This is a genomic window from Streptomyces sp. NPDC059668, assembly GCF_042734135.1.
Lineage (GTDB): Bacteria > Actinomycetota > Actinomycetes > Streptomycetales > Streptomycetaceae > Streptomyces.
This window is the reverse complement of record NZ_JBHWEL010000027.1, coordinates 1-50,185: the sequence shown is the minus strand read 5'-3', so window position 1 is coordinate 50,185 and position 50,185 is coordinate 1. Positions and strand designations below refer to the sequence as shown.

Here is a 50,185-nt window from a genome sequence, read left to right as displayed (position 1 = left end):
ACACACACACGCTCACCAGCCCACCCACACACACGACCAGCCGCCCCCCCCCCCCCTCCCCCGCCCCCCCCCCGCTCCCCGCGCCGCCCCCCCCCCCCCCGGCGCTCTGGCTACCTGCTGATGGGCCACTCGCTTGCCACGGAGCCGGCCCCTGCCTCTCCCGCCGAACGGTGGCCTGCGTGCTCAGCGGCCGAGGGCCCGGGCCAGTTCCTGCTTGTTCATCGAGGACCGGCCGTCGATGCCGCGCTTCTTCGCCTCCGCGTACAGCTGGTCCCTCGTGGGCCCCTGCGCGCCCTGGTGGGAGCGCTCGCCGCCGCGCTGCGAGGCGGACTTCTTGTCCCGCAGGGACGTCCTGCTGGCCGTGGCGGACTCACCGGCGCGGGCGCGTTCCTTGTTCACGGTGCGCGCGGCGATCTCCTTCGCCCGGCCCTCGGAGGTTCCGCGCTTCTCGGCGCTCTCCTTGATGTGCTCGTACTGGCGCTCACGCTTCGGACTCGAACCTCGCGGCATGCTGCTCTCCTTTCCCACGCGCGTGGCCGGCTCGCTCGGCCACCCGACATCCAGGGGATCCTCGGGTACCCGCCGTCCCGTGCTCCTCACGGTGACAGGGCGACTCGATCTCATCTCACGGGTGCCGGCCGGGCGGTGCGAGCAGACGGCGACCGAACGGATGAGCACCTCGGCAGACCGAGCCCCCGCCCGCAGTCCGTCGAAGCCTGGCTTTCACGGCAGGCGCCAGGGGGAGTCGGAGCGAGGCCGCGCGGCGCGCTTCGGTGGGTGCATCCTGCGTGTCAGCATCCTGTCGGGTGCTCTGTGCACGGGGTGCTCAGCCGTGCGCGGTCGCTCAATCGCCACCGCGGGCCGCGCACGGCGCCCCTGCTGCGAGAGCGGCTACTCGCCGGCGGGTGCGGGCGGTGCGTGCTGGGTGAGCTGGTGGTCGAGGGCGGTGCGGATGTCGGAGCAGAGCTGTCCCGTGCGGGCCCAGTCGACGATCAGTTCCGACACATGCCGCAGCTTGATGCCAGTCGCCTCCGAGACGTCCTGGAGCACCACCCGCCCCTGCTCCGGGGTGAGATGTCCCATGGCGAGGATGATGCCGATGGCCTGGTCGACCACGGCATGGGAGCGCAGGTCTCCTTCGAGCTGCGCGTTTTCGTTCTGTAGTTCTTCGGCGTGGCGTCTCGCGTGTGACGCCGACGCGTCGCGTGCTGCGGGTTTCGCATCGTTGGCTTGGACCCTCACCGTGCCTCCACATCTGGTCCCTGAACGGTCACCTGTTCCGTTATTTCCGCTGCCCTGAAGGGGCGGGTAACACCCCTGGTGGGAGGTGTTCAGAGACCTAGATCACCACGTCAGCGCAGAGGTGTCGACCCGGAGGCAGGGCAGCCTGAACAGCGGGATGCGGCAAGCCGCGAAGTGAAGAGGAAGGGAAGGCGAACCGGTTCGGCTACACGGTGGCGGGGTGGAGGACGACATCCGCGGTGATGCGTTTGCCGGCGGAGGTCTGCTCCACGGTGAGGGTGCGGGCGAAGGCCGCGACGATCTCCAGGCCGTGCTGGCCGACGCGGGTGGGATCCGGGGCCTTGGCAGTCGGCGCCGCGGGGTTGCTGTCCTGGAGTTCGACCTGCAGCACAGGGCCGGTGACGCGCAGATGGAGAAGTGCCGGTCCGGGCGCGTACTTGCGGGCGTTGGTGACGAGTTCGCTGACGATCAGCTGGACGATCTGGACCGTGTCCGCGGCTACCGCGATACCGCCGTCCGCCACCGTGGCGAGGAAGGCGGCCGCGAGGTGGCGGGCCTGGGCGATACGCGAGCCGCCGGCCTCCAGCGCAAGGGAGACCTCCAGCGCCAGATCGGTGCCACCGCCGGACTCCACGGATGATTCGTCCATATACGACTGCTTTCGTCTCTCACCGGGGTCCCCCTCCGGTACCGCGTACCCCAGCCGCGCAGGTTACCCGTGGCGCCGCCACGCACAGGCGGCGCCCATAAGATGGATCTCTTCAGGCTCTCCCCCCTGCAGGGGAGTTGGTCTGTATGCAGAGGAGTGTTGAAGGGCACGTGGCAGACATGCAGGACACCACCGAACAGCCCACCCCGCTGTCCATCACCCAGACCACCACCGCCGCGGGCATCCGCGTCCTGGTCCTGAACGGCGAGATCGACAGCGACAACGTCGACCTGCTCCGCGGGGCGCTCCAGGCCGACGTCGGCGGTGCGCCGCGGTTCGTGCTCGAACTCAGCGCGGTCACCTTCGTGGACTCCAGCACGATAAGCGTCCTGGCCTCTGCTCACGGCACCGCGGTCTCGGCCGGCGGCTGGGTACGGCTGGCGGCCATGTCGCACCCCGTGCAGCGGGTCGTCGAACTCGTCGGCCTGAACACGGTCCTTGCCTGCTACCCCACCCTCGGCCAGGCTCTCGCCGACTGAGCGCGGCTGAGGGCCCGGAGTCAGGGGGGAGCCCGGGCCCTCATCTCCGCACAGCGGCAGTGGTGGGTACCTGCGTGCGTTATCCGATCAACGACCACCGTAGGCGCCAGACACGCCGCGGCCCCTCCTTCCCCGGGCGGCAGGCGGGGCGGAGTATTCCTGCTCCGGACGGGGCCAACAACCGCGCCGACAACCCCGCCCGTAACCGCCCGGGACCTCCAACACCTTGCGCCGCGTCGCTGCAGGGCACTGCCATGGTCGGGCTGGCCTGGCGAGCCCGACATCGGTTCGTCGCTTCGAATGCCACGGTGGGCGGCGCGCTGGGATCAGGCTTGGAGAGCGACGGAGCGATCTGGGCCGCGGCCTACTCCAAGCGCGAACAGGAACGCCGCCGCATGCTGCAGGACGACCAGGGCGACTAGCTGGTGACCTGAGCCGGAGATACTGCGCTGGCCAGTGGTCGCCCGGACCCGAGGAATGCGCTGATCGATCGGCGCACGTTTGATGCGGGGCCGGGGCCGACGGAGACTTGAACAGTAGGCCGCCGAGCGCCGGAGTGGCGTGCGCGGGGGAGCTCCCATCCTGTCTGCCATCGACCCAGGCTGAGCCGAGCCGTCGTGGCCCAGGGCGTCAAGGTCGTTCGTACAATGGCGCGACCTCGAGGCCCTTGGCCACGACCGCTCCATGGTGTGGGTCGATGACAGACGGGATGGGAGCTGGCGAAAGTGGTGGGTTGAGCAACACGAGAACCGTTCCGCCCCGCTTGGCAACTTGCCACCTCTCTCCATAAGGCAAATTGCCCAAACCCATTAGAGGTCAACTTTGCCGGGCCGTGGGCACCGGCTGGGGTGCTTCCGATAGCGCGGAATGCTCATATCTGGTCAGCGGTTTCGTGGACGCTGTCCGCAACACGCTGCGCGGGCGGGACTGAACGGGCCGCGACGCCGTCAGCCGTGTGGAGTTCGGGCTGCCGCCTGCGCGGCAGCCTGGCCAGACCCGTGAAGAGCGCCGCGGCGAAGAAGACGCTGAAGGCCACGGCGCCGGTGAGCAGGGCCGCCGGCAGTCCGTGGGCGGTGACGACCCAGCCGAGCACGGGTGCCCCTACACCTTGGGCGAGGTAGCCGGCGAGGTAGCCGCCGGACACCATGCTCGCGCGGTGGTGCGGCGCGGCGTAGGTGTTGAGAACGGTCAGCCCGCCGGCGAAGTCGAAGGCGTAGGCCGCGCCAGCGCACGCCGACGCGAGGAAGAAGACCGCCATCGAGTGGGTGGCGCTGGTGAGGACGAGGAGCCACACCGCGGCGATCGACCCGGCTGCGCCGGCCGTCACCAGGGCCCACGGCCCTTGGCGCCGGGCCAGTAGAGCGCTGATCGCGATGAATGCCGCGAACACCGACAGCAGCGCGCCGGTGACCAGGGCGTTGGTCGAACCCGCCAGCTGGTGGGCAATCTTCGCGCCGAGCGGTAGCACGATGGCGCCGAGGAGGAAGGACGACGCGAACGCGACCGCGCCGGCGGCGAAGACCCCGCGGTTACCGCGGGGGATGACGATCGCGCGCACGCGCCACCGGGTGCTTGTCTCGTTCGCGGTGTGGTGAGGCATACCGGCGACGAAGCAGACGACGACCGCGATCACGGCGGCGAGGACGAAGAAGTTCAGGTGCAGCGGGAAGGGGGCGTACTGGGTCAGGGCGCCGCCGACCAGCATCGCCAGGGCGATACCGGACGAGGAGATGGCCGTGCCGATCGATCCGGCGCGCCCTTCCTTGCCCGGGGCGCTGAACTCTGCCATGGCCACACTCGCCGGGCTCAGGGACAGGCCGACTCCGAGGCCCATGAACGCCCGCCCGGCCATGAGCCAGGGGACGCCGTCGGCGAATGCGAAGAGGAGCACCCCGACGAGCTCGGCCAGCAGGCCGAGCAGCATGGCGGACCGCCGCCCGATGTGGTCGGACAGGTCGCTGAAGATGATCAGGACGGGGATCAGCGCGATCGGGTACGCGGCGAAGATCCAGGTCACCGTGGTCGTCGAGACGTGCCAGTCGGCCTGGTAGAGCGGATAGGTCATGGTGGGGCACGCGCTGGTCCAGAGTGCGAGGGCGACGACGGCGCCCGCGGTCCAGAAGGCGGCACGGGCGTTGAGGAAGGGTTGCACGGAATCACCGTTCTTGAACTCGAGGTACAAAATCAGGGCAGGCGGGACCCCGGGCGCGGGCATGTAAGGGGACCGCTAGGGGGCAGCGTGCCGACGCCAAGGGTCAGAGGCCGAAAGTGGGGGCCGACGGTCAGAGGGAGTCGATCACCGCGTCGATGATGCGGGCCGGCCGATCCGCATCATCGGCGACGCGCACCGCGCGCCGCAGCCCCATTACCGTGTTCTGCAGCATGGCGGCCAGAGTGGTGGAGTCGCGTCCGGGCGAGATCTCTCCCGAGCGCTGCCCCTCCTCGATCACGGCACGGAAGGCGCTCTCGTTGCGCTCGAAGGCGCAGCGGACGAGATCGGTCGCCACCTCGTCGGTCCGCGCCACCACTGTCGCCGTGTGCACCGCCATGCAGCCGCGGCGGTCAGGGCAGCCAGATCCGTCCGCACGAGGGTCTCAAGAGCCCTGCGCAGGCGCGCCTTCGCCGGTCCGGGTTCCTCGAGCGGCGCCGATCCACCCTCTCGTGTCCGCCGTTCTCAGGCGGTGTTGCGGCCGATGCTCGCACCGCCGTCGACTCGCAGGGTCTGGCCTGTGATGAAACCCGCCTTCTCGGAGAGCAGGAAGGCGATGGCGGCGGCGAGCTCGTCAGGGCGCCCGAACCTTCCCATCGGAACAGTCGCCAGGTAGCGGGCGGCTCCGGCCGACCCCGGCGGGTTGGTCTCCCGGAACAACTCGGTTTCGGTGGGGCCCGGGGCGACGGCGTTGACGGTGATCCCGCGTGCAGCAAGCTCTCCGGCCCAGCCTCGCGTCAAGAACTCCATGGCGGCCTTGGCCGCACCATAGGACGTTCGCTCGGGCCACCCCAGGGTGACCAGGCTGGCGAGGTTCACCACGCGGCCCCAGGACCGTTCGAGCATGCCGGGCAACACGGCCTGGACGATCTGGACCGCGGTGCGCACGTTCATGTCGAGAACCGCGTCGAGGTCGGACAGAGCGACCTCCCCGATGGGCGCGGCTCGCACAATGCCCACATTGTTGACCACGGCGTCGACCGGTCCCGCGCTCATCACGTCGCCCAGGATCTGATCGGTGGCCGCACGGTCGGCAAGGTCGGCTTCGTAGAACTCGCCGGGAAAGGACTGCGGTGCGCTGCGGGCGATGCCCACGGGGGTATGGCCTTCTTCTGCCAACTGCTCGGCGAGGGCGCGGCCGATGCCTTTGGACGCGCCCGTGATGAGTACTCGCCTGCGGGTCATGGGTTGACTCCTTTGCTGCGCTGATCCGCGCATCGATTGGGTGTGGGGGCGGGGGGGCCTTGCCCTCGAAGAGTGGCTGCCATCTTTGACAGCCTCGTCATGTTTGACAGTGTTGCAAACTTTGACGGGTGCGTCAAAAATGGCTAGCATGAGGGCATGGCAGGGAGACGTCAGTTCGACGAAAAGCAGGCGCTGAAGCAGGTCCTGGACGTTTTCTGGCGCCAGGGCTACGGCGCGACCTCGATGGCGGACCTGGCGATCGCGACCGGCGTTCAGCGCGGTTCGCTCTACAACGCGTATCACGACAAGGAGGCGCTGTTCCTGCGCGTCTTCAAGGATTACAAAGACGCCTTCCTCGCCGACGCCGCAGCGCGGCTCGCGCACCCTGACCTGCGGAAGGCGCTGCTGGACTTCTTCGACTTCACCATCGAGTCCCTCACTGCGGGCACCCCCGCCCGCGGCTGTCTATCGACCAAGACGGCCACCGACACCCGGGCCGGGACGGAACCCATCCGGGCCGCGCTGCGCGACCTGCTGGACGGTCTGGAATGCGTCCTCGCCGAGCGGCTCTCCCAGGACGACGCCGCCGGTCTGCTGGCAGTCCCGCCGGTCGAGGCAGCGCGGGTCCTGGTCACCATGACGCGCGGCAACGTCGTCATCGAAAGCGTGTACCGGGATCCGTCCCGGCTGCGGGCCGCGGCCAAGACCCTGGTCGACATGATCATCCGCGCTGACTGACGACCCTCGCCGGCGCCCGGCCATCCGATGCCTCAGCACCCGAAGTGACGCCACTGCTGCGCGGCCACTTCAGCGAGCACGTGAGGCAGGCCGTGTTCTCCGCTGCGGCAGAGGCAACTCTCCTGGCCGGTTGGATGCCCCATGAACAACTTCAAGCACGTGTTCGATTTTCTCCGCCATCACGCTCGCGGCCCAGTAACGGGTCGACAAGCGAGCCTGGCCAGCTCTGCCGCAGCGTGTGGACGGGACGTGGTCTCAGTTTTGGTCTCATTCGTCGGCGGCCATCAGCCGTTCACGGGCGTCCGGGCCTACCGACTGGCACGCGATGGTGAACGACCGTGGACAAGGCCGAACGCTGTCCTGACGAGCAGGAACAGACCTCGAAAGCGAGTGCGTCACCCCATCCAGCCGAGAGTTCGCATCGAAGGGCGCAGTCGTGCCACATCCTGCGGTCAACCACGGTCAACGACGGTCCGCCGCAGTCGAGATGCACCGTAGACCTGGGCTGCCGCCAGAGTCCGTGTGATCTGGGCGCCAGGGCCACCCCATACCCCCGCCCTTGACTCTCACGTGGCGTCAGGCTGCATAGTCGCTGCCGTGGAGGATCACTGGACCGTGGGACGCGTGGCCGGGCTGGCCGGCGTGAGCGTTCGCACGCTGCATCACTATGACGAGATCGGACTCGTGCGTCCGTCCGCGCGGACCGTGGCCGGGTACCGGGCCTACTCAGCGGGCGACGTGGAGCGATTGCGGGAGGTGCTGGCCTATCGGCGGCTGGGCTTCGGCCTGCGGGAGGTTGCGGAACTGGTCGGCGACCCGTCCGCCGACGCGGACGCGCACCTGCGCCGACTGCGCGGCCTGCTGCTGGAGCGGCGTGATCGCGCTGAGGCCATGGTGGGGGCCATCGACAGGGAACTTGAGGCACGGGCGAAGGGACTGATGGTGACGCCGGAGGAGCAGCTGGAGATGCTCGGTGCACGGTTGTACGACGCGATCGGCGGCGCTTACACGGCGACCCGGCGTACCGAGCCGCGGATCGCCGCGCGGATCTGGGACGCGCTCGGGGACGCGCAGACGGTGCTGAACGTCGGGGCCGGCACCGGCTCCTACGAGCCGGCTGATCGCGACGTGACCGCGGTGGAGCCATCGGCGGTCATGCGGGGGCAGCGGCCTGCCGGCTCAGCGCCGTGTGTGGTCGCTGCCGCGGAGAGCCTGCCGTTCGAGGACCAGTCCTTCGACGCTGCGATGGCCGTCTCCACCGTTCACCACTGGGCGGACCCGATAGCGGGGCTGCTCGAGATGCGCCGTGTGGCCCGCCGCGTGGTGGTGCTCACGTTCGACACCGACGAGCCCGGATGGCAGGACCGGTTCTGGCTTACTCGCGACTACCTGCCCGAGTTCGCCGCCGTTCTCGCGGAATTTCCCTCACTTGCCGGGATGGCCGACGCGATCTGCGCCCGCGCTGAGCCGGTGCCCATCCCGTGGGACTGCACTGACGGCCTGTTCGAGGCGTACTGGCGCCGACCGGGGGCGTACCTGGAAGATCACGTCCGCCGTGCGATGTCAGTGTGGACGAGGGTCGGGCCGCAGGCCGAGCAGCGGGCGGTGCGAAGCCTCAGCGACGACCTCGACTCCGGCCGGTGGGCCGAACGCAACAGCGACCTCGCCGACCTCGACGCGGCAGATCTCGGCCTCCGCCTGCTCATAGCCTGAACCGCGTCGCAGCGTCAGTGTTATGGCGGCTCCTGGGCGACTGACGTCAGCGGTTGAGCCGGGCCATCAGCTCACGGTTAGCCGCGCGGGCGGCTTGGAGGTCTTCGTCTCGTTCGGCGAGTTCGCCGCGCAGGTCGAGGAGCTGCTGTTCCAGCTCGGTGGTGCGGCGCGTGAGTGTCTCGATGTCGGCCGGGCGCCGAGGCCGGAGGCTTCCCAAGCTGTCTGACCGAGGGCCTCGGACAGGTGCCGTTCGAGCCGGGCAACGTGCGCGGACAGTCGCCTGTTGCGGGCCGTGAGGTTCGCGACGTCGGCCAGCAGCGACTTGCGGCTGACCTGCGTCCCGGTCGCTGTGCCGGGCGGCGGCCCGGAAGCGCGGCCGAGGACGGCCGCGTGCAGGTCACCGTGCCGGTGGATCAGACTGCGGTGGACGCCGGCGGCGCGGGCAACGGAGGAAACGGTGATCTCCTGGCCCTCTGCGGCCAGCTCGTCGAGGACCTTGAGGACATGGGTCCGTCGCCGGTCGGAGTCCGCTGCCCGCGCTCGGGCCAGGTGCTCCGGTGATGAACTCACTCGTCACGCTCCAGCCGCAGGTTAGGCTCCGGCGGGCGGACACCGGGCATGCCCAGGGAGACAGCGCGGGTCGGGCGGCGCTGCCCGCACTGCGTCAATCCCCACCTGCTCGTCAGCGCGCATACCGCCCTCGACCCGGCCCACCCCCTGTTCACTTCACCACGCTGAAGCCGACGTTCCCCTCACTGGACCTGCGGATGTCCCAACCACGGGAGGAACGGATCCTTGACGAGGCCGTCGCATCCGCGGATCCTCTGCGGCTGACCAGCATCTTCTGCATCGACGTCTCAACCGCCTGGCGCTACCTCGCGGCCGCCCGCCCCGACCCGCCACCGCCCTAGGCAGCCGTACTCGGTCTGACGAGCTAGCCCCCGCCGGGGCCGGGCTGCCGGCGAGCGGCGGCGGCACGCCAGCGTCCCGTACGGACTTCGGACGTGCCCCGCAGCGCGGCCATCTCGCGTGACCCCCGCACGATCCGGCACGCCCCCGTGTCCTGGTCGACGAGGATGGGCCAGTTCCCCCTGATCCGGATCCGGCGTCCCTGCTCGTCGCTGGCCGTGGGATACCAGGTGAAAAACCGTAGATGTGGCTGCGTAGGTCTGAACCGAGACCGCTTGTCGATGGGTTCCGGCATCACTCTTCGTCCGGAGAGCGAAGGAAAGTCGGTGAGAAGTAAGAGCACCTGCCATGGCGCGGGCTCTCTGTGACCACGTGCGGAGGCAGTCCGGTCCGTGACAGGATGACGGCATGTTGATCCGAAAGGCCGATGCCACGTAGGCGTCCGAAGGGGTTGCGCGCGAAGCGTTGGCGGCCCAGAAGAGGGATTCCGGTCCGCCGGGTCCGCGGTGTGTCTGCGGCAACTCGCGTAGCGATCCGGAAATTGGAAGAGGACCGACTATGGCCAGGAGCGGTGGCTGCTGCCCTGGCCGAGTGCCAGTGGTATCTGAGACAGCCAGGGCGCGTGCTGCCGGATCCTGTGATGGCCTGCGAGTGCTGTGATCCTCTCGTGGCGCGAGACCGCCTGGCGGACGTGCTGCTGTGGCTTCCTCGTGGTGCTCGGGAAGACCTTGGCAGGCTCGTCTCCAGGCTCGATTCCGAATTCGACCGTCGAGCTGTTCCCCTCAGTTCTCACCTCATGCTGACAGGTTCGTGGGGTGCGTGCGGATGGTGGCGTCGGCGCCTTCTGGAGAACTGAGAGGCCGGGTGGTTCCTCGCCACTCAGCCGACCGCTTGCTGCTGCTCGGCACGGGCGTGGGTGGTGGCGAGGCGGTAGGAGTCAGTGCCGGTCTCGATGATGTTGCCGCCGAAGGTGAGGCGGTCGACGATGGGTGTAGCTCTCCTCCGGGGAAGCCCTTGAGCTGGGAGAACGCTGGTTGACGGTGTGGGCGGGGTAGGCATCCATCTGCTGTGGCGGGTGAAGTAGGGGGCATCGATGGTGTCGTTGATCGAGGAGTTGGAGACGCGGGAGGTGGCTACCCGTGTCCGGGTGAAGGAACTCGAGTCGGAGATAGCCGAGTTAACCTCACGGCTGGCGGGTGAGCGTGAGGTGTGGTCGCGGCTGCGGGTGACGAGAGAGACGATGGCCCAGGTGCTCACCGAGCCGTCCGGGCAGGACGTGGCCGAGACTGCGCCGTTGCGGGAGCCGGTGGCGGCGCAGGCGCCGGTGGAGCCCGAAGTGCGGGTGGTTGACTCGGGCATCAGTCACTTTGTGGTCAGCGGAGTTGACCTTCATGACGCGGACTACCTCATGCAGGATGAAGTGGTACTGAAAGCAGACTTCGCTTCGGAGTGGTACGTCCGTCCTGTCGGCCCGGGCTCCGCAGGGTGATCCGGCGAAGCACGCAGTCGCAGCTCAGGCGACGTTTGCCCGGGATATCACCTCGCGCAGGCGCTCGTCCTGGGCGTGCTTGTTCCGCCAGATGATGTAGCGGCGGATCATGCTGCCCTACTCTCTGAACCGCCCCGGGTTCGATGGAGAGATCGTCGGTCGGGTGCGGGGCCACACGCGTCGCCGTCAGCCTTTGCCTTTGTCCTCGCACGACGGGTAGAACGTCCGCAGGCTGGGGGCCGGCATGGAGTCCGGAGTGGGCGCATCGCCTTGCTGGGCCCCGCTCGTGTACGGCAGGTCGGAGGCGGTCTGCTTGCCTTCGAGGCCCTTCGGACCGCCGAGGCGGGCCCTCACGGAATGCTGCCCGTCCCCGTCGTACACGTAGGCGGCGAGATCCGGGTACCGGTCGTGGTTGTAGTCGGCGACGCCTGCGGCGCGCGGTTCGCTCAGGTCGACGTGATGGTCACTCTGTCCACGTCCGCGGGCCGAGAACGGGCCGAGGCGCAGTTCGGATACGGCTGGATCTATCGGGTCGTCGCCCCATGTCTTCCCGGTGGCGGCGATGAACAGGTCCAGCCAGCCGTCCCGGTCGAAGTCCGCCACCGCCGCCGACACGGTCACCGGGTGGTCACCCCGGTCGCCGACCAGTTGCTCGGGAGTCACCGAGGTGTCGGGTCCGTGAGTCGCGCCGAAGGTGATGCGGAGCCCGGAGTCGGAGTCGGTACCGGCGCGGGGGGCGGAGGCGGGCGAGACCTCGTCGGCCGTACCGTCACCGTTCAAGTCGGCCCGCAGACCGCCCGACGAGGTCACACAGGTGCGGATCACGGGCCCCGCCTTCGGCCTCGGGGGCGGATCGCCGCGGCCGTCGCCGCAACCTGTCAGGAGGACGGCCGCAGACACCAGCATCAGTGCGCCACCGGCTCGGCCAGTCCTCTGTATCCCCGTCGCTGCCACGTAGACCCCCTCAGGATGGTGATCAAGAGTACGCCCGCGCCAACCCAGCGCCGCATCAGGCAACGTTCGCCCTGTCGACGACGGCGCGTAGGCGTCGGTCGTCGGCGTGGCGGTTTCGCCAGATGATGTAGCGCCGGATCATGCTGCCCTGTTCCTTGTGGTCGGCATGGTCCGTGCCGTCGAGAGTGAAGTAACGCAGGGCCGTGAACTGGGCCTCGATGCGGTTGAGCCACGATGAGTTCGTCCTTGGCCAGGTCGAGTGCGGCGAACAGGTGCCGCACCCCGTCGTAGCGGTTGTAGGCCGCCCGCCGCCGTCGGCGTGGCTCACGGTCGGGGTTCTTATGCTCGCCGCCGTGTTCGGCCCATTGCCGGCCTGGTTGGGGCATCAGGTTGAGCGGCTCGAACTCATCCATGCAGAAGATGACTTCGGGTCCGTCGTCCTCGGGTAGGACTTCGCCGTCGGCGATCGCGTGAGGTGTTCGACACGGGCCTTCTTGGTCGCGTAGTCGGGGTCGCGGGAGGTCTTCCAGGTCTTCAGGCGTTGAAACCTCCCTCGCGGAGCAGAATGCGCAGGCCCTCGTGGCTGATGTCGTCGACCACCCCCTCGGCGACCAGGAAATCCGCCAGCTGGGTTAGGCCCGGACCAGGACAGCGGCGCCGCCGAGAAGCTCCAACTGCGGACCTCCCTCGCCCCTGCCGGCGGGCTGCGCCCCGCGGACAGGCAGCGACACCGACGCCTGTCCCCGGTCGCAGGATGGCGAGAGCCGGCGTAGACCGTGACGTCCTGTTCGCTCCGACCCGGGCTGTGGCGGTCACCGGGAGACTCGTGGCGTCCAGGTCCGCCGCCTGTGGGGGTCCTCAGCCGCCGGCACCGCGATTCTCACCGCGGTGTGTCCTCACCGCGTACGGCGGATCGGCTCCGGCGTCCGCCGGGCCGTGCACGTCCTGATCGGCCTCGGGGGGCGACCGGGCCGGTGGTGCGATGCGCCGGTTTGGTGTCAGAGGGCGGGTGTCGGTGACGGCTTGTCAGGCAGGGTTGCTGTCGCTGATGGGCCGTTGAGCGGGGGTGCGGTCGCTGTCGTGAGGCGGGATCGCGTCCCATGAAGTGGTGCAGCCAGGCAGGGCCCCTCTCACGCCGGCGCGATATGGGCACCCGGAGGCCGGCGGAGCAGGTGCAAACAGACGACCGAGGCGACGACGGTCCGCCGTTCGGAGGCGTCCAGGCGAGGGTCCATTTCGACAACGTACTGCTGCAACCCGATCCACGAGTCGATGGTGCTCACCGTGACCCGGCCGAGAATCTCCGGCGCTGGGCCCCTTTCCGGATCGGTCTCCGTGAGATGCCATTCGGCGAACAGGAGACCCGGCCGTGTGAGGAGGAGTTGGCGTCCCTGTTCCGTCTGGAGGCCCAGCTGCCGGGTCTTGATGTGTCCAGAGGCACCGGCGGTGCCGGCCGCCCGGTCCGCGGCGTCGGTGAAGCGGAACTCCACCGGCCCGAACTGCTCGATGCCGACAATGAACTCACCGGACGTTTTCGTGAGGACGGAGTGCGTGTCGTCGGAGTATGTGACCCAGGCGAGCGGAGTCCCCTTCACGGTGGACACGGCCAAGGCGGGGCCCGCGTATCTACGCCACCGTGAACGCTTCGGCTGCCCCACCACAACGGCTTCCAGCTCGAACAGACCGGGTTCCGGCATCGGTCCTCCTTCCCCCGCCACGGCTTCCCCTCGACCGAGTACGTCCACTGTGACTGAGAACCTGCCCGACTCCCATCCCTCGGGCGGACATCGACGCCAACGGTTATGGCGCAGTCGACCTGGGGACTTACACACACTCTTCCCTGCCTGGGGCAGGTTGCCCTGGGCTTGGGCCGCCCGTCGTTGTGCGGTCTGAAGGGCTGCGCACGGCTCGGGGCGAAGCCGTCCGTCATCCGGCCGCTCTGTTCAGCGCGGCGCGCTCACATGGCCGGTGTCACGATGCTGATGGGTGTCCCGGTACGCACCGGACCGGGACACCCGACGCCGGGCGCGGCCTTCCCGCTCGAGCGCAATCCCGCGCCCGCCCGCCCGACGCAGACCCCGCCAGCGTCACGGATTGGGTCATCATCCCAACGACCAGCTCCCCGCCCACACCCCGCCGGAGCCCCTGATTCAGGCGGGCATGGTCTCTTGAAGACCGCCGACCGAGCTTGGAGGCGGGTTTACCTGGAGCCACGAACGGCGCGTCTGTTTTCCCGTGCGACAGACTGCCGGCGCTGCTCCGCTCCCACCACCGGCTCTACCCAGTCCCAGCGGAAAGCGCATGCCCGCACGCTACGCCGTGCTCGCCGGCCAGGACGTCGCGCACGCGGCCAGCGGTACGCCGGCCGGTTCCGCGGCGACGGGCCGCCCCACCGCGCTCCATGGCGGCCCTTTCGGATGGGCCGGTTCGTCCGGAGCGCTCCCCGGGGGTCGGATGGGCCGATACCGTGGGAGCAGAGGCCAGTTCTGCCCCTGGAGCCCTCGATGAGCGAACAGCCGGCCCCCGCCGACCACGCCCGGCAGCAGCTGGAGCCCGCGGCCGCCGACGCGGTCCGCGCGTACGCGGCCCAGACCCGCGAGAGCGCCGACCGGCTCGCCGCCGTCCTGGAGGACATCGCCGCCAACGGCCTGCCCTCAGCAGAGGACTGCACGCCCTGGGAGGAGCTGCGCCAGGCGAAACTCGCCCGGCTCGCAGCTCAGCGCCCGGCTGTCGCCTGATGGCTCGACAGTACGGAGCACGTAGGGCCCGGATCGTCTTCTCCGACTCCGCCGCCAAGCAGCTGGAGAACATCACCATGAGGCGGAGATCCGCGCCCTCGATCGCGCCCTGGGCGTCATCTCCGTCGACCCCGACGCCGGCGAACCCCTCCCCGGCGACAGCACTGGCCGGCGGCTACGCCAGTACGTCGACGACGTCGAGCGTGTCCGGCTCCTGTACTGGGTGACGGCCTTGAGGACCGTGGTGGTCGTCGCCTTCGTCGAGGTCTAGTCGCTGCGGCTGCAGGGGGCTTCCCTTGCGGCACAGGGTTGCGCCCGGTCTGATCGGCACACCAGGGCGACTCGTGACGCTGAGGCGGGCGCCCTACTGACTCCTGCGCCTCTCCGCACGTACGGCGACATAGAGGCCGAAGCTCCAAGGGGCACAGGCATGCCTCGTTCACTGGACATACGGTGACCTGGCTGTTTCGGGGAAAGCGTGGTGTGTCGAGGTCCAAACGGCCGGGAGATGCGCTGGGGCCGCATTTTCTACAGAGCCGTAGGGTGAGACAGCCGGAGGGGAGGGGGAAGTTGTGACGAGTGCGAGGGCCGAGTGGCGGGAGAGGGCCGCGTGCGGCAGTTCCGAAAGTAGCCCCGGAGCGACAAAGCTTGGTAAGCCGAGCCCCGGGGCGGTCGGATCCGGGGCCCGGCTCGCGCGCCGTCCGGCGGGAGGTGGTCCGGCGCTGGCGTGTTCAACCCGGCGATCGGACTTCGAGTCACGGCCCGGCCAGCCGTCATCCGGTCGCCGTGTTCACCACGGCGTGACCCGTCGGACGGCTCCTCGCGGTCGGACGGCCTCTCAGCTGCCCTTGTTGGTGGGTTTCTTTGTTTCCAGCGGGAGCTTGATGGCGTCCCGCACCAGGTCGAGGAAGCGTGGGTCGCTGACAATGGTCTGGAGTTCCCTGCCGGATACCGGGGAATCGACCTCGGCTTTCGGGTCCGACTCGACACGGAATGTGACGTGATGGTGTCGGTAGGAGAACTCGATCTGGGTGTGCACGAGCGGGACCACCGCATGGTCGGTCAGGCGGACCACCATTGCCTTGATGCCATTGGACAGCGTGACGTGCTCGCAGCCGCCTCGCGTGTTGTTGATGTACTTCAGGCAGGGACCCGGGCCGGGACCGCTTCGTGAGTAGTACGTGCTGAAGGCGAGCGGGAAGACTTTGCCGTCTGCCGTCTCGCCCCGATAGCTCCGCGCATTGGCGTAGGACGGCCGGACCAGGCCGACGCTGTCCGGCAAGAGCTCGTCAAGGACCCTCGCTGCCTTCTGCTGGAAATCCGCGCGCTGCGTCCGCTCGCGCACCGTGAGTCCCTCCAACTGCAGGTCTTCCAGGGGCGGAATTTGGTGGAACGGTGAGCGGTAGCCCTCCGGCCGGACCGGGCTTGACGACTCGTGCGGCACAGGTGTCCCGCTCGCCGCGGGACGGGCCGAACGGGCATCGTGCCCACCGGCGAGTGCCAACGACGCGGCCACCACCGCCCCGGCCACGCAGACACTCCCGGCCGCAATGGCGAGACGGGCCCGCGCTCTGCGGCGCCGGCCCTGCGTCACGGCGGCGGGCACCAGGTCGTGCACCGCGGGCAGCTGTGCCACCGTGTTCTCCATGGCGTCCCGGACCAGCAGGGCGCTGTGACGGTCTTCTTCGCTGATGTTGTCCTTCATGGCGGTTCCTCAACTCCCCGTGGCGTAGGTGTGGGCTTCGCCCAGCTGTGCGCGCAGCCGGGCCAGCGAACGAGAGCACTGACTCTTGACCGTGGACTCGCTGCACTTCAACAGCTCGGCGACGGACTCGACACTCAGGTCCTCCCAGTACCGCAGCACGACCATGGCCCGTGCGCGGGGAGGCAGTTCGGCCAGCGCCGATATCAGCGTCACGCGCAGGTCGGAGTGGTCCGAGGCGGACCTGGGGTCGGGACGTGAGTGTGCCAGCAGGTCTCTCAGCCGGCGCCGCCGCTCGGCCAGGTAGGTACGGGTCAGCACGGTCCTGGCGTAGGCCTCGATATGGTCGGCGGCGCTCGCCCGCTGCCAGTGCTGGAACAGCTTGGCCAGGGTCGTCTGCGTCAGGTCACGTGCCGTGTCCGGGTCCCCGCACAGCAGGTACGCGGTCCGGTACAACCGTCTCTGACTCGCCTGCGCGAAGACCTCGAAGCTCTCGGGATCCTGGGATTCCCGCGGTGCTTCGGAGCCTCGGCCGTTGTCCGGCATCTGCTCTCCTTCTTGGGCCCTGTCAACGGGCTGTGTCCTGTCACCCCTCTGTAGAGCGGCGCCGCAGGCTAAAGGTTGAAAGCGAATTTCTGCCCGGCCTCCGCGCGTCGCCGTCCCTCCGCACCCCGGCCACGTCGCTGCCAGCCGTGGCACGGATGCCGTAGATCGCCGAGCAGCAGAAGGCCGTCGCCGTCGCCCACGCCCGCAACGCCTTCGAGGAGTCCCAGACCGCTCAGGCCCTCGCCGACCAGGCGACCGGCGACGCCGAGGCAGCCCTCCAGCACGCGGCCAATGCCACCGGCTACGCAAGCGCCGCCCGCGGATACTCTCAGGAGGCTCTGGCCTACGCAGCCGACGCTGCCGGCGCCGCGGCCAAGGCCACGGCGTCACTGGCCCGCACGGTCGAGTACGACCGCAAGGCCACCGAGGACGCCGCAGCCGCCGACGCGGCAGTCGGCCGCGCAGAGAACTACGCCACGGACGCCCGCGCAGCCGGCGACCAGGCCGCCCTCGATGCCGCAGCCGCCCACGCGGTCGGCGGAAGCCGAACATGCTGCCAAGGACGCATGTACAGCAGCCGACCTAGCCGACACAGCCGCCCGGGCCGCGGAGGAGTGGCCGGCGCACTTCGTCGCCTTCGATCTGCTGCGCCTGTCGGGGGCGGCCACGACCGGCTGGCCCTACCGGCGCGCGCTTTTATGTTGTTGCGAATGATCATGGCGAACGGTGGCGCTAGAGGGGTGCCGCGCACATACGCCCAGGTAGGCGGCTTTTAGGGGTGGCGAACCCTGGCGTATGGGCAGTCGCCAATCGGCGGTCTGAGAGCAGGGCTGCGCAGCGATGCGGCGGCCCGTTGCACAGCCCCCGCAGTTGCGCGGGGGAGAGTCTTTCGCGAGTGGTGGGGGCTCGGAGGTGGTCCCACCACAGGCCACACCGGTGGAGTTGCCGCGGCGGCTGCGCGGTCGCGCAGTGGTCGGTTGCGCAGCCAGGGTGATGCTTGCGCAGTGTGTGCGGGGCGGTGGCCAGCTGTGCGATCGGCGTGCAATGGGTGCGCCCCGGCTGCGCACCGTGGTGACCAGGTGGCGTGCAGCCGGGGCGGCGGGCTGGCGGTTCGCGTGCTGCGGCCGGCAGTCCCGGGTCCCGTTCTCGCGTAGTGGGGGTGACACGAGAGTCACACAGCGTCGAGGGGCGTGCATCTCGTTTCGTTACCGTGGGTGGTCGGCTTTCCGGGGGAGGTGTCGTGGTCCTCGCGCATGTCCGCCAGCGTGGTCGCGATACCGGTGTGCACTGCTGTGACCTGCGCCGGTCGGGTGTACGGCGATGCGCAGTCCCTGCGCGGCGCCTGGCGTCGTTGTCCTGACCGGCGCCGCGGCGGGTAGCTAGCTGCGCAACTGGCGGCCATGGGGCGTTAGTTGCGCAGCTGCGGGTTCGCCGTGCGCCGGCCTTTGCGCAATGGCTGCGCAACGTTTCAGTCGGCTGTGTCGTCCGGCTTGGCTTCCGGTCGGCAGAAGCTGCAGGTCTCGATGTACTCGGTGTCCCGGATGGCGACGCGGAACTGGGCTGCGGAGATCGGTGACGTCTTCCGGTGGGCCATGGTGCAGCTGTCGACGTGCAGGACGCCAGGCCGGGGGTCCTTGGGATGGCGCTTGATCTCCAGCATGTAGCCGTCTCCCGCACTTCCACTCCACGCCCGAAGCACACGGTGCGCCACACGGGGGACCAGGCACCGCGCACCGCCTCCCGCCACGGTGCCCCGCCCCCCGGAGCCGGGGTACCCCTGAAGCACTCCGGGACAGTCCGGAGCATGTGGCGGACCGGAGCGTCTCCTCGTCATGGCAAGCGGAGGGCCCCGCCCGTGTCAGCGCCGATCCGCTTGCCGGCCTCGGCCCCCGCCCCCTCGGTCGGAGTGCGGCGGTCATGGACGTCCGGCGTCCCTCAGGCGCCGGCGCCGCCGTCCACCGGGACGATCGCGCCGGTCACCATCGAGGCCCGGTCGCTGAGCAGCCACGCGGCCACCTCGGCGACCTCGCGAGGTTCGGCCATCCGACCGAGCGGGATGCTCGCGTCGATGCGCGCGACGACGCCCGGGGACGCCGCCTCCCACTTGTCGATCATCTCCGTCGCGGTGCCGCCCGGGGTGATGCCGTTCACCCGGATCCCCTCCCGCCCCCAGGTCACGGCCGCGCTCTCGGTGATGCTGTTCAGCGCGCGCTTCATCGCGCCGTAGGCGGGGAGCTCCGGGTTCGCGCGGCGGCTGCCGATGCTCGACGTGTTGACGATCGCTCCGCCCCCGCCACGGCGCATGAGCGCGGCCTCGGCCGTCATCGCGGTCCAGTGCCCACGGAAGTTCACCGCGAACTGCTCCTCGATGTCCTCGTCGCTCGTCGTGTCGAGGAGGCCGGGCTGCTGGATCGCCGCCCCGTTGTTGAACGCGCCGTCGAGTCGTCCGTGCAGTTCGCCGACACGGTCCACCGAGGCGCGGACGCTCGCACGGTCGGCGAGGTCCACGGACACGGCGTCCGCGATGCCGCCGTCGGCGCGGATCCCGTTGACGATCTGCCGGAGGGCGTCGGTGCCGCGGGCGGCGAGTACGACGGCGGCGCCCTCGCGTGCGAAGAGACGGGCCGCCGCCGCCCCGATGCCGCGGCTGGCGCCGGTGATGAACAGGACCTTTCCGGTGAGCAGGCCGATGGGTGCGATGTCGATGTCGTTCGTCATGCCGACAGTGTCAGCCGGTCTCCGGGCCGGATGCAGGCACAGGCGGTAACAGGATCCGTCGCCGCGCGGCGTGCAGACTGGAGGGATGGACAAGCAGGAGCTCGGCGCGTTCCTCCGCAGTCGTCGCGAGCGGCTCCGGCCGGAGGACGTCGGCCTGCCCTCTGGCTCGCGGCGCCGCACACCGGGTCTGCGCCGCGAGGAGGTCGCGGTCCTCGCGCACATCTCCACGGAGTACTACGTCCGGCTGGAGCAGGGCAGGGCGCCCCGGCCGTCGGGCGAGGTCCTCGCCGGGATCGCGGGCGCGCTGAGACTCACGGACACCGAGTCCGACCACCTCCACGTCCTCGCGGGCACCGCGCCGAGCCGCAGCGGACTGCACCGGCGCGACGTCCGCCCGAGCATCCTCGCGCTCCTCGACCGGCTGCCGCAGACGGCCGCCTTCGTGACATCCGCCGTCTTCGAGGTGCTCGCGTGGAACGACCTCGCGGCCGCGCTCATGGAGGACTTCGCCGAGCTCGCCCCGGAGGACCGCAATCTCGCACGCCGGGCCTTCCTCGGGCCGGCCCGCACGGGTGCGCCGCTGTACGGGGTCTCCGACGCGGCGGAGTTCCGGCATCACGTCGTCATGCGGCTGCGGCTCACCCTCGCCCGGTACCCGTCCGACCCCGCGGTGACCGGACTCGTCGAGGAACTCCGCGACGCCAGCCCCGAGTTCGCGCGGCTGTGGGACCGGCACGACGTGCAGGCCGCGCCGATGCTCACGAAGACCTTCCGCCACCCGGTCGTCGGGGAGCTCACCGTCGACTGCGACTCGCTCTCGCTCACGGACCGCGACCAGTACCTCGTGCTGTACACCGCGCCGCCCGGATCCCACGGCGCCGAGGCGCTGGCCCTTCTGAACGTACTGGGAGCCGAGGGCGTCGACGCGGGCACATCGCTCTGAGCGTTCACTGTCATTCCATTGCAACAGCCTTCTGAGAGAGACGTTGCGTTCTCGTCGAGACCATTGCAATGAACTTCCTGCATCTACCTGCTGCTATGGCAATTTGATGCAACAAGGCCGTTGTCAGATCCGTGAATGCAACGTAGCGTTTCCTTCATCGGAAAACGCGAGCCGCAAGGGCGCGCGGTACCGGAGAAGGAGTTCACCATGCAGAAGTTCGACACCCCCGCCCCCGTCTCGGCCGTCCTCGACATCCCCGCGGGACGCATCCAGTTCATCGCCGCCGACCGCGCCGACACCACCGTCGAGGTCCTGCCGGCGAACGCCTCCAAGAGCCGCGACGTGAAGGCCGCGGAGCAGATCCAGGTCGCCTTCGGTGACGGCGTCCTGCGTATCGAGGCGGCACCGGCCAAGAACCGGCTTCTCGGCAGCGGTTCCGGATCCGTCGAGGTCACCGTCCAGCTTCCCGTCGGCTCCCGCGTCGAAGCGAAGGCGGCCGCCGCCGAGTTGCGCGGCGTGGGACGCCTGGGCGACGTCGACTTCGAGGGCGCCCAGGGCACGGTCAAGCTCGACGAGACCACCGGCGCCCGCCTCACCCTCATGGCGGGGGACATCTCCGTCGGCCGCCTCGGCGGCCCCGCGGAGATCAGCACCCAGAAGGGCGACCTCAACATCGCCGAAGCCACACGCGGCACCGTCACCCTGCGCACCGAGTCCGGCGACATCACCGTCGGCGCCGCCCGCGGCGTCTCCGCGTCCCTGGACGCCGGCACCGGCCACGGCCGTATCAGCAACGCGCTCCGGAACGCCGACGACACCCCCGTCCTGACCATCCGGGCGACCACCGCCCAGGGCGACATCACCGCCCGCAGCGTCTGACCCACGGCGACACCACCGACCGCAGTCTCCGAAGGAGTCCCCCTCATGACCGACCTGGCCATCGCGGCGTACGGGTTGCGCAAGTCCTACGGCGAAAAGGTCGTCCTCGACGGCGTCGACCTGACGGTCCCCGAAGGAACCGTCTTCGCCCTGCTCGGCCCCAACGGCGCCGGCAAGACCACCGCAGTCAAGATCCTCTCCACGCTCATCACCCCGGGCGCCGGCTCCGGGCAGATCCACGTCGGCGGCCACGACCTCGCCTCCCAGGCGCAAGCCGCACGCGCCGTGATCGGTGTCACCGGCCAGTTCTCCGCCGTCGACGGTCTGATCACCGGCGAGGAGAACATGCTCCTCATGGCGGACCTGCACCACCTGTCCAAGGCCGAGGGCCGGCGCGTCGCCGCCGAACTCCTGGAGCGCTTCGACCTGGTGGAGGCGGCGAAGAAGCCGGCCTCCACGTACTCGGGCGGCATGAAACGCCGCCTGGACATCGCCATGACCCTGGTCGGCGGCCCGCGCATCATCTTCCTCGACGAGCCGACCACCGGCCTGGACCCGCGCTCGCGGCACACCATGTGGCAGATCATCCGCGAACTCGTCACCAGCGGCACCACGGTCTTCCTCACCACCCAGTACCTGGAGGAGGCCGACGAACTGGCCGACCGCATCGCGGTCCTCCACGACGGGAGGATCGCCGCGGAGGGCACCGCCGAGCAACTCAAGCGGCTGATCCCCGGCGGACACGTCCGACTCCGCTTCACCGACCCGGACACCTACCAGTCCGCCGCCCTCGCACTGCGCGAGGCCTCCCGGGACGACGAGGGCCTCATCCTGCAGATCGCCAGCGCCGGCACCCAGCGCGAGTTGCGTTCCCTCCTCGACCGGCTGGACTCCGCCGACATCGAAGCCGACGAACTGACCGTGCACACCCCCGACCTCGACGACGTCTTCTTCGCCCTGACCGGCAGCACCGACGTACCGAAGCAGTCGAACCAGCAGAACCAGCCGAACCAGGCCAAGGAGGCCCTTCGATGAGCTCCTTCTCCCTCGCCGTGCGCGACTCGTCCACGATGCTGCGCCGCAACCTGCTCCACGCCCGGCGCTATCCCTCCCTCACACTGAACCTGCTGCTCACTCCCGTCATGCTGCTGCTGCTCTTCGTCTACATCTTCGGCAACACCATGAGCGGCGGCGCGGGCCGTGCCGCCTACATCGCCTACATCGTGCCGGGCATCCTCTTGATGACGATCGGCTCCACGGTGGTCGGCACCGCCGTGTCCGTCGCCACCGACATGAACGAGGGCATCATCGCCCGCTTCCGCACCATGGCCATCCACCGCGGGTCCGTGCTGTTCGGACACGTCGTCGGCAGCGTGCTGCAGGCGATCATCAGCGTCGTCCTCGTCGGCGCCGTCGGTGTCGCGATGGGCTTCCGCTCCACGGACGCCACGGTTCTCGAATGGCTGGCGGCCTTCGGACTGCTGGCGTTCTTCGCCCTGGCGTTCACCTGGATCGCGGTCGGTATGGGGATGGGCAGCCCCAACGCCGAGGCGGCCAGCAACAACGCCATGCCGCTGATCCTCCTGCCCCTCATCTCCAGCGCCTTCGTCCCGCTGGACTCGATGCCCGGCTGGTTCCAGCCGATCGCCGAGTACCAGCCCTTCACCCCGGCCATCGAAACCCTGCGCGGACTCCTCCTCGGTACCGGGATCGGCAACAACTGGTGGATCGCCCTCGCCTGGTGCCTTGGCCTGAGCGTCCTGGGTCACCGCTGGTCGAAGGCGCAGTTCGACCGCGACCCCAAGTAGACGCCGTGGCACGGCGGACCCCACCCGCGAACCCGTCCCACCCCGAGGCGCCGTCTCCGACATCCGGTCGGAAGACGGCGCCTCGTGCCTTCTCCGCCACCCGCCGGCCTCGCTCACCGAGACCGCCGCGCGCCCGCCGGGACGCCAACTCCGGTCAGGAGAAGGCGTGATGTCGGCTCCGAGTACGATGCTGCCGAACACCCGTGATCCCCCTCGTGCGCCGGAGCCCGTCATGACGACCGACACCCCCCAGCCACCGCAGATCGACACCGCCAACGCGCATCCCGCGCGCGTCTACGACTGGCTCCTCGGAGGCAAGGACAACTACCCCGTCGACGAGGCCGTGGGCGAGAAGCTGCCGCCCGAGGCACGCGACGCGGCCCGGCAGAACCGGCAGTTCATGCAGCGCGCCGCCGGATGGCTCGCCGCACAGGGCATCGACCAGTTCCTCGACATCGGCACCGGCATACCCACCGAGCCGAATCTGCACCAGATAGTCCAGCGGATCACGCCCACGGCGAAGATCGTCTACACCGACAACGACCCGATCGTTCTGCGGCACGCGCAGGCACTGCTGACCAGTGGTCCCGAGGGGGCCACGGACTACATCCAGGCCGATGTGCGGCAGCCGGCGGCGATCCTCGAACGCGCCCGCGCCGTCATGGACTTCGAGCGCCCGATCGCGTTGTCGTTGATCGCGCTGATGCACTTCATCCCCGACGAGCAGGACGCCCACGGCATCGTCCGCGACCTGGTCGCCACCCTGCCGTCCGGCAGCTACCTGGTGATGTCGCACGCCGCGTCCGACCTGTACCCGGAACTCGCGGAGATGGTGACCGCCGAGTACGCCAAGGGTGGCATCCGGCTCGGCTTCCGCACCCGCGCGGAGGTCGCCCGTTTCTTCGACGACCTCGACCTGGTCGATCCCGGACTGGTCACGGCGCCGGAGTGGTTCAGGACGGACCCGGCGCCCGCCGTGGAGGGCAGCGGTATCTACAGCGCGGTGGCCCGCGTCCGCTGACGCCCCGGTTTCCGTCAGCGTCGGCGCCCGCCCGGGTCGGAAGCCGCTCCGGGGAGCGGGGGGGGGGGGGGGGGCCCCGGCCACCCGCCCCCTGTCCGTGCCCCACCCTGCGGGGCAGCCCGTCAGCAGGGGAGGACGGCGACCACGTCGATCTCCACGAGAATGTCCATCAGGTCGGAGCCGACCGTCGTACGCACCGGGCAGGGCTCGGCGAAGAACGGCCGGTAGGCGGCGTCGAACTCGGCGAAGTCACGCCGCAGTTCCTGCAGATGCACCGTCACCTTCACGACGTCGTCCAGACTCAGCCCCCGCTCGGCCAGCACCGCCCGGATGTTCCGGAGCACCTGCCGGGTCTGGTCCGCCACGCCCTCGGGTGTCGACCCGGTCCGCGGGTCCTGGGGACCGAAGCCGGCGGTGTACAGGAACCCGCCGGCGACCACGCCCTGGCTGTACGCCCCGGCCGGCCGGGGCGCGTCCCCCGTGCGTACCGCTTCCTTCCTCATCCGGTCAGATCGCCTTCCCGCTCGTTCACCCCGGCGAAGTGACGCAGTTTCTCCTCGTCCACGCTCACTCCCAGGCCGGGGCCCGCCGGCACCCGCAGCCGGCCGTTGTCGAGACACAAGGGTTCGATGATGTCGTCGGCGTGCAGGTAGTACATGCTGTCGATCGCGCGGGAGAGCACGGGTGTGCTGGAGACGACGGCCAGGTGCGCGGCGGTGGCGATGCCCAACTCACCGCCGCTGTGCAGGTTCATGCCGAGCCCGAAGGTCTCGCAGTGGGCCGCGAGTGCCTTGGTGGCCGCGATGCCGCCCCACTTGTAGACGTCGCCGTGGATGACGTCCACCGCGTTCAGCCGCATCGCGGGGGCGAAGTCCTCGAACCGTACGACGCACATGTTGGTGCACAGCGGTATCCGCACCTTCGCCCTCACCTGGCTCATGCCGTCGATGCCGACGCAGGGGTCCTCCAGGTACTCGAGGTCCAGCTCTTCGAGCGCGATCCCGGCACGTATCGAATCGGGCACCGACCAGGCGGCGTTGGGGTCCACCCGAAGGTCCACGTCGGGCAGGGCGGTGCGCAGCGCCCGCATGATGGCGACATCGCCCGCCACGTCCGTGCTGCCCTTGAGCTTGACCGCGCCGAAGCCGCCTTCGGCGACCACCCGTGCCGCGTGGTCGGCGAGTTGTCCGGGAAGCGTGCCTGCACGCGCGCCGGGCGCGTCGGCCCGGGTCACCAGGGCGGTGATGGGGACCTCGTCCCGGACGGGCCCGCCCAGCAGTTCGGTGACCGACCGTCCGGTCGCCTTGCCCATGGCGTCCCAGCAGGCCACGTCGAGTGCGGCGATCGCCGCGTATCCGAGGTAGCCGTGGAAGAACGGCACCATGTGCTGCTTGCGGTGGAAGCTCTCCAGGGCGAACGGGCTGGTGCCGATCAGATCGTCGGCGATGGCGCGGACGATCGCCGCGACGGGCCGGCCCCACATCGTCTCGCCCCAGCCCTCGACCCCGTCGTCGGTGCGGATCCGTACGACGGTGCGGGTCTCCCCGGTCTTGGTCTCGAACGAGCTGGTGAACGGATTGACCAGGGGCAGATTGACCACCCACACGTCGACGTCAGTGATCTTCATTCTTCTCCTCGGTTCGGATGGTGGCCGCGTCGAACGCGCGGATGGCCCCGGCGAGCCCCCGGGCCCGGTCGTCCAGCAGTCGGCGCCCCGACGCGGCGTCGGCGCCGGAGGCGTCGTCCGTCGATCCGCCCACCCGGGCCCATTCGCCGTGGCGTTCCACGGTCAGGCCGGGATAGGGCGGGTTGTCGAAAAGGGGTGGTGGCTCGACCGGGGCCCGGGGTGCGACCGGGCCCCGGACGAGACCGGGGCGGGCGGCCAGCATCAGGGAGGTCTCGAACCACCCGGCATGTCCCGGGGTGACCTCGGGCCTCTCGTCCCCGCTCCCGCCGTCGGCCGCCGTGATCGTCCAGTACGAGCAGGCGGCGACGGTGACGTCGGCACGCAGCGCGAAACGCTTCACGGCGAGCCGCATGATCTCGTCGTTGCCACCGTGACCGTTGACGACCATGATCCGCCGATATCCGCTGGTGACCAGGGAGTCGAGGACGTCGTCGAGCACGGCGCCCAGTGTCGCGGCGGACAGCGAGACGGCGGCCGCGAACAGGTGGTGCGGACTGTGGCCGAACGGCAGGGCGGGCAGCCGGATCAGCTCGGACTCGGTCGGGTCCTCGGCGAGCAACACGGCCGCGTGGTCGAGCACCGCCTCGGCGAGCAGGGTGTCGGTGCCCATGGGCAGGTGGGCGGCGTGCTGTTCCTGCGATCCGATGGGCAGCAGCGCGATGGCGCGGGCGCCGGCTTCGCGTACTTCGTGCCAGGTCAGCTCGGTCAGATCTCTCACAGCTCTGTCTCCCTGAAACCCTGCCGTGGCAGAGTCGGCGCATGGTCCATGAACGTTTTCCGTTGCGGTTGGTCCCCGAGCCGGTGCCGGGGCCGGTCGCGCCCCGCTCGCCCCGGATGCTCGGTGGGGTGGAACTGGTGCCCGGGCGGGTCAGGGCGGCCGTGCTGAGCAGGTCCGGCACCGTGGTGCGGCGGGCCGAGGCGTCGTACGACGCCGCGACGGCTCGGCCCGCCGACATCGACGCGGCGCTGGCGCTGGCCGCCGGGGTCTTCGACGGTCATGATCTGATCGGGGTGGGTGTGGCGGCCGCCGGGCTCGTGGATCCCGGTGCCGGTCTGATCAACGAGGTCAACGACGTACCGGCGCTGCACGGTTATCCCGTGACCGCGCGGCTCGGCGCGCTGACCGGAGTGCCGGTGCGCGTCGAGCACCGGGCCAGGTTGCAGGTGCTCGGCGACCGGTGGTTCGGTGCCGGGCGCGGCCGCCGGACGTTCGCGTCGGTGTCGACCGGTGAGGTGCTGGGGGTCGGCATCCTGTACGACGGCGAGGTGCTCGCCCCGGCCGGTGGGCGCAGCGGCGCCCATATGACGGTGTCGGCCAGTGGCGACGCGTGCACCTGTGGCGGGCGTGGATGCTGGAAGACGGTGGCCACCACCCGTTGGCTGCGGGCCCGTGCCCGTGCCGCCGGACTCGGCGACGCCGTTTCGCTCGCCGCGCTGGTGGAGCGCGACGACGAAGCGGCCCGCCGGACGGTCGCGGAGTACGCGGAGAACGTGGCCCTGGGCCTGGTCAACATCCAGCAGTTGTTCGCGCCCGGGCTGTTCGTCCTGCACGGTGAGGCACGCGAGGGCGGTGAACGGTTCCGCACCCTCATAGAGGAGCGGCTGCGCTCCGATGCCGCGTCGGTGGAGGCCGAGTCGCCGCAGGTGTCGGTGAGCGGGGCGGCCGTGGACGATGTCGCTCTGTTGGGTGGCGCGGGTCTGGTGCTGTCCCACCTCTAGACCGCCCCGGTACGGGTACGGCGGGCGCGGCGCGGGTCGGGCAGGGGAACGGCGTCCAGCAACTGCCGGGTGTAGGGGTGCCGCGGATCGCGGAAGACGTCGGCCGCGTCGCCCACCTCGACCAGTCGGCCGTGCCGCATGACGGCGACCCGGTCGGCCACCTGCCGGACGACGGCGAGGTTGTGCGAGACGAAGACGTAGGTCAGACCGAGGCGCCGTTGCAGTCCGGCCAGCAGGTCGAGCACCTGTGCCTGGACGGAGACGTCGAGCGCGCTGGTGGGTTCGTCGAGGACGACGAGGCGGGGTTCGAGGGCGAGGGCGCGGGCGATGGAGACGCGCTGGCGCTGGCCGCCGGAGAACTCGTGCGGGTAGCGGTCCTGGATCCCGGCCGGCAGCCCCACCGACTCCAGCAGTTCGCCGACGCGTTCGCGGGTGCGGGGCCTGCCGCGCCGGCCGCGGGCCCGGGGGTCATGGGTGACCAGCGGCTCGGCGACGATGTCGGTGATCCGCATGCGCGGGTTCATGCTGGAGTACGGGTCCTGGAGCACGACCTGCATCTCGCGCCGCACGGATCGCAACCGGGCCGGCGAGAGGGCCCCGAGGTCCTGCCCGTCGAACCGGACGCTCCCGGCGGTCGGCTCCAGCAGACGCAGGAGCAGCCGGGTCAGGGTGGTCTTGCCGCAGCCCGATTCGCCGACCAGGGCCAGGGTCTGCCCCTCGGCCACGGTCAGGGACACGTCGTCGACCGCCACTTGCGGGGGCCTGCCGCCGAACTCCTTGCGCAGATGGTCCAGTTCGAGCAACGTCATGCCGACTCCAATCGTGGGGTCGCGTCCAGCAGCCGACGCGTGTAGTCCTCGGCGGGCCGGTCGAAGACGTCCATGACGTCACCGCTCTCCACGACCCGGCCCGCGTTCATGACCACGACGCGGTCGGCCGTCTCGGCGACCACCCCGAGGTCGTGGGTGATCAGTACGACGGCCATGCCGTGCCGCTCCTGGAGTGCGACGAGCAGGTCGAGGATCTGGCTTTGCACGGTGACGTCGAGCGCGGTGGTCGGTTCGTCGGCGATGAGGACGCGTGGCCGCGCCACGAGTGCGGTCGCGATCATGACGCGCTGGCGCAGTCCGCCCGAGAGTTCGTGCGGGTAGTGCCGGTAGCGGCGTTCGGGGTCGGGGATGCCGACCTCGTCCAGGGCGGCGAGCGCGGCCGCTGCCGCTTCGGTGCGGGAGAGACCGCGATGGTGGCGCAGCACCTCGGCGACCTGGGTGCCGACCCGTTGGAGTGGGTCGAGGCTGGTCATCGGGTCCTGGAAGATCATGGCGATGTCGTAGCCGCGGATCGCGCAGAGTTCCTTCTCGCTCAGGGTGAGCAGGTCGCGGCCCTGGAAGCGGATCTGACCGCCCGTGTAGTGGCACGGGGGTGAGGGGTTGAGGCGCAGCACGGACAGTGCGGTGGCCGTCTTGCCGCTGCCGGACTCGCCCACGACGGCGAGTGTCTCGCCGGCGCCGACCTGGAGGCTCACGCCCTGGACGGCGTGCACGGTCGAGGCGTCGAGCCGGAAGTCGACGCTCAGGTCGTCGATCTCGAGGACGGGTTCGGTGCGGAGGGACGGGGTGCGGGCGGGTGTGGGGCGGTCGGTCGTCATCGGCGGTACGCCTTCGGGTCCGCGACGTCGCGCAGGGCGTCGCCGGTGATGTTGACGGCGAGTGAGGTGATCATCAGGGCGAGGCCGGGGAACACCGCGACCCACCAGGAGGTGCCGAGGTAGAGCTGGCCGTCCGCGAGCATCGAGCCCCAGGTGACGGTCTCCCTGGGCACACCGAGTCCGAGGTAGCTCAGGGACGCCTCGGCCACGATTGCGGCGGCGACGTGCAGGGTCGCGATGGTCGCGAGCGGCGCCATGACGTTGGGCAGGAGGTGGCGCCGCATGATGACGGTGTCGGTGACACCGATGGCCCGGGCCTCGGTGACGAAGTCGCGTGAGCGCAACGACATCACCTCGGAGCGCACGACGCGGGCGTAGGACACCCAGCCGGTGAAACCGAGGACGAGGATCACGTACCAGAGTCCGGAGCCGAGGAAGCCCACGACGGCGAGGGCCAGCAGGATGGCGGGGAAAGCGAGTTGGACGTCGGCGAGCCGCATGAGGACCCGGTCGGGCCAGCCGCCGAAGTAGCCGGAGGCGAGGCCGACCGCGGTGCCGATCACCCCGGCGAGCAGGGCGGCGCCCGCACCGACCAGGAGGGAGACACGAGTGCCGTAGACGACGCGGGAGAGCAGGTCGCGGCCGAGCTGGTCGGTGCCGAGCGGATGGGCGCCGCTGCCGCCCGACTGCCAGGCGGGTGGCCGCAACCGCAGGAGCAGGTCTTGGGAGTTGGGGTCGTACGGGGCGATCAGCGGTGCGAAGAGCGCGCAGACCAGCATGATCGCGAGGACGGCGAGCGCGGCGACGGCCAGCCTGTTGCGGAGCAGGGTCCGCAGGGCGACGGCGCGTGGGCTGTGCGCCGCCGTGGCCGGCGGCGCGGCGACGGCCGGTGGTGTGATGGTCATCGGGAGGTCCTCACCCTCGGGTCGAGGAAGCTGTAGGAGAGGTCGACCAGCAGGTTCACCACGACGAAGGTCGCGGCGAAGAGCAGCACGGTGGCCTGGACGAGCGGGAAGTCGCGGTGCGAGATGGCCTCGATCGTCAGCTGTCCGATGCCGGGCCAGGAGAAGACCTGTTCGGTGAGGATCGCGCCGCCCAGCAGGCTGCCGACCTCCAGACCGACCACGGTCACCACCGGCAGCGACGCGTTGCGCAGCCCGTGGGTGAGCACGACCTTGAGCGGGCCGAAGCCTTTGGCACGCGCGGTACGGATGTGGTCGGAGGACAGGACGTCGACGAGTGAGGAGCGCAACAGGCGCGCGACGACGGCGACGGAGTAGACGGCGAGGGTGATCGCCGGCAGGACGAGATGGGCGAACGTGCCGTAGCCGGAGGCGGGAAGGGCGTGCAGGCCGACGGCGAAGACCAGGATCAACAGGATGCCGACCCAGAACGGCGGGGTGGACTGCCCGAGCAGCACCATGGTCATCACGCCCCGGTCGGAGGCCCGGCCGCGTCGCATCGCGGCGAAGATGCCCGCGGGGATCGCGATGACGAGGGTCACCACCAGGGCGGCCGCGGCGAGTTGGAGGGTGGCGGGGAGACGGTCGGCGAGCACGGTGCGTACGGGCTCGTTGTAGAAGAGGGAGTTGCCGAAGTCGAGGCGGGGCAGCCCCCACAGGAAGTCGAGGTACTGGGTGACCAGCGGCCGGTCCAGACCCAGCGAGCCCCGTAGTACGTCTTCCTGCTGGGCAGTCGCGTCCGGCGGGAGCAGCAGTTTGACGGGGTCCCCGGAGAGGCGGACCAGGAAGAACGACACGGTCGCCGTGCAGAGCAGGACGAGCAGGGCGGTGCCGAACCGGATGAGAACGGTGCGCAGCAGCCGTGTCGCGTCCCGGTCGCGGGTCCGCATCCGGGGGCCGTCGATGTCGTGGGTGTCGTGCGGCCGCTGCCGGAGGGGGAGTTCGGTCATCGGGAGACCTCCGCGCTCGCCATGGCCAGGACGCCGGCGGGGCCCGGTTTCCAGCGGGGGCTCCGGTTGCGGGCGTAGATGTTGTCGAGCTGGTAGAGGAAGACGAACGGCGCTTCCCGCCGCATCAGCCGTTGCAGGTCGGAGAAGGCCTTGGCGCGCTCGGCCGGGTCGACGGACAGTTCCTCGATGTCGACGAGCCGGTCCGCCTCCTTGGAGTGCCAGCGGCTCTGCCGGCGGTCGCTGCGCACGTTCGACTGGATCATGCTCTCGCCGTCCAGCGTCCATATGGTGCTCGCGGCGAGATACATCGGACCGAGCGCCGCGTGGTTGGCGGAGGTGAGCCGGCTGGAGTACGTACCGGGGTCCAGGAGGTCGACCCGTGCGCGTACGCCCGCCTTCGCGAGGAGTCCGGACAGCGCCTCGGCGACGTTGGAGTCGACGTTGGAGGCGGTGAGGGTGGTGCTGAAGCCGTCGGGGTAGCCGGCCTCGGCGAGCAGCTCGCGTGCTGTCCGCACCGAGCGGGTGAACGGCTTGACGCTCGGGTCGAAGCCGAAGGCGCCGTGCGGGATCATTGCGGGCACCTCGCGTGCCTTGCCGCCGAGGACCGCTTTGATCAACAGGGGGACGTCGACGGCGTGGTTGAGTGCCTGCCTCACCCGCCGGTCGCCGAGCGGTCCCTTGTCCAGCGTGTTGAGGGAGAGGTACGAGGTGCGGATCCCGCTGAACCCGTCCAGGGTGACGCCGGTGTAGCCCTCGAGTTGCTGGGCCGCGTCGGGGGTGAGTCCCGCCACGAGGTCGACCTCGCCGCTCTGCAGGGCGGCCAGCGAGGACGAGGCGTTGGGCGCCGGGCTGAAGACCAGTTCGTCGACCTTCGGCCGGCCGGCCCAGTGACGGGGGTGGGCCCGCATCCGCAGTGCGTGGTCACGCTGCCAGCTGACGAAGGTGAACGGCCCGGTGCCGACCGGGTGGGAGGCGAACCCCTGGTCCCCGGCCTCGGCCAGATAGCGCGGCGGGACGACCACCCCGCCGAAGAGGGAGAGCTTGTCCGGCAGGATCGGGTCGTGCAGCGTGGTGTGGACGTCCACGGTGAGCCGGTCGACGACGGAGACGCTCCGCACGTAACGCAGTTCGACGATCGGTGACTTGGTCCTGGGATCGAGCAGCCGCTCGATGGAGAACTTCACCGCGGCGGCGTCGCAGACCTCACCGTTGTGGAACCTCACACCGGGGCGCAGGGTGAAGCGCCAGGTGCGTGCGTCGCGTGCGGTCCAGGACAGGGCGAGCCGTGGGTGCAGCTTGCTGTCGCGGCCCCGGGTGGTGAGGGTGTCGAACATGTTGATCAGGGCGTTCATCGACACCATGTCGCCCTGCTTCTGCGGGTCCATGGTCACGGGGTCCCCGGGCTGCGACACCCGCAGGACGTTGCCCGCGCCGCTCGCGGGATCGGCTCCGCATCCCGCGAGCAGCGGGGGCGCGGCGAGAGCCGGCAGGACCAGTCCGGCCAGGCGCAGGACGTCGCGGCGCGGGCGGCTGCGGCCCAGGGCCCGCTCCTGACGTATACGTTCCATTGAGCAACACATCCGTTCCGTCAGATGGAATGCGGTTGCGTTAAGCTAAGCGACATGTCGAAAGCGGTCAACACCCGTGCCAGCGAGCCAGAGCCCGTCAAGGGCCCCGTGGACAAGGCGATGGAGGTGCTTGAAGCACTCGTCGAGACAGGCGGCCCGCACCGCTTGGGGGAGATCGCCCGACGCACGGGGCTCACCAAACCGACGGTCCACCGCCATCTGCGGACGCTCGCCGAGTACGGCTTCGCGCAGCCTGCGGAGGGCGGCAGCTACCGCGCGGGTCCCCGGCTGCTCGGCCTGGCCGCCGCCGCCCTGCACGACAGCCGTGACCTGGCACTCGCCCGCCCGGTGCTGACCGATCTGCGTCGGCGGACCGGCCTGCTCGCGCAGTACGCCGTGCGCCACGCCGGCGACGCGGTGGTGCTGGCACAGTCCGAGCCGGCCAGGGAGTACCGGATGTACGCCCGGCCCGGCAGCCGCGCTCCGCTCCACAGCAGCGGGACGGGCCTGGCCATGCTCTCCGCCCTGCCCGCCCATGAGACGGACACCCTGATGAGCGCGGGCCCACTCGCCGCCCGTACACCGCACACCCTCACCGACCCGGCGGCGCTGCGCGCACTGCTGCGGGAGGCGGCCGGGGTCGGTTACGCCGTGGACGACGAGTACGAGGAGCTGGACGTACGGTCGGTGGCGGCGCCCGTGGTCGACGGCGAGGGACAGGTCGTGGGCGCCATCGGCGTCTCGGGACTCACCTTCACGCTGGACGAACGGAGCGTGGACCTGTTCGGCCCGATGGTGCGCGCGGCCGCCCGCACGGTGTCGGCGGGGCTGGGCGGCACGGCGCCCACGTTCCGGGTCGTGGACGTGGACGTGGACGTGGACTCGGACGCGGACGTCGAGGACGGTGGACTCGCGTGAGCGCGCCCGGCGAGATCCTCGTCGCGGGACGGGCCCGACGGGTGTATTCCGGCGCCGCCTGGTCCGTCGGCACCGCGGGGGGAGCACTGGACCGGGGCTGGACCGGCACCCGCGCCTGGGACGGCCCACCGCTCGAAGGCGACGAACAGTGGGACCTGGCGTCGGTGACGAAACCCGTCGTCGGACTGGCCGTGATGGCTCTCGTCGAACGCGGCGCACTGGATCTCACCGGCGTCGTCGGTGCGTATCTGCCCGAGTACCGGGGCGGTGACAAGGCGGAGCTGACGGTCGCGCAGCTGCTCACCCACACCTCGGGCCTGCCGGGCCGGGTGCCGCTCTATCGTCAGCACCCCACCCGCGAGGCCTTGTTGGAAGCATTGAGGCTGCTGCCGCCGCGAACGGCGCCCGACACCCGGGTCGAATATTCCTCGCAGGGCTTCATCCTGCTCGGGCTGATCGCCGAGCGCGCGGCCGGCGCGCCGCTGGACGAACTGGTGGACCGGCTGGTGTGCGCGCCGCTCGGCATGAAGGAGACCGGCTTCTCCCCGCGCGGCGCGCTCCGGGAGCGGGCCGTGGCCACCGAGGACTGCCCGTGGCGAGGACGGGTGGTGTCGGGCGAGGTGCACGACGAGAACGCCGTGGTCCTCGGCGGAATCGCCGGGCACGCCGGGCTGTTCGGGTCACTCGCCGACATGGAACGACTCGGCCGGTCCCTGGCGGGCGGCGCACCCGAACTCCTGCGCCCGGAGACCTTCGCCCTGATGACGGCCGCCCACACGGACACCCACGCACTGCGGCGCGGACTCGCCTGGCAGGGTCAGGATCCGGTCGGCTCACCCGTGGGGCCGTCCTTCGGCCCCGAGTCGTTCGGTCACACCGGCTTCACCGGCACGAGTGTCTGGGTCGACCCGGCCACCGGCCGCTATGCCGTCCTGCTGACGAACCGGGTGCACCCGTCGAGGCAGGGCGACGGCATCGTGCCCGTCCGACACGCCTTCCACACGGCGGCGACCGCCCTGAACTAGGGCGTGTTCCCGCAACTGGGATCGGCTTCTCGGGACTGGGCTCGCCTTCTTGGAACTGGGACCGGCCCGGGCCACGGCACCCGCATGCGTACGGAGCTACGGCTAGGCTCGTCCGCATGCTGAACCGGCTTCCGTTCGACGAAGCGCTGCGCTCCACCGTGGGCATTCCCGAGCGGAGCGAGCTTCTGGACAGCAGTCCGCGGTCACGGGTGTGGCGGGTCCGGCTGGCCGACCGGAGTCTGGTGATCGTCAAGCAGATCACCGACGGCGGGGACACGCGCGCCGACGCGGACACGCGCTTCGCCCGGGAGGTCACCGGGCTGCGTCTGGCGGGGCGCGCGATCGGGCCCGCCGTCGCTCCCGCGCTGCTCGCCACGGACCAGCCCGCGCGGGTGATGGTTCTCGATCACCTGGACGACCTCGGTAGGACGGACGACTGGATGCCGGGGTACGCCGAGGCGCTCGCCCGACTGCACGCCCTGACCGGACCCGCCGACGCGGGCGCGCTCCCGGCCTGGTCGGGGCCCACCGCCGCCGACGCGGAGTCCTTCCTCGCCCTGGCCCGGGCGCTCGACGTGCCCGTCCCGTCCGCGGTGCCCGACGAACTCGCCGCTCTCCTAGACCGGTTGGACCCCACTACGCATCATGCGCTGCTGCACGGCGACCCGTGTCCGGGCAACGACCTGCGCACCACCGAAGGTGTCCGTTTCGTCGACTTCGAACGGGCCGCGCTCGGCAACGGACTGGTCGAACTCGCCTACTTCCGCATCGGCTTCCCGACCTGCTGGTGCGCGATGTCGGTCACCGGGGCCCCGCTCGCGGAGGTCGAGGACATCTACCGGACCACCTGGCGAGGCCTCACCGGCAGGGACGTGCCGGGCGACCTCGCCGACGCGTGCGTCGGATGGCTGATCCAGGGGGACGCGCTCGTCGAACGGGCCCACCGCGGGACGGTCGACCAGCTCGCTCGGGTACCCACCGAGGACTTCGAGTGGGGCTACGTCTCCGCCCGCGAGCGGCTCGTCCACCGCCTCGGCGTGGTCGCCGACATGACCGTCGACCACGACCACCTGCACGCCGTGGGCCGTCTCAGCTCCACCCTGGCCGTGCGCCTGCTGGAGTGCCGGCCCCAACCACGGCCGCTGCCCGGGCACGACACCCGCCCCTGGGCCTAGGGTCCGTCTTCCGCTGATCCTGCCCGGACTGGGACTGACGCGAGACTGAACGCGCCCAGCGGAGGCCTGTCCACGCCCACCGGCGGGCGGCCGCCGGGCCGTCACCGCGCACGTCGGGGATGTCTTTCGACGCCCAACTGGGCATGTCCGTTTGCTGGTTGTAGAATTTTCCAACCGGTTGAGACGACTGCAACGATCGGGGAGCTGGTGATGACCGCACAGAGATCCGGTGCGTCGCCCCGGCGGTGGCACGGGGTGCACAAGGCGCTCGCCGATCCCCTGCGCATCCGGCTCCTGGAAGCGCTCTGGGAGACACCCCGGTCCGCGCGTGAGCTAGCGGACCGTGCCGATCTTCCGGCCGACCGGCTCTACTACCACCTGGGACAGCTCGAACAGGCCGGATTGATCGAGATCTCCGCATACCGGCCGTTGCCCCGCGGAAGAGTGGAGCGGGTCTACGCCCCCGCGGTCACGGAGCCTCCCAGCGATGCCGCGAGCCCGGAAGAGATGGCCGAGTTCCTCGGCTCGATGCTGGACGCCACCCGGGCCGACATCAGCGCCGCCTACCGGTCCAGGCAGGCCGGTGGCCGTCGGGAGGTCGACCTTCACCGCGGTGTGCTGCGGCTGACCGACGAGGCGCTCGCGGAACTGCGCGAACACCTCGCACGCCTCGCCGCCCGATTCGGGGACGGCGACACCCCGGGGGTCTGGACACGGATGGTCGTCGCGCTCGTCGATCTGCAGGACCGTCCGTCCCCGGACACCACAGCCCCGCCCGAGAGGTCGTCATGAACGACAGCAGCGAGGAGCACACGCACAGTGCGCCGATACGGGCCTCGGACGCCGAGCGCGACCGGGTCGAGGCGCGGCTGAAACACCACTACGCGGTCGGCCGACTGACACTGCCCGAACTCGAAGAGCGCGTGGCCGTGGCCTACCAGGCGCGCACCCGAGAACAACTCGACGCCCTCCTGGATGACTTACCAGGCGACGCCGAGGAGCACGGGCGATCCGCCGATGTGATCGACTCCCGCCTGCTGATCATCCTGCTGTGCTGCTCACCGCCCGCGGCGCTCGTCTACTGGCTCGTCGCCCGACGCACGGCACGGCGAAGAGGCCCAGAGCCGCGGGCCCTGGAGAGCGACGGGACGTGACCCACCCAGGGGGCCCGGGCGCGAACCGCGGTTCGCAGGAGCCGTGGCGAACGTAGGAGCCCTGGCGAAACCCGCGTCCGGGTCGGCCCACCGGGTGCCCGGTGGCCCGGGTCGGCCGCACTGGGTACCCGGCCACGGACTCAGCCGGCGGTCGCCTCGGACCGGTCCAGGGCGTCGGCCAGGAGTTCCAGGATGTGGCGGTACGGGCGGCCCGTGGCGCGGGTCATCCCCATCTCGCAGGTGCGGTTGCACGAGGCATACCCGTCGTGCTCGCGCTCGTTGACCTCGGCGGCCTGGGCGGCCGTCGCGCCGGCGGTGACCTCGGGGTGGAGCAGTCCGCGGTCGCCGGCGAAGGCGCAGCAGCCCCAGGAGTCGGGGACCGTCACGGCACCGGCCACCGCCTCCGCCACGGTGCGCAGGTCACCGGTGATGCCCAGGTGCACGGTCGAACAGGTCGGATGCAGCGCGAGGGAGTCGAGCCGCGGCGCCCGGGGCAGCAGCGGCAGCAGCGTCTCGGCGGTGAAGCTCACGCTGTCCACGAAGCGCAGCCCGGCGTAGCGCTCCCGCTCGGCCTCGGGCAGCGCCGCGGCGAGCTCCCCCAGGCCGTGGGTGCACGAGGAGGCGTCGCAGACGACGGGCAGCCGTCCGTTGTCGCTGGCCGTCCACAAAGCGTCGAGCGTCCGGGCGGCCATAGCCCGGTGGCCCTGGGTGTAACCCTTGGACTGCCAGGGCGTGCCACAGCACAGCCCCGCCGTCTCGGGGACGTCGACGTCCACACCGGCTCGTTCGCAGAGACTCAGGAAGGCGCCCGCGGACCCGCTCGCCCGTCCGCCCGAAACGCCGCGCTCGGAGTCGCCTCCGTCCTCGGACGCGAAGACGCTGCCGATGCAGGCCGCGAAGAAGACCGCCCGCGCGGTGGGGGTCCGCCGGGCCGCCGGACGGGGGCCGCCGCCGCGGGGGATGTCCGGACTCCAGGCCGGTACGAGATCGGTGGCACCGAGTCGCCGCATCACCTTGGTGGCCGCGCCGGTCAGCGGGGCGGGCACGGCATGGGCGGCGTCGAGGCCGATCCGCACGCCTTTGACCGCCGTCCCCCAGTGCCGGGCCGCGACGCGTCCGGCGTGCTGCGCGAGCGGGCCGTGGCGTTCGCCGCGCAGCCGCTTCATCACCGCTCCGGTGTCGATGGTCACCGGGCAGGCGGTCACGCAGAGGCTGTCGGCGGCGCAGCTGTCCACGGCGGCGTAGGCGTAGTCGTCCTCCAGCTCCCGGCGCCGTGCGTCGTCGCCGGCCGCCACGGCCAGCGCGATCTCGCGCTGCAGGGCAATGCGTTGACGGGGCGTGGTGGTCACGTCCGCGGTCGGGCAGACCGGCTCGCAGTAGCCGCACTCGACGCAGGCATCCACCGCCGGGTCGACCGCGGGCACGCTCTTGAGGCGCCGCAGATGCGCGGCCGGGTCGTCGTCCAGCAGCACCCCGGGGTTGAGCACGCCCGCCGGATCGCACAACCTCTTCAGTTCCCGCATGACGTCATAGAGCTCGTCGCCGTACTGGCGGCGGACGAACGGCGCCATGGCGCGTCCGGTGCCGTGCTCCGCCTTAAGCGTGCCCTCGGCGTCCAGCACCAGGTCGACCATGTCGTCGGTGAACCGCGCGTACCGGTCGGTCTCCGCCCGCGAGTCGAAGTCCTGGGTCAGCATGAAGTGCACGTTGCCGTCCCGGGCGTGCCCGAAGATCACCGCGTCCTCGTACCCGTGCCGGTCGAAGAGGCCGATGAGGCCCTCGCAGGTGCGGGTCAGCCGGTCCATGGGGACCGCGATGTCCTCCAGCAGGGCGGTGGTGCCGGGCCGGCGCGCGCCGGCGACCGCGGTGTAGAGCCCCTTGCGCAGATGCCACAGCCGCGCCCGCTCCCGCGGGTCGCGGGTCAGGGCGGTGCCGGTCACCGCGGGCAGGCGCTCCAGAACCGGCCGGGCCGCGGCGGCCACCTCCTCCAGCCGCTCCGCGGTGTCCTCGGCGAACTCGACCAGCAGCGCCGCGTGGTGCTCGACCCGCAGGCCGCGCAGTGCCGCGCCGGAGCCCGGGTCGAGCTGGGCGACCCGCAGCGACGAGGCGTCGAGGAGTTCCGCCGTACGGGCGCCCGCCGCGAGCAGCGCGGGCAGCGCGTCGGTGGCCTCGGCGAGACCCGGCAGGATCAGCAGGCCGGTGGCGGCGTGCGGGAGGATCGGCACCGTACGGAAGACGGCCTCTCCGACGAAGCCGAGCGTGCCCTCGCTGCCGATCATCAGATGGGCCAGCAGATCGGCCGGAGCGGTGTGGTCCAGAAAGGAGTTGAGCCCGTAGCCCATGGTGTTCTTCATCGCGAAGAGCCGCTCGACGGTCGCGCGGGCCCGCGGTGAGGAGCGCACCCGCTCGCGCAACCGGACCAGCCCGGCGTGGAGTTCGGGTTCCCTGGCCCGCAGCCGCTCGTCGGCGTCCGCCGCCCCGGAGTCGATCACCGTGCCCGAGGGCAGCACGAACTGCAGGGACTCCATGGTGTGGTACGCGTTGTCCTGGGTGCCGCAGTTCATTCCGCTGGAGTTGTTGGCCACCAGCCCGCCGACCGTGCAGGCCGACTCACTGGCCGGGTCGGGACCGAGCCGCCTGCCGTACCGGGCCAGCCTGGCGTTGGCCTGACGTACCGTCAGTCCTGGCTGCAGGCGGACCCGGTGACCGTTGTCGAGCACCTCGGCCTTGCGCCAGTGGCTGCGCACGTCCACCAGGATCCCGTCGCCGCCCGCCTGACCCGCCAGACTCGTCCCGCCGGAGCGCAGGGTCAGCGGAAGCCCCGCCGCTCTGGCGCCCGCCATCAGCGCACCCACCTCGGCCGCGGACGCGGCGCGGACCACGGCCTGCGGAGCGAAGAGGTACGGCGACGCGTCGTGCGCCGCCGCGACCCGGCGGGGAAGGTCGGTCGTCACCCGTCGGGGGTCGTCGACGCAGGACCGCAGCAACGCGGCCAGGTCCGAGGGGCGTTCACCGGGGAACACCGGGGCGGGGAGGGGGCGGCGGCTCATGGAGGCTCCGGGGGTGTGCCGGTCCGGGACGGACTGTCGCCGGACCGCGGGGGAGGGGAGGGGCACCGGGTCGGTCGAGGGAGGCGGCGGCCCGGTCGGGTGGGGGCGTTGTGCGGCGGCCGGGCGTCGTCCTCGTCGGGGTGGTCCTACCGCTGGGTCTCGACCAGGAGCCGGCGGGGGGCCGTCGCCGCCGGTTCCGGTAGCCGCAGCGGCAGGCGGCCGGGCGTGATGCTGCCCAGCAGCGACGGGTGGCGCGCCCCGGTACCCGACGGCAGGGTGCCCGGCAGGCCGTGAACGGTCAGGAAGCCGAGGACGGCGAACGCCAGCGCCTCCTTCGCGTCGGACGGTATGCCCAGGTCGTCGCTGGGCAGCAGCCGCACGCCCGGCAGTTCCTCGGCGATCATGCCGGTCAGGACGGGGTTGTGCGCCCCGCCGCCGGACACCACGAGCTGGGTGACACCGTGGGCGCGGACCGCGTCGGCCACGGTCACCGCGGTCAGCCGGGTGAGGGTGGCCAGTACGTCGTTCGGTTCGGCGACGGGCGCGGTCTCCAACGCCCTGAGCAGGTGCGGCAGATGGAAGAGCTCCTTGCCGGTGCTCTTCGGCGCGGGCAGGCGGTAGTACGGCTCGTCGAGCAGCAGCCGCAGCAGCTCCGGCACCTCGTGGCCCGCGGCGGCGCCGCGCCCGGACTCGTCGTACTGGCGGGCGCCGGCGGTGAAGTGGCGTACGGCCGCGTCCAGCAGGGCGTTGGCGGGGCCGGTGTCGAAGGCGACCGGGTCGGTGTCCGGGGCGGCGACGGTGATGTTGGCGATGCCGCCGAGGTTCAGTGCGGCCGGGACACCCGGCAGGCCGCGCAGCAGCAGGGTGTCGGTCATGCCGACGAGGGGTGCGCCCTGTCCACCCGCGGCGATGTCGCGTGCCCGCAGGTCCGACACGACGGGCAGGCCGGTCGCCTCCGCGATCCAGGCGGGCTGGCCGAGCTGGAGGGTGCCGAGCACGGTGCCGTCGCGTACCCAGTGGTGCATCGTCTGGCCGTGCGAGACGACCAGGCCGGCGTCGCCGCCGCACAGTTCGGCCAGGGCGCGGACGGCGGCTCCGGCGAACGCCTGGCCGATACCGGTGTCCAGGGCGCAGATCGCTTCGGTGCTGGTGGCGGCCGGGGGCAGCGCGGCGCCGATGGCGGCGCGCAGGTCGTCGGGGTAGGGGACACCGATCCGGCCGAGCGGCCGCATCCGTAGCGTCTCGCCCTCCAGGGTGAGATCGGCCGCGGCGGCTTCGATGGCGTCGTACGAGGTGCCGGACATCAGGCCGATCACACGCATGGGGAGCTCCGAGTCTTCGGGTCGTACCGGCCGGGCGCGCCGAGGGCGGGTCCCGGCCGGTACGAAGTGACCGGGCCGGGGGCCGCCGGATCGCGGCGCCCCCCCCGCCCCGGGGTTCGGTCAGGACTGGCCGGCGGTCGCGGTGACCTCCGTGCCGTGTCCGTCGGGTTCCACCGGCGTGACCGCGGGGGCGGCGGGCGGGGCCTGGTGGAACAGGCTCATCACGCCGCCCACGACGAGGGTGACCAGTACACCGATCGGCACCAGCCACTGAGCGGCGATCGCCATGGGCACGGTCGTCCCCGCGGTGGTCACGTCGATCTTCACGCCGCGGACGATGTACGTCATCACGCCAATGGTCACGAGGAAGGCCACGACGGCGTCCACCTCCGTGGCCCGCTTGATCAGCCGGCCGAGCAGGAACGCTCCGAGCAGTGCGCCGTAGGTGTAGCCCGCGATGGTCAGACCGGTCAGATAGACGTTGCCCGAGCTGGTGCTGAACGCGCAGGCGAAGACCGCCATCAGCGCCGCCCACACCAGCGTCATCACCCGGGCCAGTTTCAGCAGCGCCTGGTCGGAGGGGGCCTTCTTGCGGAAGCTGTGGATGATGTCGGACACCGTGGAGTTCGACATGGAGTTCAGCGCGGAGGACAGCGAGCCCATCGCGGCGCCCAGGATGCCGGCCACCAGCAGACCCGAGATACCCACCGGCAGGCCGTGCAGGATGAAGTTCGGGTAGAGGTTGTCGGAGCTGCTCAGCCCCAGCTCCTTGAAGCTGCGGCCCTTGTTGTACGACCAGAGCAGGGCTCCGGCCAGCGAGAACGCGGCGAACTGCACGGTGACGAAGACACCGGAGGCGATCATCGCCTTCTGGCCCTCGCGCAGGGTGCGGGTGGTCAGGACACGCTGGACGATCAGCTGGTCCGAGCCGTGGCTGGCCATCGCGAAGATGGCGCCGCCGATGATGGCGGTCGGCAGGGCGAAGGAGCTGGTGAGGATGTGGCCGAGGCCGAAGTCGGTGTCGAAGAGCCTGAACTCGCCGCCGTGCAGGGCCTGTGAGAAGCCGGTGGCACCGACGTGCCCGGTGAGCACCGCGATGGCCAGGATCACGCCGCCGAGGTAGAGGCCCATCTGGATCGCGTCGGTCCAGATGACCGCCTTGATGCCGCCGAGGTATGTGTACACGACGGTGATCACGGTGAGCACGATGATGATGGCCTTGTAGCCGGTGTGCACCCCGAGTTCGTCGAGCAGCAGCTTGATCGGGATCGCCGACGCGAAGAGCCGGACACCTTCGGCGAGCAGCCGGGTGAAGACGAACGCCACCGACGCCAGGCCCTGGAGCTTGAGTCCGAAGCGCTCCCCGAGGTACTGGTACGCGCTGACGAAGCCGCCGCGCTTGTACAGCGGGATGAGCACCGTGGCGACGACGACCCGACCGATCACGTAACCCAGCGCCAGTTCGACGTTTCCGAAGCCCTGCCCGCTGTACGTCCCGCCGGGGACGCTGATGACGGTCAGCACGCTGGTCTCGGTGGCCACTATCGAGAACGACACCGTCCACCAGGGCATGTGGCTCTCGCCGACGAAGTACTCCTTCGCCGTCTTCTGCCGCCCGGACAGGCGCAGTCCGATCACGGCGATGGCGACCAGGTAGACGGCGATCACCGCCAGGTCGAGTTGGCGCACGAGCACTCCTTAGAACGGATCGGTGGTGTCACCGGGGGAATGGGGATCGGTGGGGGAGGGGTGGTGCGCCGTCTCGTCGGTGCGGTGCGCGCCCTGCGGTCCGGCGCACCTGGTCACGGCGGCGGGGCCGCCGTGCGGCGGACGCGGGTGACGAGCGGTTCGTGCGGTCCGGTGGCGTCCAGGGCCAGCAGGCGTGCTCCGTGCAGTGGGTCGCCGAGCGGGGGCGTCACCCGCAGCGGCAGCCCCGACGCGCGGAGCAGTTCGGCGAACGGGTCCAGCAGCGGCGCGCCGATCCCGGTGAGGCCACCGGTGACGGCGACGGGCAGCGGGCGCGTGCCGCCGATCCTGCGGGCCGCGGCGACGACCGCCTCGGCCAGCGCGGCGGCGGCGTCCCGCATGATGCCGGTGGCCACCGCGTCGCCGTCGGAGGCCGCACCGGCCACCACGGGAGCGAAGGCCGCGGTCAGCCGGGCCTGGTTGGCGGAATGCCCCACGGTGGCGGGCAGCCGGTCGAGGTCGCCGAAACGGTCGGCGGCGGCCGACGTCAGGGCGGTCGCGGGGCCGCGTCCGTCGTGCGAGCGCAGCGCGGCCCGCAGGCCGGCCCGGCCGATCCAGGCGCCGCTGCCCTCGTCACCGAGCCAGGGGCCCCAGCCGTCGACGCGGGCGAACGTCCCGCCTTCGCCGACTCCGACGGTGACGGCGCCGGTACCCGCGGCCAGGACGACACCGGCGCCGCCGCCGAGGGCTCCGGCGTGCGCGGTGACGGCGTCACTGGTGACCGCGACCTCGTCGGTCGGCAGCGCGTCCAGCAGCTGTTCGGCCAGGGAGCGGGCCGCGGCCGGGTCCGCGGCGGCGCCGGCGGCGCCCACGCAGACCGTGTCCAGCCGTCCGGCGGGCAGTGCGGAGGCGAGCCCGCCGCCGAGCGCCGCGGCGGCGGTCACGGCGGCGACCGCGGCGGTCACACCGCCGGACTCCGCCAGACCGGGGGACCCGGGCACCTCGTGAACGGGGTGGCCGGGGCCGTCCGGGCCGGTCCAGAGCACGGCGCGGCAACCCGTCTTCCCCAGGTCCACCGCCAGTACGGCCGTCATGTGCAACGCCTTCTCCGTTGAAAGGGACGAGCCGCGGCCTGCTGCGCCGAGAGCGTCCGGTGAGCGGACCGCGGTGCTGCGAGTTTGGAAGCCTGTCCTCCGCATGTCAATAAATACCGCTAGGAAAATTTGTCACGTAACTTTTTGCCATCCCAGGTGGGCGTGGCTACGCTGGCGTCCACACCACCCAGGAGGACCCATGGCTCGCGAGGTCGCGCACCGTGAAGCTGCGGAGTCGCCGCAAGGCGGCGGCTCGGTCGACGTGCTGACGAGGATCCGCGGCGCGCTGCCTTCCCTGGCCCCGTCCGAACGGCGAGTGGCCGACACCGTCCTCGCGGCGCCGTCCGAGGCGGCCGGACTGTCCATCAGCGCCCTCGCCGCCAAGGCGAGCACCTCGGTGGCCACCGTGATGAGGTTCTGTCGCGCGATCGGCCTGACCAACTATCCGCACCTGCGGGTCGGCCTCGCCGCCGCGGCGGCGCACGAGAACGCGCTCGGTGCCGACCGCCCGGCGCTGGGCACCGACATCGGCGCCACGGACTCGCTGGAACAGATCATCAGCAAGATCATCTACAACGAGGTGCGCGCCCTGGAAGAGTCCCGCGACGGCTTCGACGTGGCCCAGCTCGGCCAGGCGGTCGACGCCCTCGCCGACGCCCGCCGGATAGACATCTTCGGTGTGGGCGCCAGCGGATTCGTCGGCCAGGACCTGCACCAGAAGCTCCATCGCATCGGCCGGATGGCCTTCATCTGGACCGACGTGCACGCCGCGCTGACCGCCGCGGCCCTGCTCGGACCCGCGGACGTGGCCATCGCGATCTCCCACTCCGGCGAGACGACGGACACGATCGAGCCCCTGCGGGCAGCCGCCGAGAACGGCGCCACCACGATCGCCCTGACCAACTTCGCCCGCTCACCACTGGCCGAGTCCGCCGACCTCGTGCTCACCACCTGCGCGCGCGAGATGCCGTTCCGCTCCGGCGCGACCGTCAGCCGCATCGCCCAACTCGCCCTCATCGACTGCCTGTTCGTGGGGGTCGCCCAGCGCTCCTACGACGCCACCACCGCGGCCCTGCACCGTACGTACGGAGCGGTGCAGCGGCACCGGAGCACCCCCGCGGCACGCCGGCCCGCCTCCGACGAGGCACTCGCCACCCCGCCCTCTGACGCGCGGACGGAACCCGCCGCCACGCCGGCGGCCGAACTCCCGCCCGTGGCGGCACCCCCGGGGTGACGACGGACCGGCGTGGCGACCGGCCTCCGACACACAGGTGACCGCGCGGTGCCGCCAAGACCACCGGCCGGTGCCGACCGACCCGCCGGCGCCGCGCACCCCTCCCTCACCACCGAACGACAGCGCTTCACCCGAAGGGAACGGCAGCGCTCACCCGAAAGGAACGACCGCACGTGGACCTCAGCACCCTCGGCACCGAAACCCGCAACCAGCGGACCGCCGAACTGGACCGCATGCCGGTCACCGAACTGCTCGCCACCATGAACGACGAGGACCAGACCGTCGCCCTGGCGGTGCGCACCGCGCTGCCGCGGATCGCCGAGGCCGTGGAGAAGATCACCGCGTCGCTGCGCGCGGGCGGCAGGCTCGTCTACCTCGGTGCCGGTACCAGCGGACGGATCGGCCTGCTCGACGCCGTCGAATGCCCGCCGACCTTCGGCACCTCGCCCGACGTGGTCGTCGGGCTGCTCTCCGGCGGCCCCGGCGCGTTCGTCCTCGCGGTGGAAGGCGCGGAGGACGACCCCGAGCTCGCCGTCGCCGACCTCGACGCCATCGGTCTGACCGCCCGCGACACCGTGGTCGGGCTCGCCGCGAGCGGCCGCACCCCCTACGTCGTCGGCGGCCTGCGGCACGCCCGCGCGACCGGCGCGGCGACCGTCTCCGTCGCTTGCAACACCGACGCCGTCATCAGCCGTCACGCGGACGTCGCCATCGAGGTCCCCACCGGCCCCGAGGTCCTCACCGGCTCCACCCGTCTCAAGGGCGGCACGGCCGAGAAGCTGGTCTGCAACATGCTCTCGACCGCCACGATGGTTCAGCTCGGCAAGGTCTACGGCAACCTGATGGTCGACCTGCGCGCCACCAACGAGAAGCTCGTGGACCGGGCGCGGCGCATGGTCGCCCAGGCCACCGGCGCCGATCCCGACGCCGCCGCGGCCGCGCTCCAGGAAGCCGGCGGACACGCGAAGACCGCGATCGTCATGCTGCTCGCCGGCTGTACCCGCGCCGAGGCGGCTGCCCGTCTCGAAGCCGCCCACGACGACGTACGGGCCGCCGCGGCCGCCTGACGGGCCGCTGCGGCGTCCACTCGTCCTCGACTTCCCACGGCTTCGGCCGAGCCACCCCGAACCCCCGATCAACGCTCCCGACGTGATCCAACCACCTCGAAGATCATTTCGTTTGGATCTCTCAGAACCCAGGCGCCGCCACTGGTCCACTTTTCAGCCGTCGCCGACACGCGGTCGCGGGAGCCGTCTGCCAGCCCCCGCCCGCCGGGCGGTGCGGTGTCCAGTGGTCGGCCACGACATGGCGAGAATCCCGGTCCGGCCGGTGCGGACGCTGTAGTTGCGCGAGCTGTTGACACAGCTGTTGCGCTCGCTGTTGCGCAGGCTTCTGTCAAGAGGGAAGGAAACAGCTGGTTAGACCGTATGGGCGGTCCTGGTGTGGGATCAGGGCCCTGACGGGGTGGGGCTGCGCTTCGGCCGGCGGGCTCCGCGCTCCGGCGGGTCGGTGCCCACCAAACCCGGGGGGACAGGCATCTGTTGACGGGGCAGGCAGCCCAGTCGAGTCCGAGCGCGGCGAGCTGCGCGAGCTTGTCGGCGGTGAGCTTGGCTCGCCTGGATCGTGCGGGCGGCAGAAAAATCCTGAGTTTCACCGGGTTCTCCTGTCCGTCGACCACGATCGGGGAGCGGGCCGACGCACGTCGTCTGGCTTCGCCGGGCCGGTGCATCGGGGGATCGGCTCGGTCTGGCCCGCGGCCGGTGCCGGCGGGGCTTTCATGCTCGCTGCTCGTGACGGACCTGTTGCCGAGAGGGTAGGCGGAGTGGGACCGGGAGGCGTGGCGAGGTGCTGGAGAGTTCGCCTGCGGTGAGCCTGACCGGGCCGTCTGCCTTTGCTGCGCGGGGGCGCGTGTTGTGTGCTCTGTTCGGGGGATGTCGGGTTGCTCTACCTTCCGGTACGCGAGTGGCTGAGGGCGGTGGCCGGTGGCGTCGGAGGAGAGGTGGCGGTGTGCGGAGCGTTCTGCGGGCCGGCAAGGTGATTTCGTTCGACCCTGCGCAGGGGCTGGGGTTGATCGCGCCCTGTGGCGGTGAGGAACACGTTCCGTTTAAGGCGCAAGCGGTGAGGTTCGTGGACGTGGTCGCGGAGGGGCAGCTGGTCATCTACGCGATCGAGCGTGCGGATGCGGCCGTACGGGCCGTGGAGGTACGCCCCGCCTAGCAGGCTCCGGGAACCCGGGCTGGGGATCTGCCGGGTCCTGAGCTCCCTGCCCGGGCGCCCTGGTCCCCGGGGGCGAACTCGGGGACCAAGGCGGCAGCAACATATCCGCGGCAACCGCACCGCGCGAAAAACAGGGTTCTACCAGGTGGGCGAGGAAGAAGCGGGCTCTCCGCAGCCTGGGCAGGTCGACGCCGACGTCCGCTATCAGGTGGGCCGCTGCGGGGCTGCGGCCTGGCTCGGTCGTTGCCGCAGGCTGTGGGGTTACACGGTTGGGGGGTGCTCCGTGGTCGTCTCGTCGGCGTGTTCGCCGGTGACGAGGTAGATGACGCGTCGGGCGACGGACACGGCGTGGTCGGCGAATCGTTCGTAGTAGCGTCCGACCAGGGTGACGTCGACGGCTGTCTCGACTCCGTGGTGCCACTGTTTGTCCATCAGGTGCTGGAAGACCATGCGGTGGAGTTCGTCCATGCGGTCGTCGTCCTTCTCCAGCTGAAGGGCTGCTTCGACGTCCTGGGTGATGATGACTTCGGCGGCCTGTGCCATCAGGCGCTGGGCGAGCTGGCCCATCTCCAGGATGGTGCGGCGCAGGTCCCGTGGCACGGCCTTCTCGGGGAAGCGCATCCGGGCCAGCTTCGCCACGTGCTCGGCGAGGTCGCCGCTGCGTTCCAGGTCCGCGCTCATACGCAGCGAGGTGACCACGGTCCGAAGGTCTGTGGCGACGGGTTGCTGTCTGGCGAGGATCGCGATCGCGCGGTTCTCCAGATCGCGCTGGAGGTCGTCGACCTTGCTCTCGGCGGAGATCACGTTCTCGGCGAGCTTCAGGTCGGCGTCCAGAAGTGCGGTGGTGGCCAGACCGATGGCCGATCCGACCAGGTTCGCCATCTCCACCAGGCTGTCGCCGATCGAGCCCAGTTCCTCGTGAAATGCCTCGCGCATTGCTCCTCCACCGCCCCTTGTCGTGTCACTTGTCAGCCTCAACCGACAGCCAGGTTCGCACACACTCCGCACCTGGTTCGTCGGCCGTCGCGCGTAGCCGTGCAGACCGCTGCAGACGTCCGGCAGCTGGTGTCGGTGAAGTCCGCGGCGAGTCGATTTTCTGGCGGATCCACGCCGCCGTGTAGCCGGATGGGAGGCACGGCCTCGGCGGGGATCAGGGCTCCCTCTGTCGGTGGTACCGAACGGGGTTGCTGATGGTGTGCAGGCCGCGCACGGCATCCTCGCCGACCACCTCCGTTGTCCTCACGCCCAGTTGAGTCCGAGTGCGTGAGCCCGGCGCGTTTGTCTGCGGTGAGCCTCCTGCGCCTGGTCTTCACGTTCGGGTGGCTATGTCTGTTCTCCGGGGAGTCGTTACTCGATGACTAGGGGAATCGGTTCGGGACGTCTTCCTTGATCAACGTCACTGAGTTTTGATGTCGCTCGTTCGTACGGAATGGGAAGATGTGGTGCCGCTGGGACGTCTCAGTGGTTCTGGGGTCTGGCCGGTCAACGAGAGGCGTGTCCGTGCGAGCTGAGGAGCTGTCCACTGGGGCAGACGTGGTTGAGACAGCGATGCCGGAAGTTCTGGAAGCTCTAGCGAGCAAGCTTGAGGAGGAGACGGCTGCGTCTCTAGAGGCGTTGCGGCAGCAGGCTGTGCGTCTGCGTGCGGAGACGGCTGCGACGGTCGCGGCGCTTCGCGAGCAGGCAGCCCGCCTGCGGGACGAGCGGGATTTCTCAGGCTGAGCAGGGGTGGGCTGCCCGATGGGGGATCGTGAGAGCCTGCGTGTCCCGTCAAGGGTCACGTCTGTCCGGGACGACCTGCGGATTGTTGGCCTGTCCGAAGGGACGAAGGTCCACAAGCAGGTCCTCCAGGTGGTGGACATGATCCGGGACACCGTGGAGCCGATGCCGTCCTACGAGCCCTGCGTGATCGGCCACGACGGCAAGAAGATCGCCCGCAAAGGCACCGCTCACGGCTCCGGATTGGGGAAAAGCCGGTGGGTGGTCGAACGAAGCTTCGCATAGCTCCACCAGTTCAAACGCCTGCGGATCCACGACGAAGTACGCGCCGATTTCCACCTCGGTCCACTCCGACTCGCCGCAGCATCATCTGCCTACGCCGACTCCGAACGTTGCCCTCAACTGGCGGGTTGAGGGAGGGTGCACCTTGGTGTCGGAAGTCGTGACAGGCTCACCAGATGGATCACACATTCGACGCTCCGCCCGCTGACCGAGAGCTCCTCGCCTTCGCTGTCGGCTTGGCCACTCGGGCGGGCCAGGTGTCCGTGCAGGGCTTCTTCGGAGAGTGGGGAAGTCGCCGCAAGGAAGACGGCAGCGAAGTCACCGAGATCGACCTCGCAGTCGAAGAGCTGGTCAGGGACGAGCTGGCCCGCCGTATGCCAGAGGACGGCATCTACGGCGAGGAGAAGGGATCGACCGTCGGGCTGTCAGGGAGACGATGGATCATCGACCCCATCAACGGCACCACATCGTTCACCCGCCGGTGGCCACTCTTCTCGAATGACCTCGCCTACGAGGACGAGCACGGTCCCGCTCTCGGGGTGATCAACCTGCCCATGAGCCGCCAGATGGTCGTAGCCGGGCGGGGCCTGGGCTGCTGGGTACTGACCGGGGAGAACCCGGACCTGAAGACGGGCCACCGCGCCCGAGTCACCAAGCGGACCAGCACGCGCGGAGCGAGGACCCAGGCACTCAACCCGGCCGGCTGGCCGGAGGAACTCCTCACCGCTCTCCACCGTCAGGTCTTCCTGATGGCGTCGATGGGCTGCATCGTGGACCTGGTCACCGGCCGCGCGGA

At 70.6% G+C, this 50,185-nt stretch carries 48 protein-coding genes and 5 pseudogenes; 23 read left to right on the top strand and 30 right to left on the bottom strand.

The window, feature by feature from the left end; translation table 11 throughout:
* Window positions 1-183 precede the first annotated feature (183 nt).
* The 3 genes from ACFV2J_RS20935 to ACFV2J_RS20925 form a co-directional block, all read right to left on the bottom strand.
* Window positions 184-510, bottom strand: coding sequence for a plasmid stabilization protein (locus tag ACFV2J_RS20935; protein ID WP_385088687.1), 327 nt, complete (start codon window positions 508-510; stop codon window positions 184-186).
* 381 nt (window positions 511-891) lie between these two features.
* Complete coding sequence (locus ACFV2J_RS20930) at window positions 892-1,242, bottom strand: ANTAR domain-containing protein (RefSeq protein ID WP_385088689.1); 351 nt, start codon at window positions 1,240-1,242, stop codon at window positions 892-894.
* Between the two features lie 205 nt (window positions 1,243-1,447).
* Window positions 1,448-1,891, bottom strand: coding sequence for an ATP-binding protein (locus tag ACFV2J_RS20925; protein ID WP_385088691.1), 444 nt, complete (start codon window positions 1,889-1,891; stop codon window positions 1,448-1,450).
* Window positions 1,892-2,070: 179 nt separating this feature from the next.
* On the opposite strand from ACFV2J_RS20925, the gene ACFV2J_RS20920 reads away from it, so the two are divergent.
* Entirely contained in the window at window positions 2,071-2,430 is a 360-nt protein-coding gene (locus ACFV2J_RS20920) for an STAS domain-containing protein (RefSeq protein WP_385088708.1), read from the top strand.
* 871 nt (window positions 2,431-3,301) lie between these two features.
* Here the strand turns inward: ACFV2J_RS20920 and ACFV2J_RS20915 are convergent.
* From ACFV2J_RS20915 to ACFV2J_RS20905, 3 genes are all read right to left on the bottom strand, one after another.
* Entirely contained in the window at window positions 3,302-4,582 is a 1,281-nt protein-coding gene (locus tag ACFV2J_RS20915; RefSeq protein WP_385088693.1) for an MFS transporter, read from the bottom strand.
* Between the two features lie 130 nt (window positions 4,583-4,712).
* Window positions 4,713-4,979 (bottom strand): TetR family transcriptional regulator C-terminal domain-containing protein, encoded by a 267-nt coding sequence (locus ACFV2J_RS20910; RefSeq protein ID WP_385439941.1) that lies wholly within the window; start codon window positions 4,977-4,979, stop codon window positions 4,713-4,715.
* A gap of 125 nt (window positions 4,980-5,104) precedes the next feature.
* Window positions 5,105-5,824: an SDR family oxidoreductase gene (locus tag ACFV2J_RS20905; RefSeq protein ID WP_385088695.1), complete on the bottom strand. Its 720-nt coding sequence runs from the start codon at window positions 5,822-5,824 to the stop codon at window positions 5,105-5,107.
* Window positions 5,825-5,980: 156 nt separating this feature from the next.
* On the opposite strand from ACFV2J_RS20905, the gene ACFV2J_RS20900 reads away from it, so the two are divergent.
* A complete protein-coding gene (locus ACFV2J_RS20900) occupies window positions 5,981-6,562 on the top strand; it encodes a TetR/AcrR family transcriptional regulator (protein WP_385088697.1) in 582 nt (193 codons plus the stop codon).
* Between the two features lie 615 nt (window positions 6,563-7,177).
* Window positions 7,178-8,275, top strand: coding sequence for a methyltransferase domain-containing protein (locus ACFV2J_RS20895; protein ID WP_385088710.1), 1,098 nt, complete (start codon window positions 7,178-7,180; stop codon window positions 8,273-8,275).
* Between the two features lie 66 nt (window positions 8,276-8,341).
* Here the strand turns inward: ACFV2J_RS20895 and ACFV2J_RS20890 are convergent, their stop codons facing one another.
* Window positions 8,342-8,845, bottom strand: a complete 504-nt coding sequence (locus tag ACFV2J_RS20890) for a hypothetical protein (RefSeq protein ID WP_385088699.1) — start codon at window positions 8,843-8,845, stop codon at window positions 8,342-8,344.
* A gap of 197 nt (window positions 8,846-9,042) precedes the next feature.
* Here ACFV2J_RS20890 and ACFV2J_RS20885 point away from each other — a divergent pair, with 197 nt between their 5' ends.
* The gene (locus tag ACFV2J_RS20885) at window positions 9,043-9,186 is read left to right on the top strand and encodes a hypothetical protein (protein ID WP_385088701.1); all 144 of its coding nucleotides are present in this window, start codon (window positions 9,043-9,045) and stop codon (window positions 9,184-9,186) included.
* An 877-nt stretch (window positions 9,187-10,063) separates the two neighbouring features.
* Here the strand turns inward: ACFV2J_RS20885 and ACFV2J_RS20880 are convergent.
* A pseudogene (locus ACFV2J_RS20880) lies at window positions 10,064-10,186 on the bottom strand (AAA family ATPase); the annotation flags it as partial.
* A 91-nt stretch (window positions 10,187-10,277) separates the two neighbouring features.
* Here ACFV2J_RS20880 and ACFV2J_RS20875 point away from each other — a divergent pair.
* Window positions 10,278-10,673, top strand: coding sequence for a hypothetical protein (locus tag ACFV2J_RS20875; protein WP_385088703.1), 396 nt, complete (start codon window positions 10,278-10,280; stop codon window positions 10,671-10,673).
* 24 nt (window positions 10,674-10,697) lie between these two features.
* Here ACFV2J_RS20875 and ACFV2J_RS20870 read toward each other — a convergent pair.
* From ACFV2J_RS20870 to ACFV2J_RS20855, 4 genes and pseudogenes are all read right to left on the bottom strand, one after another.
* A pseudogene (locus tag ACFV2J_RS20870) lies at window positions 10,698-10,790 on the bottom strand (transposase); the annotation flags it as partial.
* 69 nt (window positions 10,791-10,859) lie between these two features.
* Entirely contained in the window at window positions 10,860-11,498 is a 639-nt protein-coding gene (locus ACFV2J_RS20865; protein ID WP_385088705.1) for a VCBS repeat-containing protein, read from the bottom strand.
* 184 nt (window positions 11,499-11,682) lie between these two features.
* A pseudogene (locus ACFV2J_RS20860) lies at window positions 11,683-12,263 on the bottom strand (IS630 family transposase); the annotation flags it as partial.
* Window positions 12,264-12,757: 494 nt separating this feature from the next.
* A complete protein-coding gene (locus ACFV2J_RS20855) occupies window positions 12,758-13,324 on the bottom strand; it encodes a hypothetical protein (protein ID WP_385088707.1) in 567 nt (188 codons plus the stop codon).
* A gap of 807 nt (window positions 13,325-14,131) precedes the next feature.
* On the opposite strand from ACFV2J_RS20855, the gene ACFV2J_RS20850 reads away from it, so the two are divergent.
* Window positions 14,132-14,365 carry a hypothetical protein gene (locus ACFV2J_RS20850; RefSeq protein WP_385439935.1) on the top strand — a complete coding sequence of 78 codons (234 nt, stop codon included), beginning with the start codon at window positions 14,132-14,134 and terminating at the stop codon, window positions 14,363-14,365.
* Window positions 14,365-14,636 (top strand): annotated as a pseudogene (locus ACFV2J_RS20845) (hypothetical protein). Before ACFV2J_RS20850 ends, ACFV2J_RS20845 begins: the two are co-directional and overlap by 1 nt.
* 567 nt (window positions 14,637-15,203) lie before the next feature.
* On the opposite strand, the gene ACFV2J_RS20840 reads toward ACFV2J_RS20845, so the two are convergent.
* The 5 genes from ACFV2J_RS20840 to ACFV2J_RS20820 form a co-directional block, all read right to left on the bottom strand.
* A complete protein-coding gene (locus tag ACFV2J_RS20840) occupies window positions 15,204-16,070 on the bottom strand; it encodes a hypothetical protein (protein WP_385439933.1) in 867 nt (288 codons plus the stop codon).
* A gap of 9 nt (window positions 16,071-16,079) precedes the next feature.
* The gene (locus tag ACFV2J_RS20835) at window positions 16,080-16,613 is read right to left on the bottom strand and encodes a SigE family RNA polymerase sigma factor (RefSeq protein ID WP_385092018.1); all 534 of its coding nucleotides are present in this window, start codon (window positions 16,611-16,613) and stop codon (window positions 16,080-16,082) included.
* A 386-nt stretch (window positions 16,614-16,999) separates the two neighbouring features.
* Window positions 17,000-17,173: a hypothetical protein gene (locus tag ACFV2J_RS20830; RefSeq protein WP_385439930.1), complete on the bottom strand. Its 174-nt coding sequence runs from the start codon at window positions 17,171-17,173 to the stop codon at window positions 17,000-17,002.
* A 908-nt stretch (window positions 17,174-18,081) separates the two neighbouring features.
* Window positions 18,082-18,273 carry a DUF6233 domain-containing protein gene (locus tag ACFV2J_RS20825; RefSeq protein WP_385092021.1) on the bottom strand — a complete coding sequence of 64 codons (192 nt, stop codon included), beginning with the start codon at window positions 18,271-18,273 and terminating at the stop codon, window positions 18,082-18,084.
* A 275-nt stretch (window positions 18,274-18,548) separates the two neighbouring features.
* A complete protein-coding gene (locus tag ACFV2J_RS20820) occupies window positions 18,549-19,331 on the bottom strand; it encodes an SDR family NAD(P)-dependent oxidoreductase (RefSeq protein ID WP_385092024.1) in 783 nt (260 codons plus the stop codon).
* 85 nt (window positions 19,332-19,416) lie between these two features.
* Here ACFV2J_RS20820 and ACFV2J_RS20815 point away from each other — a divergent pair, with 85 nt between their 5' ends.
* The 5 genes from ACFV2J_RS20815 to ACFV2J_RS20795 all read left to right on the top strand — a co-directional run bounded on the left by ACFV2J_RS20815 (window position 19,417) and on the right by ACFV2J_RS20795 (window position 23,982).
* Window positions 19,417-20,274: a helix-turn-helix transcriptional regulator gene (locus ACFV2J_RS20815; RefSeq protein ID WP_385092027.1), complete on the top strand. Its 858-nt coding sequence runs from the start codon at window positions 19,417-19,419 to the stop codon at window positions 20,272-20,274.
* A 207-nt stretch (window positions 20,275-20,481) separates the two neighbouring features.
* The gene (locus ACFV2J_RS20810; RefSeq protein WP_385092029.1) at window positions 20,482-21,153 is read left to right on the top strand and encodes a DUF4097 family beta strand repeat-containing protein; all 672 of its coding nucleotides are present in this window, start codon (window positions 20,482-20,484) and stop codon (window positions 21,151-21,153) included.
* Between the two features lie 45 nt (window positions 21,154-21,198).
* Window positions 21,199-22,188: an ATP-binding cassette domain-containing protein gene (locus ACFV2J_RS20805; protein WP_385092032.1), complete on the top strand. Its 990-nt coding sequence runs from the start codon at window positions 21,199-21,201 to the stop codon at window positions 22,186-22,188.
* On the top strand, window positions 22,185-22,961 hold the full coding sequence (locus ACFV2J_RS20800) for an ABC transporter permease (protein WP_385092035.1): 777 nt from the start codon (window positions 22,185-22,187) through the stop codon (window positions 22,959-22,961). Before ACFV2J_RS20805 ends, ACFV2J_RS20800 begins: the two co-directional genes overlap by 4 nt.
* 232 nt (window positions 22,962-23,193) lie before the next feature.
* On the top strand, window positions 23,194-23,982 hold the full coding sequence (locus ACFV2J_RS20795; RefSeq protein WP_385092038.1) for an SAM-dependent methyltransferase: 789 nt from the start codon (window positions 23,194-23,196) through the stop codon (window positions 23,980-23,982).
* Window positions 23,983-24,104: 122 nt separating this feature from the next.
* On the opposite strand, the gene ACFV2J_RS20790 is transcribed toward ACFV2J_RS20795, so the two are convergent.
* From ACFV2J_RS20790 to ACFV2J_RS20780, 3 genes are read right to left on the bottom strand one after another with little or no spacing between them, the layout of a single operon-like run.
* Window positions 24,105-24,485, bottom strand: a complete 381-nt coding sequence (locus ACFV2J_RS20790) for a RidA family protein (RefSeq protein WP_385098422.1) — start codon at window positions 24,483-24,485, stop codon at window positions 24,105-24,107.
* Entirely contained in the window at window positions 24,482-25,609 is a 1,128-nt protein-coding gene (locus tag ACFV2J_RS20785; protein WP_385439924.1) for a mandelate racemase/muconate lactonizing enzyme family protein, read from the bottom strand. The genes ACFV2J_RS20790 and ACFV2J_RS20785 overlap by 4 nt, the downstream gene beginning before the upstream one ends.
* Complete coding sequence (locus ACFV2J_RS20780; RefSeq protein ID WP_385089639.1) at window positions 25,596-26,387, bottom strand: creatininase family protein; 792 nt, start codon at window positions 26,385-26,387, stop codon at window positions 25,596-25,598. The genes ACFV2J_RS20785 and ACFV2J_RS20780 overlap by 14 nt, the downstream gene beginning before the upstream one ends.
* 116 nt (window positions 26,388-26,503) lie before the next feature.
* Between ACFV2J_RS20780 and ACFV2J_RS20775 the strand changes: the two genes are divergently transcribed.
* The gene (locus tag ACFV2J_RS20775; protein WP_385089649.1) at window positions 26,504-27,388 is read left to right on the top strand and encodes an ROK family protein; all 885 of its coding nucleotides are present in this window, start codon (window positions 26,504-26,506) and stop codon (window positions 27,386-27,388) included.
* Here the strand turns inward: ACFV2J_RS20775 and ACFV2J_RS20770 are convergent.
* Genes ACFV2J_RS20770 through ACFV2J_RS20750 form a run of 5 tightly spaced genes read right to left on the bottom strand, consistent with a single transcriptional unit; the run spans window position 27,385 to window position 32,516 of the window.
* On the bottom strand, window positions 27,385-28,197 hold the full coding sequence (locus tag ACFV2J_RS20770) for an ATP-binding cassette domain-containing protein (protein ID WP_385439921.1): 813 nt from the start codon (window positions 28,195-28,197) through the stop codon (window positions 27,385-27,387). The genes ACFV2J_RS20775 and ACFV2J_RS20770 overlap by 4 nt on opposite strands.
* Complete coding sequence (locus ACFV2J_RS20765; RefSeq protein ID WP_385089634.1) at window positions 28,194-29,036, bottom strand: ATP-binding cassette domain-containing protein; 843 nt, start codon at window positions 29,034-29,036, stop codon at window positions 28,194-28,196. Before ACFV2J_RS20765 ends, ACFV2J_RS20770 begins: the two co-directional genes overlap by 4 nt.
* Window positions 29,033-29,941 carry an ABC transporter permease gene (locus ACFV2J_RS20760; RefSeq protein WP_385089631.1) on the bottom strand — a complete coding sequence of 303 codons (909 nt, stop codon included), beginning with the start codon at window positions 29,939-29,941 and terminating at the stop codon, window positions 29,033-29,035. The genes ACFV2J_RS20765 and ACFV2J_RS20760 overlap by 4 nt, the downstream gene beginning before the upstream one ends.
* Window positions 29,938-30,888: an ABC transporter permease gene (locus tag ACFV2J_RS20755; protein WP_385089645.1), complete on the bottom strand. Its 951-nt coding sequence runs from the start codon at window positions 30,886-30,888 to the stop codon at window positions 29,938-29,940. The genes ACFV2J_RS20760 and ACFV2J_RS20755 overlap by 4 nt, the downstream gene beginning before the upstream one ends.
* Window positions 30,889-30,944: 56 nt before the next feature.
* Complete coding sequence (locus ACFV2J_RS20750; protein WP_385439917.1) at window positions 30,945-32,516, bottom strand: ABC transporter substrate-binding protein; 1,572 nt, start codon at window positions 32,514-32,516, stop codon at window positions 30,945-30,947.
* Between the two features lie 54 nt (window positions 32,517-32,570).
* On the opposite strand from ACFV2J_RS20750, the gene ACFV2J_RS20745 reads away from it, so the two are divergent.
* The 5 genes from ACFV2J_RS20745 to ACFV2J_RS20725 all read left to right on the top strand — a co-directional run bounded on the left by ACFV2J_RS20745 (window position 32,571) and on the right by ACFV2J_RS20725 (window position 36,788).
* Complete coding sequence (locus ACFV2J_RS20745; RefSeq protein WP_385089628.1) at window positions 32,571-33,434, top strand: IclR family transcriptional regulator; 864 nt, start codon at window positions 32,571-32,573, stop codon at window positions 33,432-33,434.
* The gene (locus ACFV2J_RS20740; protein WP_385089625.1) at window positions 33,431-34,459 is read left to right on the top strand and encodes a serine hydrolase domain-containing protein; all 1,029 of its coding nucleotides are present in this window, start codon (window positions 33,431-33,433) and stop codon (window positions 34,457-34,459) included. The genes ACFV2J_RS20745 and ACFV2J_RS20740 overlap by 4 nt, the downstream gene beginning before the upstream one ends.
* A 116-nt stretch (window positions 34,460-34,575) precedes the next feature.
* Window positions 34,576-35,634, top strand: a complete 1,059-nt coding sequence (locus ACFV2J_RS20735; protein ID WP_385089623.1) for a phosphotransferase family protein — start codon at window positions 34,576-34,578, stop codon at window positions 35,632-35,634.
* Between the two features lie 210 nt (window positions 35,635-35,844).
* The gene (locus ACFV2J_RS20730; protein ID WP_385089620.1) at window positions 35,845-36,426 is read left to right on the top strand and encodes an ArsR/SmtB family transcription factor; all 582 of its coding nucleotides are present in this window, start codon (window positions 35,845-35,847) and stop codon (window positions 36,424-36,426) included.
* The gene (locus ACFV2J_RS20725; RefSeq protein ID WP_385089617.1) at window positions 36,423-36,788 is read left to right on the top strand and encodes a DUF1707 domain-containing protein; all 366 of its coding nucleotides are present in this window, start codon (window positions 36,423-36,425) and stop codon (window positions 36,786-36,788) included. The genes ACFV2J_RS20730 and ACFV2J_RS20725 overlap by 4 nt, the downstream gene beginning before the upstream one ends.
* 140 nt (window positions 36,789-36,928) lie before the next feature.
* Here ACFV2J_RS20725 and ACFV2J_RS20720 read toward each other — a convergent pair whose 3' ends face one another.
* The 4 genes from ACFV2J_RS20720 to ACFV2J_RS20705 all read right to left on the bottom strand — a co-directional run bounded on the left by ACFV2J_RS20720 (window position 36,929) and on the right by ACFV2J_RS20705 (window position 43,940).
* Window positions 36,929-39,838, bottom strand: coding sequence for an FAD-binding and (Fe-S)-binding domain-containing protein (locus ACFV2J_RS20720; RefSeq protein ID WP_385439911.1), 2,910 nt, complete (start codon window positions 39,836-39,838; stop codon window positions 36,929-36,931).
* A 146-nt stretch (window positions 39,839-39,984) separates the two neighbouring features.
* Entirely contained in the window at window positions 39,985-41,160 is a 1,176-nt protein-coding gene (locus ACFV2J_RS20715; protein WP_385439908.1) for an anhydro-N-acetylmuramic acid kinase, read from the bottom strand.
* Window positions 41,161-41,280: 120 nt separating this feature from the next.
* A complete protein-coding gene (locus ACFV2J_RS20710; protein WP_385095893.1) occupies window positions 41,281-42,849 on the bottom strand; it encodes a sodium:solute symporter in 1,569 nt (522 codons plus the stop codon).
* A gap of 113 nt (window positions 42,850-42,962) precedes the next feature.
* Entirely contained in the window at window positions 42,963-43,940 is a 978-nt protein-coding gene (locus ACFV2J_RS20705; protein ID WP_385439905.1) for an N-acetylglucosamine kinase, read from the bottom strand.
* 199 nt (window positions 43,941-44,139) lie between these two features.
* Between ACFV2J_RS20705 and ACFV2J_RS20700 the strand changes: the two genes are divergently transcribed.
* Together ACFV2J_RS20700 and murQ are read left to right on the top strand one after the other, a co-directional pair.
* Window positions 44,140-45,174 (top strand): MurR/RpiR family transcriptional regulator, encoded by a 1,035-nt coding sequence (locus tag ACFV2J_RS20700; RefSeq protein WP_385439902.1) that lies wholly within the window; start codon window positions 44,140-44,142, stop codon window positions 45,172-45,174.
* Between the two features lie 173 nt (window positions 45,175-45,347).
* Complete coding sequence (gene murQ, locus ACFV2J_RS20695; RefSeq protein ID WP_385439900.1) at window positions 45,348-46,241, top strand: N-acetylmuramic acid 6-phosphate etherase; 894 nt, start codon at window positions 45,348-45,350, stop codon at window positions 46,239-46,241.
* A 1,411-nt stretch (window positions 46,242-47,652) separates the two neighbouring features.
* On the opposite strand, the gene phoU is transcribed toward murQ, so the two are convergent.
* Window positions 47,653-48,327 carry a phosphate signaling complex protein PhoU gene (phoU, locus tag ACFV2J_RS20690; protein ID WP_385094319.1) on the bottom strand — a complete coding sequence of 225 codons (675 nt, stop codon included), beginning with the start codon at window positions 48,325-48,327 and terminating at the stop codon, window positions 47,653-47,655.
* Between the two features lie 564 nt (window positions 48,328-48,891).
* Between phoU and ACFV2J_RS20685 the strand changes: the two genes are divergently transcribed.
* The 3 genes and pseudogenes from ACFV2J_RS20685 to ACFV2J_RS20675 all read left to right on the top strand — a co-directional run.
* On the top strand, window positions 48,892-49,110 hold the full coding sequence (locus ACFV2J_RS20685; RefSeq protein WP_385094322.1) for a hypothetical protein: 219 nt from the start codon (window positions 48,892-48,894) through the stop codon (window positions 49,108-49,110).
* A gap of 204 nt (window positions 49,111-49,314) precedes the next feature.
* Window positions 49,315-49,553: pseudogene (locus tag ACFV2J_RS20680) on the top strand (hypothetical protein); the annotation flags it as partial.
* A gap of 12 nt (window positions 49,554-49,565) precedes the next feature.
* On the top strand, window positions 49,566-50,185 hold a 620-nt coding region (locus ACFV2J_RS20675; RefSeq protein ID WP_385094325.1), incomplete at its 3' end, for an inositol monophosphatase family protein.

Excerpts from the sequence above, each read along its gene's own strand:
- ACFV2J_RS20730 (WP_385089620.1), top strand. The coding sequence starts at position 35,845 with ATGACCGCACAGAGATCCGGTGCGTCGCCCCGGCGGTGGCACGGGGTG.
- ACFV2J_RS20840 (WP_385439933.1), bottom strand. The coding sequence starts at position 16,070 with ATGAAGGACAACATCAGCGAAGAAGACCGTCACAGCGCCCTGCTGGTC.
- ACFV2J_RS20905 (WP_385088695.1), bottom strand. The coding sequence starts at position 5,824 with ATGACCCGCAGGCGAGTACTCATCACGGGCGCGTCCAAAGGCATCGGC.
- ACFV2J_RS20875 (WP_385088703.1), top strand. The coding sequence starts at position 10,278 with ATGGTGTCGTTGATCGAGGAGTTGGAGACGCGGGAGGTGGCTACCCGT.
- ACFV2J_RS20785 (WP_385439924.1), bottom strand. The coding sequence starts at position 25,609 with ATGAAGATCACTGACGTCGACGTGTGGGTGGTCAATCTGCCCCTGGTC.
- ACFV2J_RS20810 (WP_385092029.1), top strand. The coding sequence starts at position 20,482 with ATGCAGAAGTTCGACACCCCCGCCCCCGTCTCGGCCGTCCTCGACATC.
- ACFV2J_RS20825 (WP_385092021.1), bottom strand. The coding sequence starts at position 18,273 with ATGCTGGAGATCAAGCGCCATCCCAAGGACCCCCGGCCTGGCGTCCTG.
- ACFV2J_RS20805 (WP_385092032.1), top strand. The coding sequence starts at position 21,199 with ATGACCGACCTGGCCATCGCGGCGTACGGGTTGCGCAAGTCCTACGGC.
- ACFV2J_RS20700 (WP_385439902.1), top strand. The coding sequence starts at position 44,140 with ATGGCTCGCGAGGTCGCGCACCGTGAAGCTGCGGAGTCGCCGCAAGGC.
- ACFV2J_RS20735 (WP_385089623.1), top strand. The coding sequence starts at position 34,576 with ATGCTGAACCGGCTTCCGTTCGACGAAGCGCTGCGCTCCACCGTGGGC.
- ACFV2J_RS20920 (WP_385088708.1), top strand. The coding sequence starts at position 2,071 with ATGCAGGACACCACCGAACAGCCCACCCCGCTGTCCATCACCCAGACC.
- ACFV2J_RS20935 (WP_385088687.1), bottom strand. The coding sequence starts at position 510 with ATGCCGCGAGGTTCGAGTCCGAAGCGTGAGCGCCAGTACGAGCACATC.
- ACFV2J_RS20820 (WP_385092024.1), bottom strand. The coding sequence starts at position 19,331 with ATGACGAACGACATCGACATCGCACCCATCGGCCTGCTCACCGGAAAG.
- ACFV2J_RS20815 (WP_385092027.1), top strand. The coding sequence starts at position 19,417 with ATGGACAAGCAGGAGCTCGGCGCGTTCCTCCGCAGTCGTCGCGAGCGG.
- ACFV2J_RS20790 (WP_385098422.1), bottom strand. The coding sequence starts at position 24,485 with ATGAGGAAGGAAGCGGTACGCACGGGGGACGCGCCCCGGCCGGCCGGG.
- ACFV2J_RS20850 (WP_385439935.1), top strand. The coding sequence starts at position 14,132 with ATGAGCGAACAGCCGGCCCCCGCCGACCACGCCCGGCAGCAGCTGGAG.
- ACFV2J_RS20885 (WP_385088701.1), top strand. The coding sequence starts at position 9,043 with ATGTCCCAACCACGGGAGGAACGGATCCTTGACGAGGCCGTCGCATCC.
- ACFV2J_RS20750 (WP_385439917.1), bottom strand. The coding sequence starts at position 32,516 with ATGGAACGTATACGTCAGGAGCGGGCCCTGGGCCGCAGCCGCCCGCGC.
- ACFV2J_RS20755 (WP_385089645.1), bottom strand. The coding sequence starts at position 30,888 with ATGCGGACCCGCGACCGGGACGCGACACGGCTGCTGCGCACCGTTCTC.
- ACFV2J_RS20715 (WP_385439908.1), bottom strand. The coding sequence starts at position 41,160 with ATGCGTGTGATCGGCCTGATGTCCGGCACCTCGTACGACGCCATCGAA.
- ACFV2J_RS20910 (WP_385439941.1), bottom strand. The coding sequence starts at position 4,979 with ATGGCGGTGCACACGGCGACAGTGGTGGCGCGGACCGACGAGGTGGCG.
- ACFV2J_RS20765 (WP_385089634.1), bottom strand. The coding sequence starts at position 29,036 with ATGACGACCGACCGCCCCACACCCGCCCGCACCCCGTCCCTCCGCACC.
- ACFV2J_RS20800 (WP_385092035.1), top strand. The coding sequence starts at position 22,185 with ATGAGCTCCTTCTCCCTCGCCGTGCGCGACTCGTCCACGATGCTGCGC.
- phoU (WP_385094319.1), bottom strand. The coding sequence starts at position 48,327 with ATGCGCGAGGCATTTCACGAGGAACTGGGCTCGATCGGCGACAGCCTG.
- ACFV2J_RS20705 (WP_385439905.1), bottom strand. The coding sequence starts at position 43,940 with ATGACGGCCGTACTGGCGGTGGACCTGGGGAAGACGGGTTGCCGCGCC.
- ACFV2J_RS20925 (WP_385088691.1), bottom strand. The coding sequence starts at position 1,891 with ATGGACGAATCATCCGTGGAGTCCGGCGGTGGCACCGATCTGGCGCTG.
- ACFV2J_RS20900 (WP_385088697.1), top strand. The coding sequence starts at position 5,981 with ATGGCAGGGAGACGTCAGTTCGACGAAAAGCAGGCGCTGAAGCAGGTC.
- ACFV2J_RS20760 (WP_385089631.1), bottom strand. The coding sequence starts at position 29,941 with ATGACCATCACACCACCGGCCGTCGCCGCGCCGCCGGCCACGGCGGCG.
- ACFV2J_RS20855 (WP_385088707.1), bottom strand. The coding sequence starts at position 13,324 with ATGCCGGAACCCGGTCTGTTCGAGCTGGAAGCCGTTGTGGTGGGGCAG.
- ACFV2J_RS20770 (WP_385439921.1), bottom strand. The coding sequence starts at position 28,197 with ATGACGTTGCTCGAACTGGACCATCTGCGCAAGGAGTTCGGCGGCAGG.
- ACFV2J_RS20835 (WP_385092018.1), bottom strand. The coding sequence starts at position 16,613 with ATGCCGGACAACGGCCGAGGCTCCGAAGCACCGCGGGAATCCCAGGAT.
- ACFV2J_RS20775 (WP_385089649.1), top strand. The coding sequence starts at position 26,504 with ATGCTCGGTGGGGTGGAACTGGTGCCCGGGCGGGTCAGGGCGGCCGTG.
- ACFV2J_RS20720 (WP_385439911.1), bottom strand. The coding sequence starts at position 39,838 with ATGAGCCGCCGCCCCCTCCCCGCCCCGGTGTTCCCCGGTGAACGCCCC.
- ACFV2J_RS20745 (WP_385089628.1), top strand. The coding sequence starts at position 32,571 with ATGTCGAAAGCGGTCAACACCCGTGCCAGCGAGCCAGAGCCCGTCAAG.
- ACFV2J_RS20725 (WP_385089617.1), top strand. The coding sequence starts at position 36,423 with ATGAACGACAGCAGCGAGGAGCACACGCACAGTGCGCCGATACGGGCC.
- ACFV2J_RS20795 (WP_385092038.1), top strand. The coding sequence starts at position 23,194 with ATGACGACCGACACCCCCCAGCCACCGCAGATCGACACCGCCAACGCG.